Genomic DNA, 57,671 nt, shown 5'->3' with positions numbered 1-57,671 from the left:
GGGCGGCGGAGGCTGCTGCTGGCCGACGAGCCGACCGGCGCCCTCGACACCCGCGGCGGCGACGAGATCATCCAGGTGCTCCGGCAGCGGGCCGACGCGGGAGCCGCCGTGCTGCTGGTCACCCACGAACCCCGCTATGCGGCCTGGGCCGACCGCGTCGTCTTCCTCAAGGACGGGCGGGTCGTCGACTCGTCCGCCGCGGGGATGGAGACCGCCCGATGAGCCCGATGCATGGGAGCGGGGTGAGAGCGGCCTTACGGATCTCCCGCCGCAACGCCCTGCGGTCGAAACGGCGCAGCGCGCTGATCCTCGCGATGATCGGCCTTCCGGTCGCCCTCGCCGTCTTCTCGCTGACCGCCCTCTTCGCTTTGGCGGGAACCGACCGCCAGCACTACCCGATCGGACAGGCCGACGCGGTGGTGACCGGCGCCCACGGGTGGGCGGGCCTCACCCAGGACGCATGGGGCAACGCCCAGGACGCACAGGGCAACGGCGTCTCCGCACAGCCGGGCGAGGGGCCGTTCACGCAGGCCGAGGTCACGGCGCTGCTCGCGCCCGGCAGCCGGGTCATCCCGGCGGCCCGGGGGACGTTCCGCTACCTGACCCCGCAGGGGTACGAGACGGGAGAGATCCGTCAGGTCGATCTCCGCGATCCGATGTCCCGGGGCACCTTCCGGCTGACTGAGGGGAGGCTGCCCGTCGCTCCCGGCGAGGCGGTGGTGTCCGCCGAGCGGCTGAACAGGGACGACGCTCCGGCTGTCGCTCCGGGGGTGACGCTCCTCGTCGGCGAGGAACGCCGCCCGGTGCGGGTCGTCGGCGTGGCCATGTTCGCCATGGCGGGAATCGAGCCCACGCTCGCGACCTTCCCCGGCAGTCTGCCGGCCGACGCCTTCGGGCCGGTCGACTCCGAGCTGATGTCACGCGCCTGGCTCGTGGACTCTCCGCGGCCGGTGACGTGGGCGGACGTGCGGCGGTTGAACGCGCAGGGCCTCGTCGTCGGCCGGGCCGTCATCGACCGGCTCCCGGCGGACGAGTCGCCCTCGCGTGTGTCCGACCTCGTGCGGGCCGTGCCGTGGGTCGCGATCATGCTGCTGGAGGTCGTCCTGCTGGCCGGGCCGGCCTTCGCCGTCGGGCGGCTGCGCAGGTCGCGCGAGTTCGCGCTGGTGGCCGTCCAGGGCGGCTCCCCCGCACACCTGCGGACGATCGCGATCGCCGACGGTCTGCTGTTCGGCGTGGTCGCCTCCGCGCTCGGCGCGGCGCTGGGCCTCGTCGCGGCCCCGCTCGCGACGCCGCTGCTGGAGTGGCGGGCCGGGGTCCTGCTGGGCCCGTTCGACGTCCCCTGGGCCGGGGTCGCGATGGTCGCGATGCTGGGCGTCGTCGCGGGACTGCTGGCCGCGCTCGCCCCGGCCGTCGCGGCGAGCCGTACGGACCCGGTCGCGGTGCTGTCGGGCCGGCGCGAGCGGGGCCGTGAGCGGGCGGGCCGTCCGGTGCTGGGAACCGTGCTCGTCGTCGCGGGCACGGCGGCGACCATCGCGAGCGCGGGTCACGACATCGCCTGGACCGCGACCTCGGCCCTGGTCACCCAGCTCGGCCTGGTCGCCCTGGTGCCGGTGTTCCTCGCGGCGACGGCCCGGCTCGCCGCCCGGCTTCCCCTGCCGCTCCGGTTCGCCGCCAGGGACGCCGTACGCAACAGGGGCCGTACGGCGCCCGCCGTCGCGGCGGTGATGACCGCGGTCGTGGCGCTCGTGTCGGTGGGGGTGGCCGGGCACAGCGTGGTCGCGCAGAGATCGGTGCTCGACTACGCGCAGGCTCCGGCCGGGGCTCTCCAGGTGACCGGGCCGGACCTCACTCCCGAGCTCTGGGACCGGGTGCGCTCCGCCGTACGCGAGGAACTGCCCGCCGGCGTGCCGCTGATCGAGGCGCGGATGCTCGCGACCCGCTCCGGCGCCCCGCTGTACGCCTTCGTGCCGGACGACGCCTCGGAATCCCACAGGATGGTGGTGTCAGACGCGGCCGGGTCCGGCGGACTGCTGGTGGGCGGCGAGGACCTGCTCCGCTACGTGCTGCGGCGCGAGGACCCCGGCGCAGTGGCGGCGCTCCGCGAGGGGAAACCGGTCGTGCTCAACCCCGACGTGATCCGTCAGGGTGAGGTGCGCATCGAACTGGCGCCCGCGACCGGAGAGGAGGCCCCTCCGCCGCTCACCCTGCCCGCCGTCGGCGTGCGGCCCACCGGGCAGGGCTGGGCCCGCGTGGTCGTCTCACCCGAGGTGGCGGCGAAGAACGGGTATGCCGCGGTCACCTGCATGCTCGTGGTGGACCCCGCGGACTTCCGCACTCCGCAGGCGACGGCCGGCCGGATCGCCGCGAAGGTGGAACGGATCACCGGCATGGCCGTCGTGCGGCTCGAGACTCCGCAGACGCCCGGCGACACGCTCTTCCTGGTCGTGCTGGGCATCGCCGCGGCCGTGCTCGTGCTGGGGATGACGTCCGTCGCGACCATGCTGGCCGCCGTCGAGGCGCGCCCCGACCTGGAGACCATGTCGGCCGTGGGGGCGGCGCCGCGCGTGAAGCGGGCCGTCGTCGCCGGGCAGGCACTGGTGATCGCGCTGCTGGGCTCGGTCGCGGGCGTGCTCGCCGGTCTCGCCCCGGGCGTCGCCGCGGCCTGGCGGCCCGCCCCCTTCCCCGCGGTGGTCGTGCGCGCCGACGGAACGACGACGATGGTGCCCGCGGACCCGGCGATCGCGATCCCCTGGGCGCTCATCGGCCTGCTCGTCGTGGGGCTCCCCCTGCTGGCCGCGCTCGGCGGCGCCGCGTTCACCCGGTCGCGCCTGCCGCTCCCCCGGCGCAGGGCGACCTGACCGGCGTCGGCTACGGGGTCGCGCCGAGGGCGGCCTCCACGGCGGACAGGCAGCGTTCGACGACGGGCCGGGGGGCGAAGGCGTAGGTGCCGTCGCCGAACAGCTCGAACGTCATGCCCCCGGCATAACCGCGGCGGGAGAAGGCGGCGAGATAGTCGGCGAGCGGCAGCTCCCCGTCGCCCCACGCCAGGTGACCGGCCGGGCGTCCGTCGATGAGGTGCACGTGGCGGACGCGGTCGCCCAGCGCGTCGAAATAGTCGTCCACGCTCTCCCTCGCGACCGCCATGCCCACGGTGTCGAGCACGGCGGCGAGGTTGGGCGCGCCGACCTCGTCCAGCATCCGGGCGAGCGCCCGCGAGTCGTTGACGAGGTTCGACTCCACCCGCTGGAGCGGTTCGAGCACGCAGGTCACCCCGAACCCGTCGGCGTACCCGGCGATCTCGGCGAGGGCGTCGGCCGACCTGCGCCACGCCGCCTCCACCGGCTCGACCTCGTAGCCCCGGCCCGGCGTGAGCAGGAGCAACTCGGCGCCGAGCTCCGCGCACAGCTCGGCCGCCCGGCGGAACATCGCGATGCTCGAGGCGCGCAGCCGCGTGTCGGCCGAGGCGATGTTGACCGGATACGCCACCTGCTCCGGGGTGAGGCAGCGCACCCGGAGACCCCGTGAGGCGGCCCGGCGGCGTACGGCGCGGGCCTCGGCGTCGCTCACCTGCGGCACGTGGAAGTGGGGGGCGATCCCCCACAGCTCCAGTTCCTCGCGGCCGAGGGCGGCGGCGTCGTCGAGGAACCGCTCGAACGGCAGGTGCTGATAGGAGAAGTTCGATCCGGTGACGAGGGGCATGGAACTCATTTTCCGACTCCGTCCGCGAGTCCTTTGACGATGTGACGCTGCCCGGCGAAGAACAGCAGCACGACCGGGAAGGCCGCGATCGCCATGCCGGCGAAGACGACGGGAAACTCGGTGCCGTGCTTGCTCATGAGGCTCATCAGGCCGACGGGAAGGGTCTGCACGCCCGCACCGCTGGTGAAGACCATCGCGAACAGATACTCGTTCCACGCGAACAGGATGTGCAGCAGCACGGTCGAGGTGATGATCGGCTTGCACATGGGCAGGATGATCCGCCAGAAGGCGGTCCACCGGCCGCAGCCGTCCATCTCGGCCGCCTCGTCCACCTCACGCGGCAGGTCGAGCATGTACGCCCGGATGAGGAAGGTGGTGAACGGCACCCGGAAGGCCGTGTAGAGGATGAGCAGCGCCCAGAAGCTGTTGTAGAGGCCCATGGCCTGGAACATCTTCACCAGCGGCACGAGCGCCACGCTCGGGGCGAGCATCAGCCCGCCGAGGATGACCCCGGTGGTGAGCCTGGAGAACGGGATGTTCACCCGGGTGAGGCCGTACGCGGCCCACGCGCTGACGAACACGGTCGCGACCGTCGAGGTCACGGTGACCAGCACGCTCGTGGTGAGGTAGTCGCTCACCCCGCGGTTCCAGGCCTTCCGGTAGCTGTCGAAGCTCCAGTGGGACGGCAGCGAGAAGGGGCTCCCGAAGATCTCGCCGTTGGTCTTGAACCCGTTGAGCACCATCCACAGCAGCGGATAGACCACCACCGCGGCGAGGCAGAGCAGGAACGCCCACAGGAACACCCGGGCGACCACCCCGAGGAAGCCGATTCGACTCACCATGTCACCCTTCTCCTGCGCGCGACCCACAGTTGCGCCACGGCGATGCCGAGCGTGATCACGAAGATGACGGTCGCGATCGCGGCGGCGTAGCCGAAGTCGTTGCGGACGAAGCCGCTGCGATAGAGCCAGGTCCCCAGCACCTGGGTCGAGTTGTCGGGCCCGCCGCCGGTCATGACCATGACCTCGTTGAACACCTGGAACGCCCCCGAGATCGTGACCATCGACATCACGCCGGTCATCTCTCGCACCAGGGGAAGGGTCACGTGGCGGAAGCGGCGCACCGGGCCGGTGCCGTCGAGGGCCGCCGCCTGGTAGATCTCGCGGGGGATCCGCTGGATGGCGACGGCGAACAGCAGGGTCGAGTAGCCGAAGCCCTGCCACTGGCTCATCGCGATGATCGCCGGCATGGCCGTGCTCTCCTCGCCCAGCCACGAGTGGCCGAGACGGCCGAGGCCGGCCGCCTGCAGCAGGTGGTTGAGCAGCCCGAGGTCGGGCTCGTAGACGAAGTAGAAGAGCAGGCCGGCGACGGTCAGCGAGATCGCGGAGGGGATGAAGTAGATCGCCCGCAGCACGCGCTGCCACCGCTCGCTGCGCACGCCTTCGATGAGCGCGGCCAGCACGAGCGCCCCGAACACCTGGAACGCGATCGACACCACGGCGTACAGCACGTTGTTGCCGAGCGACCGCCAGAAGACGGGGTCCTCGACGAGCTTGGCGTAGTTGGCGAAGCCGACGTACTCCTGGCTGCCGCTGTAGATGTCCCACTTGAGCGTGCTGAACCCGAGGTTCTCGGCCAGCGGGAAGTAGACGAACACCCCGACCAGCACGAGGGCGGGAACGACCCACGCGAGCCCGAGCGCCCGTTCGCCGATGGTGCGCACCTGCTCTCCTCCGGCTACTTCGCCGACGCCGAGGCCCGGCGGACGCTCTCGAGCACCTGCTCGGGGGTCCTGCCGCCGGTGATCAGCGCCTCGCCGCCGGACAGCCAGGCGTCGGCCACCTCGGGCACGGTGACGGTGTCGAGCCAGGCGGCGAGCTTCGGCGCCTTGTTGACCAGCCCGACGCCCGCGAACACGGCGCTGCTGGAGGTCTCGGGCGTGACCGCGCCGATGACCGTGCTGGGCTGCCCGTACGGCGGCGACGACAGGGTCTTGGCGTTCTCCACGCTCGTGACGAACTTCATGAAGTCGACGGCCAGCGGGATGCGCGGGGAGGCGGCGTTGACCAGATATCCCTCGGGCGCGCCCTCGATCACCGCGGGGTCGCCCTTCGCCCCCTGTGGCGCCGGCAGCGGGAAGATGCCGAAGTCGTCCGCGGGGAGCTTGCCCTCGGCGGTCTCGTTGTCGAACTCCAGGATCTCCTGGTAGTACATGGCCGCCTTGCCGTCGGCGAACTTCTCCTGCGCCGAGCTGTACAGCACGCCGTTGGTGCCGCTCCTGGTGTCGGTGCAGGTGTCGACGAGGGTCGTGAACCGGGTCAGCGCGGTGACGTAGCCCGGATCGTCGAGCTTCGCCGTCGCGGGCTTGAGGTCGGCCTGCAGGGTGTCCCACGGCACGTCGTAGGCGAACATCTGCTGCAGGTAGTGGAGGGCCGGCCAGCCGTCCTTGTTGCCGAACGCGATCGGCTCATACCCGGCCTTGCGCAGCGGCCCGCACGCGGCGATCAGGTCCTCGAACGTGGCGGGCACCTTCACTCCCGCCTTGGCGAACGCGGCCTTGTTGTAGCCCATGAACTTGCCGTTGCCGTAGAGCGGGATCCCGTAGTACCTGCCGTCGTAGGCGAAGGCCGACAGCGCCCCCTCGCTGAAGGTCTTCCCCCACTCCGTGCCGGGTCCGACGACCTCGGTCAGGTCGGCCGCGCGGCCGCCGCGGACGAAGTTCTCCGCCCAGTTGCCCGTCCAGGTGAAGTAGACGTCGGGCAGGGCGTTCGACGCGGTCAGCGTCTTGGTCTTGTCCTTGATGCTCTGGTCGGTCTCCTGGATGAGCTGGATCTTCACGCCGGGGTGGAGCTTCTCGTATTCGGCGGCCAGGTTCTCGAAGTACGGCTCCAGCGGCTCTCCGGCGAACTTGGTGAGGATGCTCAGGGTGCCGGAGTAGTCGGGGGCGGCGGTCACGTCGGCCGCGGGAGCCGTGTCCGCCTGCCCGCCGCCGGTGCACCCGGCGAGGGCGAGCACCGACGTCCCGGCGAGTGCCGCGAACGTCGTCAGTGCGCGAGGGCGCATGGGCTTCCTCTCTCTGGTCTGTATGGGGGCTGGTCTCTCTGGGCTGGTCCGTCTGGGGGCTGGTCCGTCTGCGGAGGGAGGACCGCCGGCGCCGGGACCTGGGGCGATGCCGGGACACCGCAACCCGCCGGGAGCCGCCGTGCGGTGACACCGGGATTCGGCGGGCACGACCCGCTGGTGTGGGGTGACTGTACAGACCATCTGATACCGGTACCAGACCTAGTTCAGGAATTTTTCCGCGCCGGACGCCTCCAGGAGCGCAGCCAGACGAGAAACAGCAGCTAGTAGGCGCAGCGCATTGACAAGATGGGTTGCGGTGTTGACGTCGCACGTTCACCTGTGCCAGCGTGACCGGGCGTGATACCGGTATCAGGCAGCAGGGGCGCCGCCGGTCCGCAGGTGATCCCGAAAGGACGCGACAATGCTCGGATTCGACGAGCCGGAATTCCTCTCCCAGCTGGCGAGCGCGGTGGCGCTGCGCCCGCGGATCGAGGAACTGGTCGATCGGCTCGTGGACGGGGGATTCGACAACCTCTACCTCGTCGGCGCCGGCGGCACCTACGCCCAGATGTGGCCGTACGAGCTCCTGGCCCGCCGGCGGTCCACGCTCGACGTGCGCGCGGTGATCGCGGCCGAGCTCGTGGCCGTGGACGAGAAGGCGCTCGGCGGGCGCTCGGTGGCGATCTTCACCTCGGTCTCCGGCACCACCGACGACGTCGTGAGGGCCATCGAATTCTGCAGGTCGAAGGGCGCCTATACCGTCGGCTTCACCGGCCACCCCGACTCGCCGGTCGCCCGGAACGTCGACCTCGCGCTGCTGACCGAGCCCAAGACGTGGCCGTTCGACATGCAGATGCTGCTCTTCATGAGCCGGCTGCTGTCGCGGCGGGGCGAGTTCGACGGCTACGAGAGGTTCGCCGCCGAGTTCGACGACCTCCCGCGGATCCTCCTGGAGGTCGCCAGGCAGGCCGAGCCGGTCGCCGAGGCGTTCGCCGACGCCCACAAGGACAGCGACTACTACTTCCTCGTCGGCGGCGGCAACCTGTGGGGGTTCACCTACCTCTACTCCATGTGCATCCTGGAGGAGATGCAGTGGCTGCGCACCACGCGGGTGCACAGCGCCGAGTTCTTCCACGGCTCGCTCGAACTGCTCGAAGAGAACACCAGCGTGATCGTCTTCCAGGGCGAGGACGAGGCGAGGGCTCTCACCGACCGGGCCGAGGCGTTCGCCAGGCGGATCTCCGAGGACGTCACGGTCTTCGACACGAAGGACTACCCGCTCGACGGCATCAGCCCGCGGTTCCGCGGCCTGCTCGCGCCGCTCGTCCTCGACACCGTGATGAGCCGCGTCAGCAAGCACCTGGAGCGGGTACGCGACCACTCGCTCGACCTGCGCCGCTACTACCGCGTCATGGACTACTGATCCCGCCGTCCCCCCTTCCGGGCCCTCGCGCATGCCTGCGCGGGGGCCCGTCCACAGGAGAGTCCCTTGAGAGTCCTCGGCTTCGGCGACAACATCGTCGACCGGTTCGTCGACCGCGGCGTGGAGTATCCCGGAGGCAACAGCGTCAACGTGGCCGTCTACGCCCGCCGCCTCGGCCTCGACGCGGCCTACCTGGGCGTGTTCGGCGACGACGAGCTCGGCGGCTTCCTGCGCGACTCGATCGCCGCCCAGGGGGTCGCGACCGACCACTGCGTCGTACGGACCGGCGAAAGCGGCGTCTCCACCTTGCGCGTGGACGACGGCGACCGCGTCTTCCTCGGCTGGAACGGCGGCGGTGTCACGCTGCGGGAGCCGCTCGTCCTGGGCGACGACCTGCTGCGTTACGCCGCCTCCTTCGACCTGGTGCACTCCAGCGTGTACTCCCGGAGCGAGACCGAGCTGCCCAAGCTGGCCGGGCTCGGCCCGGTGGTGAGCTTCGACCTGTCCAGCGAGGACGAGTTCCGCACTCCCGGCTACCTCGGCCGGGTCTGCCCGTACGCCGACCTCGTGCTGCTGTCGTGCTCACATCTCGACGAGGCCGCCACACGGGCGCTGCTGGCCGAGGCCGTACGGCGCGGCGCGGGGCTCGCGCTGGCCACGCGCGGCGTCGAGGGGGCGATCGCGCACGACGGCAGGGTCACGATCGCGACCCCCGCGCTCCGGGTGGAGGATCCTCGCCTGATGGCCGACACGATGGGCTGCGGCGACGCCTTCCTCACCGGGTTCGCCGTCTCGCTGCTGCGCGGCGGCTGGACCGCCGGCGCCTCCCCCCGCCGCGACGCCGTCGAGCGCGCGCTCCACGACGGCGCGCGGTCGGCGTACGAGCAGTGCCTGGTGGAGGGCGCGTTCGGCCACGGACGGCCCGTTCTCACTAAGCTTCGCTAGGACGAGAGGGAGGAACGCCGGCCATGCCAGCTGAGCGGAGCCAGGCCGCCGGACGGGTGACGATCTCCGAGGTGGCGGCCGAGGCGGGGGTCGGGCGCGCGACCGCCGCCCGCACGCTCGGCGGCTATGGGCACGTCAGCCCCGAGCTGCGCCAACGTGTGCTCGCGGCGGCCGAGAAGCTCGGCTACCGCGCCAACGCCCTCGCCCGCAGCATGTCGACCGGCGTGAGCCACACCATCGGCGTGATCGTCGCCGACATCGGCAACCCCTTCTTCGCCGGGCTGGTCCGCGGCGTCTGCGACGCCTCCCGCGCCCGCGGCTTCGACACGATCGTGCTGAGCACCTACGAGAACCTCGACGAGGAGGTCGCCGCCACCAACGTGCTGATCGACAAGCGCGTCGACGGCATGATCATCGCGTCCGCCGCGGTCAGCGGCCGGGAGGTCGGCCATGTCAGGGAGGCGCTGAAGCGCGGCGTCCCCGTCGTCCTGGTCGACCGGGCCATCCCGGCGCTCGACCTCGACGCGGTCGTCATCGACAACCGCGACGCCGCGCGTGAGGCGGTCGAGCGGCTGATCGAGGCGGGGCACCGCCGGATCGGCTTCGTGTGGGGACCGCCCATGGCGCAGCCGCCCGCCACCCGGCGCGAGCTGCTGGACGCGGCGTCCCGCAATCTCTGGACCGACGGCGAGCGGCTGCGCGGCTACCTCGACGCGCTCGACGACGCGCGGATCCCCTTCGACCCCGAGCTGGTGATGGTCGGGCGCAAGGTCGAGGAGCGGGTGACCCAGGAGGTCGCGCGCATGCTCGCCCTGCCCGACCGCATCACCGCGCTGTTCTGCACCGAGACCGAGGCGGTGACGGGCGCCTTGCGCGCCCTACGGGCCGCCGGACTGTCCTATCCGCGCGACGTCGCCCTCATCGGGTTCGACGACAGCGCCTGGGCGGCGGTGATGGACCCGCCGCTGACGATGATCGCGCAGCCGGTGCACGAGCTCGGCGCGAAGGCGGCCGGGGTGCTCCTCGACATCGTGCAGGGGGCCGAGGCCGGCCGCGAGACGCACACGCTCCGCTCGCGTCTCGTCATGCGGTCGTCGGTCGGCCCCCCGCAGGGCGGCTGAGATCGTCGAGAGAGGTTGTCAGCGGGGGAGCAGTTCGTAGGAGCGCTGCTGGGGCAGGCCCGCGAGCTGCCGCTGGCCCTCTGTCAGCAGCGCGGCGATCGGACCGGGCTCGCGCAGCCGGGTGAGGCGGTCGCGGTTGTACTTGCGCAGCCGCGCCGCGCGGCGCTTGGCCGCCGCCGCCTTGAACGCCGCGACGTGCTCGCGGTCGGGCTTGCGCGCCCCGCTCAGCTCGTAGCCGTACGCCGTGAGCCGCTCGCCGAGCACCTCCTCGCACAGCGAGATCTCCCAGGGCTCCAGCCGGGAGGCCCACTTGCCCGAGTGGGCGGTGGTCACCTCCTCGTGCGTGTTGCTGTGCCACACCTTGTGCTTGGGCACGGCGAGCTCGGCCACGTGGCGCGGCTCGCACATCGCCGGGTCGTAGTCCTCGCCGAGGAACACGCACAGCTTCTTCAGCTCGGTCTCCGGGTCGGCGGTCAGGTCCTCGTATCGCAGCTCGTAGAAGCTGTCGGCGGGCAGCTTGCGCGCGTGCCGGCGGCCGAAGTCGATCGACTCGGCCCAGTTGGCCATGGCGTGCACGGCGTCGGCCTTGTACCAGGGCATCTGCTTGAGCGAGGCCACGCAGTCGCGGCCGTCCCTGACGAGGTGGACGAACTGCGCGTCGGGGAACATCCGCATCAGCATCTCGACGTGCCGGTAGTAGCTGGGCCGCTTGTCGCCCCAGCGCGGCTTGCCGAAGCGCTCGGCATAGCACTTGAAGACCATGCCGATGACCGAGCCGAAGCTGCCCGGGCCGAGCATGGCCGCCTGGATGAAGTCGGGGCGGCTCAGCCCGAGCTCGTGGAACTTCGTGGTGCGGCCCTCGGCGATCCAGGTCGCCAGCCTGCGCCTGTTGTCGGCCAGCCGCATGTCGCCGTACGCCCGGCGGGAGAAGTAGGCCGGGACGAGGAACCGCGTCTCGGGCGGGACCGCGATGCGCGGGTGCGAGTGCAGCATGAGCTGCAGCATGGTGGTGCCGGAGCGCGGGCAGCCGACGACGAAGACAGGTCTGTCCGAATGCATGAGTTCTATCCCCCGTGGTGAAATTTCCGGACGTCACGCCGCCGCCCGCCCCCGGGCGCGGCTGGTGACGCGGGTCCTACGGCGTCACGCCGTACAAGTAGTGGATCGGGCCGAGAAGGCCGGTCAGACGAGGATCTTCTCTCTCTCGGCGGCGGTGCGGGGCACCTGGCGCGACGCCAGCCAGACGCGGTAGACCAGGAACATCTCGAACGCCAGCAGCAGCGCGCCGGCCACGGCCGCGACCGGCACCAGGGCCGCGGCTCCGAACAGCGGGGCCACGACGAAGACCGCGGCGTGGAACTCGATGCCGCTCACGACGTGGGTGCGCACGCGGTGCCGCACCAGGAAGACCCGGAACCGGTCATACCAGGGGAAGCGCGCGTGGAACGCCTTCTGCAGGTCGACCACCGTGGCGCCGGCGTCCTCGACGGTCTGCTCGAACTCCGTCCTGGCCTGCTCCAGCTCGCTTCGCGGCCGGGAGCGCAGGACGCTCTCGGCGAGGACGTACTGCCCCTCCAGCCGCGTCTCGAGCAGCGCCCGGGTGGCGTCCTTGACCCGCTTGAGCTGGGGGCCGTTGATGTAGCGGAACAGGTCGAGCACCACGACGCCGACGGCGGCGAGCGCCAGGTCGGTGTCGCCCGTGCGGGTGTACTCCCCGAACCCCCATCCGAAGGCGCAGCAGACCACCCGCACCCGGTCGCCGACGTAGTCGAGCCACAGGCCGAAGGGCGTCCCCGTGCCCTTGAGTCTGGCGATCTTGCCGTCCATGCAGTCGACCATGAAGCTCAGATAGAACAGCACCGCACCGGCGACGAGCATGCCCTCCGTGAAGGCCGCCGCCGAAGCGAAGCCGATCAGCATGGACAGTCGTGTCAGTCCGTTTGGCGTGATCGAGGTGTGATTGGCCACGAGCAGCGCGAGCCGGCAGGCGAGCGGATCGACCATGAAGACGGTCCACCACGAGTCTCTCGGCTTGCGCGTCGCGAGTATGTCGTCCAGCGTGAAGCCTCCCATGCAGGCAAGAATGACTACAACCGGTAGCCGTTGGCCTGCTCTTCGGTAACAGGCAGGGCATCTCATTGCCGCTTCTTGACCGTCCCCCTCATCTGGGTAAACCATCCGCCAATCCGGTCGCCGATCGATTACAGTCCGTGGTCGAGGGGGAGACCATGCCCGTTGTCACGTTGTACCGGCGGCTGCAGGGGCGGCTGCCGTCATGGGAGCCCGCGCCGCGCGCCGCTCTCATCCGGGCGGACGCGGGTCCGCTCCAGGCCCAGCGCGAGACGCTGGACGTGGTGTGCGCCCTGCTGGGCGAGGCGGCCGTGCCGTACTTCTGTGTGCGCCCGCAGCCCAACCGGCCGCCGGTGATCGCCGTGTCCGAGGACGACCGCCCGCGCGCCCTGGCCGCGCTCGCGGCCGGCAGTCATCCGCTGTTCGCGTCGCGACAGCCGTACGGCAGGCAGGGCGCGCGGGCGCGCCAGGCGGACGCGGGCCGGATGCGCCCGGTGCGGCGCGCGGCGGCGCTGCTCGGCGACGCCAAGGTCGTGCGGCTGGCCATGTATTTCGCCAGCCCCTCGCGCACGCTGACACTCGGCCCGGAGCACGGGTGCGACCTGGAGTTCTGGGCCCGGGAGGCGGACGAGCTGGTCGCCCCGAGGCCGAACCCCGCCTGCGACCGCGTCCCCGTCGACGGCCCCGCCGTGGACGGCGGCGAGGAGCTGTTCACGCCGCTGGCGTGCGCCGCCCGCAGGGCCCGCGCCTATCGCACCCGGCCCGAGTTCGTCCGGCGGCTGCTCGACGACATCGACTTCCCGATCGACGCCGTCTACACGTGGGTGGACGGCGCCGACCCCGCCTGGCGGGCGCGCCGGCAGCAGGCCGAGCGCGCCGAGGCGCTGCGCACCGGCGCCCCGCCGAGCGAGATGGCGACCACGGAGGCCCGGTTCACCAGCAGGGACGAGCTGCGTTATTCGCTGCGCTCGCTGCTGATGTACGCCCCCTGGATCAACCGGATCTGGATCGTCACCGACGGCCAGACGCCGCCCTGGCTCGACACCACGCACCCGATGATCGCGGTGGTGGATCACAAGGAGATCTTCACCGACCCGTCGGTGCTGCCGGTGTTCAACTCCCACGCCATCGAGACGCAGCTGCATCACATCGACGGGCTCAGCGAACACTTCCTCTATTTCAACGACGACTTCTTCCTGGGCCGGCCGCTGCCTCCCCGCACGTTCTTCGAGGGCAACGGGATCACCCGCTTCTTCCCCAGCACCGTTCATGTGCCCTTCGGCGTGCCGGAGACCGAGGAGTCGCCGGTGCACGCCGCCGGCATGAACAACCGGCGCATCCTGGAGAACCTGACCGGCCGCACGATCACGCAGAAGCTCAAGCACGTGCCCTACGCGCTGCGCCGGTCGGTCATGCACGAGCTGGAGGGGCGGTTCACGGCGGAGTTCACGGCGACCGCGCGCAGCAGGTTCCGCACGTCGCGGGACATCTCGGTGGTGTCGTCACTGGCGCACTACTACGGCTATCTGAGCGGACGGGCGGTGCCCGGCACGGTCGACTACACCTACGTGGACCTGTCGCTGCCGAAGACGCCGGCCAAGCTGCGCCGCATGCTGGCCCGGCGCAGGCACGACGTGTTCTGCCTCAACGACACCGCTCCCACCACGATCGAGCAGGACGCGCTGCTGGGGCGGTTCCTTGAGGCCTACTTCCCCACCCCGGCGCCGTTCGAGCGGTGAGCGGCCCCCGGGTCATACCTGTCGTACCTGTCCACGAACATGCCCCGGAAGGTCCAGCGGCCGGCCGGGGCGAACGAACGCTCGACCAGGGCGCGCCTGCGGGCGGGCATCGCGTTCTTGCCCGTTTGGCCGACGACCCAGAGCGTACGCAGCCCGTCGAGCCGGGCGGCGAGCACCCGGGGGCCCACCTCGCGGCCGGAGAAGCTGCCGTCCCGCTCGGGTGACCGGGCCAGCGCCACGTCGCGCAGCCTGCCGAAGACCGACGGATAGACCGTTTCGTACTTCCTGACCTTGGCGGGGACGAACAGCACCCCGTCACCCGGCTTCGCCTCGGCCGCGAGCATCACCATGACCGGCCGCGGATCGTCCTGCCTGCCGTCGGGCCCTCGTGTGGCGAAATGCCCGGGAACCGACAGGCCGAGCCAGGCGGTCAGCACGGCCGCGCCGAGACCGGGGGGCAGCGCGGCCAGGCCCGCCCCGGCGAGCAGCGCCGCCGCCGGGACGCAGTAGAGGACGTAGCGGAACACGTACACGGGATGGACCACCCACGAGGCCGCGAGCAGCACCAGCGCGGGCACGAGCAGCCACGGCAGCGTCAGCCGCACAAGCGCCGCCTGGCCGGAGAAGGCCGCGCCCGCGGACGGTGTCCCGCCCGGACCGGCGGCCCACGGTCTTTCCGGCCGGCCCACGGCGGCCGTCTCGGCACGCAGCGCAGCCGCCGTCTCGGCACGCAGCGCAGTGGCCGTCTCGGCGCGGCCTGCGGCGGTCGCCGGAAGTCCACGCGCGGCCGGTTTTCCGGCGTGCGCGGCGCGCGCCCGGCGGACGCCCGCGACCGCGGCATACACGAGGCCGAAGAGCACGAGCGCCCAGGTCAGGGGGGCCACTCCGGGTCCCGTCGCCCCGCCGAGGTCGCCCGACAGCCGGACGGCGAGGGTGCCGGCGTCGGCCGCCTCCGGCCGGGGAATCCACCCCACCTGCGCGCTCTGCCGGGAGCCGAGCCAGGCCAGCGGCGCCACGGCCGCCAGCGCCGGTGTCACCGCGCACGCCCACCGGAGCAGCGGTCCCCGCGACAGGATCACGGCGAGGCCGTGCGCTCCCGCCAGGAGGAACGCGAACAGGTTGAGGTAGGCCAGCACGGTCAGTGCCGCCGCGTACGCCGCCAGGACCCCCGACGTGGGCGACCGCATCAGGCGCAGCGACAGCAGGGTCACGCCGACGGCCGCCGCCGCCGTCAGCGCGTACGGACGGGCCTCCTGGACATATCTGGAGAAGATGGGCATAAGGGCCAGCAGCACACCGCCGTACAGGCCCGCCCGGGGGACGCCGAGCGCGCGGCCGATCGCGCCGGTCCCGGCGGCGGCCAGCGCGCCCGCGACGACGGACGGCAACCGCAGCGCCACCCCGGCCGTGCCGGACAGCCCCGCGACGACGTGCATCAGCGCGTAGTAGAGGCCGTGCACGGCGTCGACCGACTGCAGCAGGTGCGCCAGTTGGGGAAGGGTGCGGCCGGCCGCGCTGACGGTGGCCGCCTCGTCCCGCCACGGCGGCGGCCCGCCGAGGTTCCACAGCCCCACCACGATCGCGAGAACGGCGGGCACGACGGTCACGACGGCGGACCTGGCGGGCCGTTCGGGCTCCGCGGCGGGGCGCTTCGCAAAAGCCGAGGGCGCGTCGCGTCGCGACACCCCCGCGGCCGTACGGCGGGGCGGACGGCCGGCGGCCCGCCGGGACGTGCGGCCGGCGGCGGCCTGCCGGGCGGCGCGGGTCATGGCCGCAGGCGCGCGACCACGCGCGCCGAGGCGTGTCCGTCGTCCCAGGGGCAGTAGGTGCGGGCGAACCGCTCATAGCGCGCCGCGAATCGCCCGAGGTCGCCGTGCCGCAGCACGTCGAGCACGTCGTCGCCGGTTTTGAGCACGGGCCCGGGGGCCTCGGCCTCGAAGTCGAAGTAGAAGCCGCGCACCTCGTCGCGGTAGCGCTCCAGGTCGTGTGCGAAGAACACCATGGGCCTGCCGGTGCACGCGAAGTCGAACATCGCCGACGAGTAGTCGGTGACCAGCACGTCCGCGGCGGCCAAGAGATCTGCCATGTCCGGAAATCTCGAGACATCGCGGATGCGGTCGCCGTCCGGGAACGTCATGTCCCGCGCCATCAGATAGTGGGCCCGCACGAGCAGCACGTCGTCGCCGCCCAGCGCACCGGCCGCCCTGACCGGGTCGAGCGCGAGCCGGCCGGTGGTGTCGTCGTCCCGCCACGTCGGCGCGTAGAGGATGACCCGCCGGCCGGCAGGCAGGCCCAGCCGCCGCCGGGCCGCGCGGGCGCGGGCGGGATCGAAGAGTACGTCGTTGCGCGGGTAGCCCGACTCCAGGATCTCCCCCTGGTAGCCGAACGCGCCGCGCAGCGCGTCGGTGGCGAACGGGCTCGGCGACAGCAGCAGGTCCCAGGTCGCCACCTGCCGCGCCAGCTCGTCACGCGGCACCCGCTGCGCGTACGGCATGCCTTCGAGGTCGAGGCCCAGGCGCTTGAGCGGCGTGCCGTGCCAGGTCTGCACGACCGTCTGCCCGCGCGGCTTGCGATACCACCCTGGCTGCGTGCGCCGGTTGGCCACGACGAAGCGGCTGGTGCGCAGCGCCTCCTCGTGCTCGCGCGAGCCGTACAGGACCAGGCGCACACCGGGCGGGACCGAGAACTGCCCGTCCCTGGTGACCCAGACGATCTCCACGTCCGGGTGGCGGCGCGCCAGCTCCTCGGAGACGGCCCGGGGATTACACGAATACTGCCCGCCGCCGTAGCTGTCGAACACCGCCGCGTTCCGCAGCGCCGTGCGTCGCGGCGCCGCCGCCCGCCGCCTGCGCGTCGCGTACGGCCCGCGCTCGTGCGGGCCGAGCGCCGGGCGCACGGCGAGGCTCAGGTCGCCGTCGCGCGAGGTGCGGACCGCGATTTCGTGGAACCCGGTGACCCGCGGCCTCGGCGGGTCGGCGATCAGCGCCGGGCTCAGGCGCACGCGCTCCTCCCCGCCCGCCGGTGACAGGGCGAGCACCCGCCAGGCGCCGCTGCGGAGCGGAAGTCCCTCGGCCGTCCTGCCGACGGCGGCCGTCCACGTCGCCTCGTCCCGGCGGACCGGCCAGGAGTGCCGCTCCGTGCCGCATTCCAGCACGATCCGATCTGCCGGGCACCGGCCCGTCCACTCCAGGACCGGCTCGCCTGCCTCCGTCCACCGGATCGCGCCGACGAGGCCGCCGGGGCCGGGAGCCGGGTCGCCGGCGGTGCGGGGACCGAGCAGGAGCCCGCGGTCACGGGTGAGGGAGACGCGCACGTTCCCGGCGTCGAAGACCCGCTCGCCCGGAGCTCCGGTCACCCGGCCCGCCCGGGTCACTCCCCGCGCGTGGACCCGCGCGTGCAGCGCCCACCGGCCGGCGGGCAGGGTGTCGAGGGCGACCACGGTCTCGAAGCCGGCGTCGTCGTGGCAGGCGACCGACTGGCGGGAGTCGGCGGTCACATCGGGCCTGCGGGTCCGGTGCACCGGCAGCGTTATCCGCTCCTCCCCGCGCTGGAGCCACAGCTCGATCCGGCTGCGCCGGCTGTCCAGGTGGGCGATGTACGCGTGTCCGGTCAGGGCGAGCCTGCCGTCCGAATGGCGTACGTCGTCCACACAGGCGACGAGCCGCAGGTCGCGAGTGGCGTCGAACAGCGAGCGCGGGAGCCGGGGGTCCCGCCGGAAGGGGTAGTCGAGATACCAGCGGCGGGGCCGCAGCCCCCGCCGGAGCACGCCCCGGTGCCTGATCTCCGAGGCGGCGAAGGTCCGCAGCTCCGCCAGCTCGCCGGTCATGCCGTGCGCGGCGAAGTGGATCTGGAGCCTTCTCAGGACCGGCAGCCGTTCCACCGCGCCGGGGTCCAGGCGGCCCAGACGGCCCAGCACCTCGGCGAGCCGGTCGGGAACGCGGTCGCGTACGGCCTCCAGCACGGCGTCGAGGTCGGGCCCCTCCGCCAAGCGGAGGTCGTAGGCGGTGCGCAGCTGCGGCGCGTGCCGTGCGAGCAGGTCCGACACCTCCAGCATCGCCTCCAGGCGGCGCAGCGGCTCGGCCGGCGGCCGGGACCCGCGCGTGAGGCAGACCACGTCGCCGAGCACGTCGGCCGAGGTGGACAGCACGTGCGCGGGGATCGTCACGGGGAAGTCCTCGCCCAGGCCCGCAGGGAAGGCGAACTCGTGCCGGTTCCAGAACTCCCGGCGGAACACCGTGCCGCCCGCCCGCGGGTCGTCCAGCAGCTTCTGATGCCGGGTGATGTGCGTGCGCAGCCTGGCCTTCGGCGCCGGGTCCGCCGCCTGGCCCGGGGCGTTCCGCGTCCAGGTGCGGATCCGGCCGCAGGCGAGGTCGGAGCCGGTGTGGTCGAGGGCGCCGACCAGCGCACGGTAGGCGTCCGCGGGGACGACCGAACCGGGGTCGGCGAAGGCGAGGTAGCGCCCGGTAGCGAAGGTCGCGCCCGCGTTGCGCGCCGTGCCGGGGTCGTCGCCGCCGTCGCCGAGCGTGAGGAGCGTGAACCTGTGGTCGGGCGGGTGAAGGCCCCGCGGGCGGCCGACGAGGATCACCTCCAGGTCGTCCAGGGTCTGGTCGCGCAGGGATTCGAGGCACTCCTCGGCGTGTTCCTCCCCGCCGTGCAGGGGGACGACCACCGAGAGCCTGACAGGCACCGTCACGCCGTCAGGATGCCGACGGACGGCCCCGCGCCACCGGCCCATCCCCATGGCCTTACGCTCGCTTGGCCGGCTCTTGACCCAACCGGCCCTGATCGCTTCCTGAGCGGGGTCGGGGGCGGCGCGACGGTCAGCCGAACAGCGCGTCCACCACCCGGCGGGCGGCCTGCCCGTCGGCCATCGGGCGATAGCGCGCCAGGAACGCGGCGTACGCGTCCCGGTGCTTGTCCGCGAGCTCGCCGAGGTGCGCGAGCGCGTCGAGCACCTCTCCCTCGTGCGGCAGCACCGGCCCCGGCGCCTCGGGCAGGAACCACAGGTCCCGCGGCCGGCCGGCGTGCAGGAGCACCGGGCGTCCCGTCACGGCGAAGTCGAACACCGCCGCCGCGTCCCCGGCGATCAGGACGTCGGCCGCGAGGTACAGCTCGTGCGGGTCCGGATGGCCGCCGGTGTCACGGACGCGGGCGTCGTCCGGCCCGGCGCCGGCGGCTCGGACCAGCAGGACGTGGTCCTCCGGAAGCCCGGCCGCCAGACGACCGGCGTCGAGCCTGTCGTGCTCCCCCGCGACGTACAGCAGGACGCGGGCGCGCTCCGGCAGGCCGAGGCGGCGCCGCACCTCGGCGGCGCGTTCCCGGGCGCCGGCTCCGGTCAGCAGGTCGTCGCAGGGCAGGCCGGTCTCCAGCACCTCTCCCTCGTAGCCGGACGTCCGCCGCAGCAGCGGCGTCCACCACGGCCCCGCCGAAACGAGATGCGTCCACTGCCCCGCCCCGGACCGGCCTGCGGGCTCCTTCGGCGTGCACGCGGGCTGCTGCCAGGTCTGCACGACCACCTGGCCGGGCCTGCGCTCGAACCACGGCGGCAGCGGCGCGTCGGTGACGACGTAGCGGCACCGGGCGAGTGCCTCGTAGTGCTCCCGTCCCAGCGTGCGCACCGATTCGACGTCGCCGGGCAGGGCGACCTGGCCGTCCCGCACGTTCCACAGCAGCGGCAGGTCGGTGCCCCGGCGGCGCAGCTCCTCGCAGACCGCTCTCGGGCTGCCGCCGAAGCGGGTGCCCGCGCCGCCGTCGAACAGGACGGCGTCCCGCAGCGGCCGGTCCCTCATCTGGGGATAGGTCCTCGTGCGCAGCGCCCGCCGGGCCTTCCTGCCGCGCTCGTCGGCGGTCAGGTCGCCGCTCACGGTCAGCACGGCCCGCCCCGGGCCCGACGTGACGACCCCGAACGTACGGCGGGCCGTCTGGTGCGCCGCCGGCAGGTCGGTGTCGAACTCCAGCGGCAGGTCCGTCCACTCTCCCCCGGCGGTGCGCGCCCGGATCGCCAGGGCGTACCGGCCGCGCGGCAGCGGCAGCCGCCCGGCGGGCGAGGCGACCTGCTCGGGCGTCAGCCGCGCCCGGAAGCGGGTGCCCGCTCCCTCGATCGGCAGCAGCCACTCCCCTCGCCGGGGAGTGGCGCGCGCATCGGGGTCGAGGGCGGTCACCACCAGCGCCGACATCTCGTGGGGTACGGCGAGGCCGCCCTCGATGAGCAGCTCGCCGCCGCCGCCGCAGCGCGCGGGCAGCCATTCGGCGAGGTCGGCGTAGGCCGCGGCGGGCTGGTGCCGCAGCACCAGGCCGCCGGTGCGGTCGCGGGTCACGACGATCTCCCGGCCGGCCAGGCCGTACCGGCCGGTGGGCACGTCCTCGGCGACGGTCATGGGCGTCACGGTGCCGTCGGCGGCCCGCACCTCGATCTCCCACCACGTCTCGGGCGCGGCGACCTCGTCCGGTACGGCGATCCGCGGGGCAGGGGACGCGGGCAGCAGGTCGCGCAGGTCGACGGCGGTCTCGAACGTACGCCGGTCGACGTGCACGGGATAGGTGCGAGGAACGCCGCCGGGACGCCGGGTGACCTGGAGCACCGGGCTCGGGCCGAGGTCGTTGACGACGTGGCCCACCAGGCGCAGGCGGCCGTCGCGCACCTCCCGCGTGACGACCCGGGCGGTCTCCCGCTCGGCCCGCAGCACGAGGACGCCGGTCTCCCCGAGCATCGGGGCGACATAGTGGTCGGGCCCCACGGTGCGATATCCCGCCTGCTCGACGGTCGAGGCGGCGGCGCGCGGGTCGGTCAGCCGTCCGCGCCGCAGGACGCCCCGGTGGAGCACGCGCAGCTCGACGTGCCACCGCCCGAGCCGGCCGGGCCTGGCCAGCGCCGCCGGGTCGATGACGAGCCGGAAGCCGCCCCAGTCGCGTTCCTTCGACTTCGTGGACACCCGGGCCCTGGTGACCGAGGCCGGCACCCGGACGCGCCGCCCGGTGCGCTCGTGGACGAGGGTGGCGAAGACCTGCTGGTGGACCCGCCGGGTGGGGCGCAGGTAGGGCGGGGCCGCGCGTCCCTCCACCACGAGCGCGCCGTCCTCCCAGCGGACCGCGTCGATGCGGTGACGCGGGACGAGCTCGTCCCTGGCCCTGGTCACGGCGGCGGGCATCTCCCGGTCGGCGGAGCGGGCGAGGGGCACGTTCAGGTGATGACCGCCCATCCTGCGGACGAGCCTGCGGTCGGGCGGCACCTCCCGCTCCCAGGCAAGGACCTCCAGCAGATCGTCCATGCGGCGCAGGCGCACCAGATGCCACTGCACGCGCCGCAGCGCGGGCAGCCCGTCGAGCACGGAGGGCGCCACGTCCTCCAGATAGAGGCAGGCGAGGTCGAGGAAGCGCTCCCGGAACGCCGGGGTGGCCTGGTCGAGCACGTCGAGGAAGTTCGTGAGGTCGCCGTCGAGCACGGCGTGGTCCCAGGCGTGGATGTGCGCGGTGAAGTTGTGCTCGCTCAGGAAGCGGCGGACCTCGGTGACGGCGGCGAACCGGTCCTCCAGGTGCGCGGCCCGCGTCTTGTCCTGGGTGATGGAGCGGCCGCCGTCCTCGCGCCGCCGCCACAGGTAGACCGGCGTGGGCACCACGTCGACGGCCCGCGCCAGGAAGTGGGCGCGCAGGGCCACCGCGATGTCCTCGTACAGCACGCCTTCTGGGAAGGCGAACCCGTGGGCGTCCCAGAACGAGCGGCGCCACAGCTTGTTGGTGACCAGGCGGTCGCGCAGGAGCGCGTGCGTCCGGGTGATGTGGGTGGCCGCGGCGGCGTCGGCGAAGACGGCCCGGTGCAGGGCCGACTGGCGGGCGCCGCGCCCGTCGAGGCGCAGCACGTTGCCCGTGGCGAGGTCCGATCCCGTCCGCTCCAGGGACGCCAGCAGGCATTCGAGGGCGTGCGCCGGCAGCAGGTCGTCGCTGTCGAGGAACATCAGGTGCTCCCCGGTCGCGTGCCGCACGCCCGTGTTGCGCGCCGCCCCGAGCCCCGCGTTGGCCTGGCGGACCAGCCGGAACCTGTCGTCGCGCGCCGCGAAGCCGGCGGCGATCTCGGCGCTGCCGTCGGGCGAGCCGTCGTCGACCATGACGACCTCGATGTCCGGCCACGTCTGCGCCGCGACCGAGGCCAGGCAACCGGCGAGGTACGGTTCCACGTCGTAGATCGGGACGATCACGCTGAGGCGGGGCACGGGCGCTCCTTATGGTCGGCGAAGCGGGAGACACAGCGGCTCAGGCGGGGCTCACGAGCGCGCGCAGGCGCCTGCGGAGCAGCCGGGCGGTGCGGCGCAGCGGCCGGGCGCCGGACCGGCCCTGGGGACGGGAACGCCGGGGCGCCCTCACGGCGCCGGCGTCGCCGGTGACGTCCGACGGGGCGGTGCCGGGGACCCGCGGGGCGGTGGTCGCGGCGAGCCCGGCGGGCAGGAACCCCCATTTGTCGCCGGCGTCCCACACCGTGCCGTACATCTCGTGGACCAGGTCGCCGAGGTCGTCCCCCGGCCCGGCGCAGTGGCGAGCGCGGCTCATCGCGGCGGTGCGCTCCAGCCGGGCGTGCACGACGCGGCCGTCCTCGCGCTCGTCCAGCGCGAGCGAGACGATCCCGAGCCGCTGCCGGTCGGCGTGCTTGACCACCGCCCCGATGGTGCCGCGCGAGGGCACCCAGCCGGGCGGGCAGTGGAAGCGGAACGGCACGGGGAAGCAGTCGTCCGGCACGGCCTCGCGGAACCGCACGCGCGGCTCGCCCTGATAACAGGCGAGCACCAGGCGCAGGTCGAGCGAGGGGTCGCCGAGCGGGTCGCGCCGCCCTCCGCCGAGCCGTCCCCAGGGCCCGACGACCGTCACCCGCACGTCGGGCAGCCGCCCGGCGAGCACGGCGTCGACGGTCGCCCTGACCTCCTCGAACGACGCGTCCCCCACCTCGACCACGACGTCGACGTACGGCACGAGGTAGGTGCGGTGAGGGTGCCTGCGCAGCCAGCGGAAGGTGGGGACGCGCTCGGCGAGGTGGGGCCAGTTGTGCCGCTTCACCTCGGGCTCGCGGCGCATCACCGTGGACCGGCCGAGGTGCCAGCACCGGCTGTCGCGGTCGGGCACGAACACGGCTCCCGCCTGGGCCAGCCGATAGCCGAGCTCGGTGTCCTCGCCGAGGACGAGCGAGGCGTCGAGTCCTCCGGCGGCGCGCAGCAGGCGGGCGGGCAGCGACGCGGTGGCCCCCACCATGACGGAGAACGCGCTGAACCCGGCGGCCCGCAGGTCGTCCGTCTGGTCCCAACGCCGCTCGGTCCACTGCGGCGTGGCGTCCTCCTCGGAGAAGAGCTTGGGCACCGCGCCCGCCTCGATGGCCGCGAGCACCTCGCTCGCCGGGATTTCGTCGAGACCGGGCACGAACCGCAGGTGCCCGAGCACGACCAGATAGTCGGCCAGGTGATGCCAGCGCATCTGGGCCTCGACGTGCTCGGGGAACAGCACGAGGTCGGCGTCGAGGTAGAGGATCACCTCGCCCTCGGCCGCCTCGGCCCCCGCCGCGCAGGCGCTCGCTCTCCCCCACGCCCCGCCGCGCGGGCGGACCACCCGCAGCCGCTCCGGCAGCGGCCCGGCCGACGACTCGGCCGGCGGCTCCATGGGCCGCTCGCCGTCGTCCACCACCACGACCTCCATGAGGTGGGCCGGGTAGGTCTGCCGGGCCAGACCGGCCAGTGTCAGCGGCAGCGTGCGCTCCGCGCGATAGGCGGGGATCACCACGCTCACCGTGAGCGTGGGCGTCCAGTCCCCCAGCGCGGGTGGTTCTCCGAGCACCCCGTAGTCGTTGAGCGGGATGCGCGCAGCCCCCGTCACGTCGTCACCTCCGCCCGCCATCGGGCACCGTCCTCCATCAGTTCGTTGAAGACCAGCCCACGCCACTGCTCCTGGAAGGAAGCGAGGAACGACTGCACGGGCTGGCGCCAGGTGTGGCCGTACGCGCTGCGGCGGCGCAGCACATAACCGAGGCCGTGGGTGCGGTAGATCCGGCCGCCGGCGGCCTCGACCGCCTGCAGGAGCTGGCCGTCCACCGTCCTCGCCAGGGGCCGGAAGCCGCCGGCCGCCTCGAACGCCGCCCGGGTGACCAGCATCGTGCCCCCGGCCACCAGCGGCACGAACCGCTCGGTGCCGATACACCGCCTGATCGTCACGTCGAGCGGCTCCAGGTAGACGAACTCCGCGGCCGAGCCGACGAGGTCGGCGCCGCTGTAGCGCCTGGCGAGCAGGAGGTCGGCGAGGTGGTCGGGGCCATACCAGTCGTCGTCGTCCACCTTGGCGAGGCACGACCCGGAGGCGACGGCCGCCATCCGGTTCAGCACCTCCCCGAACGGCGTCGTGGTGTGGGCCTCGATCACGGTGAGCGGCAGCCGCGTGCGGGGGATCGCGGCCTCCCGTGCCGTGAAGCCGTGGAGCCCCACGATCAGTTCGGCGCTCACGCCGCGCTGACGCTCCATCTGCTCGACCGCGAACGGCACCATCTCGGGGCGCCGCGTGCACAGCAGGATCGAGACCTTCGGGTCCGGTGGCACCGGCAGGCCGGCGGCCAGGGCCAGACCCCGCCAGCGGGCGGCGGCCCCGTGCTCGCGCAGCGCGGCCCGGCGCAGCCGGATGCTCAGCTCCTCGCGGCGCAGGTCGGACGCGAGCGCCTCGCCGGTCACGGCGGCGAGCGCGGTGGCCAGGGCGCGGCCCAGCGCCCGGTCGCGGGCGGGATCGGGCGCGGCGAGCACCGGAATCCCGGCGGCCGAGAGGGCGGCGACGACGCGGGCGACCTCATTCGCCCGTCCCTCCGTCACCTGTGCGCCGGGCACCTCGATGCCGCGTACGTCCCGCAGGCGGGCGATGTCCACGTCCGTGACCCGCCCATTGGCCGGGAGCCGTACGAGCCTGTCGTCGCCGAGGGTGACGACGAACCCCTCCCGGCGCGCGGCGAGCACCGCGATGCCCTGCGCGGGATTCCGGCGGAATCCGATGGGGTTGACCACGGCCTCGTCCAGCGGCGGCAGCAGGCCACCGGCCGCCGAACCGGTGCTCCCGGCGAGTACAGAGCCGTTCGCCTGACGCAGCGGCAGGTCGCAGCCGGGGGCGTCGCGACGGTCCGGCACCGGCCCGCCGGGCGGCGACAGCGTGACGTTGGGATCGCCGGGCCGCCAGTCGGCTGTGGCGCCGCCTTCCAGCCCCGCCACGGGAGTGGCCGCCGCGCATCCGCCGAACAGGCCGCTCGCGACGTGGGCCACGACGTCACCGGCCGGCACCGGCTCGGTGAAGGCGGCGTCGAGGTGCCAGCCGCGGCCCCGGCGGGTCACCCGCATCTCGGTCAGGTGCCGCCAGCAGGCGCCCGGCGCGGTGACGGGCAGCGGCTGGGCCGCCCAGGACGGCACGTCGGCGACGGCGATCCGCACCCGCGTCGCCCTGGGCAGCAGGCCGCCCAGCGGCACCGCCCTGCGCAGGTCGGCCGGGGAGCGCGCGGCGAGCAGGACGCATCCGATCGCGCCGGTTCCGCCCGGCGCCGCGTCCCCTGCCGTGTCCCCTGCCGTGTCCCCTGCCGTGTCCCGTGCCGGGTCCTGTGTCCCGTCCGGCGCCGTGTCCGCGTCGCTCGCCGGAACGGCGGGCGTGCCGGGGACGGGGACGTCCTCAAGCGGGATCCAGGGACCGGCGAAGCCCTCGACGAGGCGGCCGAGCAGCGCGGGACAGGACTCGAACCCGATCCACGTCCCCCACGCCGACCGGGTGGTGGCGGTTCGTGTCACCCGCCCCTCCTCACGCTGCCCGGTTCCTCTTCCGACCGGCCCAGCATCGCGAAACCCGCTCGTGAGGGGGCAGGCTTAGTCCCTTCCTTGGCCGAAGGTTTAATCGCTCCCGTCCCAGGTGGACGAAGGTTTCCGGCCCGTACGAAATCGGACTGAAGAGGAGGAAGCAACCCGAAGCACGTTACGATGCCGCGTTATAGATCCCCCCGAGGAGTACCCCATGGCTGTACGTCGTCTGATCCCTCTGGCCGTCGCGTGCGCTCTCGCGGCGGCCGTCACCGCGACTCCTGCGCAGGCTCGTGCGACCGACGAGCCGTACTGTGCGACCCACAAATGCATCGCCCTGACCTTTGACGACGGTCCGGGGCCATACCTGCAGACGCTGCTGAAGACCCTCTCCGAATACAAGGCGAAGGCGACGTTCTTCGTCATCGGCTCAGAGGTGAAGAAGCACCCGAAGCTCACCCAGTTGATCACCAAGTCGGGCCACGAGATCGGCAACCACTCGTGGGACGGCACCTATCTGACCACGCTCAAGTACGCCGACATCAACAAGAAGATCGGCGACGCCCAGCGGCTGATCAAGAAGACGACGGGCAAGGCGCCGAAGCTCTTCCGCGCGCCCGGCGGGCTGCGCAACGGCGGCGTGGAGGAGGTCACCGCCAAGCTCGGGCTCATCCAGGTGCCCGGCACGACCGCCACGAAGGACTACATCAAGGACTACCGGCACGTGGACTTCCTCACGAACCGGGCCCTGGATGTGGCCGGAGAGGGCGAGGTCGTGCTGATGCACGAGACGGTCAAGCAGACCGTGGAGTCGATGCCCGAGGTGCTCGAACTGCTGACCGCGGAGGGCTACAGCTTCGTCACGGTGTCCACCCTGCTCGAAGGCCAGGAGCTCACCCCGGGACAGGTATATCCCGAGCAGTCGTCGGGCGTGCAGACGACAGACGTCCACTGATCCGGCGGCCCAGCGCCTGGGCCGGCGCCTCCACGAAGCGATAGGTGAGCCAGCTCAGCGTGAGCAGCGCGACGAGATAGCCGAGCGCGACGGCCGCCTGGCCGATCGGCGTGAGCGACCGCAGGTCGCCCGCGAGCGCGTTCAGATATCTGAGCAGCGGGTGGTGCACGAGATAGACCGAGTAGCTGATCAGGCCGAGCCAGGTCAGCACCCCGGGGCCGCGCCGCCCGCGCAGCGCCATGCCCAGCGCGAACGTCCCTCCGGCGAGGACCATCGTGGTGATCCACACGTCGGGCTGCACCCACCACCAGCCCGCCTGGATCGCCCACACGGGCGCGGCGGCCACCAGGGCCGCCGCGACCACGACCGGGCCGAGTCCGGCCGAGCCCTTCTCCCAGCGATACACGGCCGTCCCCGTGAACATCACCGCGAGGATGGCCGCGCCGAACCACGGCACGAAGCTGCCGAACACGAGCAGCACGAGCGCCATCAGACCCAGCGCGTACGCCGCGACCGTGCGGAACCGGCCGGTGATCAGGCAGGCCAGTCCCGCGAGGAACAGCACGCAGGCGGCGATGGCGGGCCACGGCCCCGGCAGCAGCGGCGCCGACAGCACCAGCCCGGCGGCGACCGCCACGACGCCGAAGGCGATCGCCAGCGCCCCGCTGCGCCGGTGCACCCCGCCCACGAACAGCGCGGTCACCAGCAGGTAGAACACCATCTCGTACGACAGCGTCCACATCGGGTCGGCGAGGGCGCCGGTGTGGACGACGTCGAGCAGCATGCTCACGTGCGCGGCCACGGCCGACGGATGCCGGGGCACCTCCTGGCGCACCGGCACCCAGAAGGCCATGACGAGCACCGCCGCGATCACCAGCAGATAGAGCGGATACAGCCGGAACACCCGGCTGACCCAGAACGCCGCGACGTCACCCCGCTTCTCCAGGGACGCGGGGATGATGTATCCGCTGACGAGGAAGAAGACCAGCACGCCGTACATGCCGAGGTTGAACCAGTAGGGGCGCAACGACGGCATGAACCAGGGCAGCGCGTGCTCGGCGACCACGGCCATCGCGCCGATCCCCCGCAGGGCGTCGAGCCAGGCGAGTCTCGCGGCCTTCGCGCCGGAGCGAGCGGTGACGGGCTGAGCGGCAATCACCGCGTTACCCTATCCAGCCTCGCCGGGATCATTCCGGTTGATCCCGGCTCACATCCCCGCGCGGTGATTCGGGGTCACTCCCACTCGATGGTGCCCGGCGGCTTGCTCGTCACGTCGAGCACGACCCGGTTGACCTCGCGGACCTCGTTGGTGATGCGGGTGGAGATGCGCGACAGCACGTCGTACGGCACCCGCGCCCAGTCGGCGGTCATGGCGTCCTCGGAGGTCACCGGCCGCAGGACGACCGGGTGGCCGTAGGTGCGGCCGTCGCCCTGCACGCCCACCGAGCGGACGTCGGCGAGCAGCACGACCGGGCACTGCCAGATGTCGCGGTCGAGTCCGGCGCGGGTCAGCTCCTCGCGGGCGATGGCGTCGGCCTCGCGCAGCAGGTCGAGACGCTCGCGGGTGACCTCGCCGATGATCCGGATGCCGAGGCCGGGCCCGGGGAACGGCTGGCGCCAGACCATCGCCGGGGGCAGGCCCAGCTGCTCGCCGGCCCGCCGCACCTCGTCCTTGAACAGCGTGCGCAGCGGCTCGACCAGTTCGAACTTGAGGTCGTCGGGCAGCCCGCCCACGTTGTGGTGCGACTTGATGTTCGCGGTGCCGGTGCCGCCGCCCGACTCGACCACGTCCGGGTAGAGCGTGCCCTGCACGAGGAAGTCCACCGGCCCGTCGGCGAGGATCGCGCGCTGCTCGTCCTCGAAGACGCGGATGAACTCCCGGCCGATGATTTTCCGCTTCTCCTCCGGGTCGGTGACGCCCGACAGCGCCTTAAGGAAGCGCTCGGAGGCGTCCACGACGCGCAGCTTGACGCCGGTCACCTCGACGAAGTCGCGCTCGACCTGCTCGGCCTCGCCCTTGCGCAGCAGCCCGTGGTCGACGAAGACGCAGGTCAGCCGGTCGCCGATGGCCCGCTGCACGATCGCGGCGGCGACGGCGGAGTCGACGCCGCCCGACAGCGCGCAGATCGCCCGGCCGTCGCCCACCTGGGCGCGCACGGCCTCCACGGCGTCTTCGACGATGTTGAGCATGGTCCACGAGGGACGGCAGCCGGCCGCCTCCAGGAAGTGCTTGAGCACCTGCTGCCCGTGCTCGGAGTGGAGCACCTCGGGGTGGAACTGCACGCCGTAGAGGCCGCGCGAGGGGTCCTCCATCGCGGCGACCGGGGTGGCGTCGGTCGCGGCGGTGACGGCGAACCCGGCGGGTGCGCCGACCACAGAGTCGCCGTGCGACATCCAGACGGTCTGCGCGGCGGGCAGACCGGCGAACAGCAGGCCCTCCTGGAGGACCTTGAGCGCGGTGCCGCCGAACTCGGCGGAGTCGGTCCTGGCGACCTCGCCTCCGAGCGCCCGGGCCATCGCCTGGAAGCCGTAGCAGATGCCGAAGGTCGGCACCCCGGTCTCGAACAGGCCGTCGGGGACCGGCGGGGCGCCCTCGGCGTACACCGAGGAGGGGCCGCCGGACAGGATGATCGCCTTGGGCTTCCTGGCCAGCATCTCCGACACCGGCATCGACGACGGGACGATCTCGGAGTAGACGTGACACTCACGCACCCGTCGCGCGATCAGCTGCGCGTATTGCGCGCCGAAGTCCACGACGAGAACCGTGTCGAACTCAGACACTGGAAAGGACCCCCATGAAGGCAGCGAGGCGGTGACGCCAGTCTATCGGCGCGGTGATGGTGCCCGCCCGGACGTGCCGCCGTCGCCGGCACCCCGGCCTTGGCCTGCGGCGAAGCCGCCCGGGCCCGGCCCCGTCGGGCCTTTCGTCGGCTCAGCGCGGCGGGCCGGCGAACGGTTGCCCGCGAACCGATCCCGTCGGGCCTTTGGGCGGCTGCGCGCGGCGGGCCGGCGTACGGTGGGCCGCGAACCGCTCTCGTCAGGCCCTTCGACGGGCGTGGGTGATCACCGAGATCCCGCTGCCGGCCAGGGCGTCCGTTCGCTCCCGTCGCTCCCGTCGCTGCCGTCGCTCCCGGAGAGCGGCACCGGCGGCGTGGCACTCCGCCACCTGCTCGGGCACCTGCTCGGGCACCTGCTCGAGCAGGTGCCCGAAGCCGTGCTCCTCCAGCAGGTCCGCCGCCTCCCGGGGGCTCAGGAACGTCAGCCAGGGCTCACCGCCCTGCGCCACCAGCGGCATCAGGGTCTCGGCGTACGCACGGGCACGCGGGCCGCGCAGGGCCTCGGGCAGCAGGTGGTCCATGATCACCTCGCTGCCGGGGGCGAGGCGGCCGAGCCCGGCCAGCGTGCGCGCGACGGCCTCGCGGGTGAGATAGACGGTCACGCCGAGCCAGCTCGCGAACGCCGGGCGCGCGAGGTCGAACCCGTGCGCGACGAGCCGGTCGACGGGGCACTCCCCGGCTTCCAGGTCCGCGGGGACGTACGTGAGGAGGGGCGGTGCGGGAATGCCCGCGCGCGCCAGCGCCTCCCGCTTCCAGCTCTGGGTGTCCGGGTGGTCGACCTCGAAGACCTTTAGGGAGCCAGAGGCTGATCTGCAGGCGTAGGTGTCCAGCCCCGCGCCGAGGATCACGTACTGGCGGACGCCCCGCCGTACGGCGGCGGCCAGGCGGTCCTCGGTGTAGCGGCTCCGGGTGACGACGGCCGCGCGCAGCGCGGCGAGGACGGGGTGGTCCGCCGCCTCGCGGTGCAGGCGCACGTAGTGCTCGGCGCACTCCCCCAGCAGGGGGTACGCGAGCGGGTCGCGGAAGACCACCGGCCCCCCGTCGACGATCAGGTGGGCGGCGCGCGCCGCCGCCGTGTGGAGGGCGGTCCTGCTCGGCCCCTCGGTCTGCACGCGTCGAGCGTAGACCGCCTCAACGACCTCGGCGATGGGTGAGACGGGTCACAGGCCGTGCGCCCGCGCGCCGTGCCGCAGCAGTTCGAAGGCGGTTCCCGCGGCGGCGACGGCCTCGCCGTACACCTCGTCGGCCGTCCGGCCGGACGCCAGCGCCGCGTAGTTGTCCCTGGCGAGGATCTGCCGGACGGCGATGTACTGCGCGGCCACCAGGCGCGACGTCAGCAGCGGCACGGGACGCGCGCCCAAGAGCGGCGCGGGACCGGCGTTGCTCCCGGGATCGCGGGACGCCGCCTCGCCCAGCGCCTCGCCCGCCGCCTCGCTCGGCGACTCGCTCATCGCCTCGGCCAGCGCCTCCGCGTCCGCAGCGGCGTACTCGGCCACGCGGGACGCCAGGCCGGGGGTGTCGAAGACGAGGCGGTGGTAGGCCATCACCGCCGGGTGATCGCACAGGCCGGTGGTCGGCTCGCGGGCGTCCAGCCCGGCCATGAAGGCGTCGTGCAGCGCGTCGAGCGGGGTCCGCCCGGCCGGGCGGGCGCGCACCACGGCCGCCGCCTCTCCCCTGTGGTCGGCGATCCGGTCCAGGACCAGATCCTCCTTGCTCGGGAAATAGCGGAACAGCGTGGGCTTGGAGACCTCGGCCGCGGCCGCGATCTCGGCCACGCCCACCTGGTCGAAGCCGTGTTCCAGGAACATGGCGATCGCGACCTCGGAGATGGCCCGGCGGGTCCGTTCCTTCTTCCGCGTCCGCAGCCCCTCGACCATGCCGCACAGGCTAGCAGCCGTCCCGAGAAATCTTTAACTCGGTTGCATTTTTAACCGAGTTGCTGTTCCATGCCGGTACGGCGACCGGGGGAAGGAGACGGCGGATGACCCCGCTGGAGGAGGAGCAGGCGTACGTCGAACGCTGCAGGGAGGGCCTGCGCCGCATGCTGGACGGCGCCCGGCACAACGTGGTCATCGGAGAGACCGTGGCGGGCGACCGCTACAGCGCCGAGCGGCTGGGCCGCCACCTGAAGAGCCTGGCGAAGGAGCTCGGCGAGGACGAGGGAGGGCCGCCGTTCTTCGGGCGCCTCGACTTCGGCCCTGAGGTGAGCGAGCACGCCGGGCAGCGCTACCACATCGGCCGCCGCCACGTCTCCGCCACCGGCGGCGGCCGGCCCCTGGTGATCGACTGGAGGGCGCCGGTCTCGCGGGCGTTCTACCAGGCGTCGGCCCGGGATCCCCGGGGCGTGGCCGTACGCCGGCGCTTCGGCTGGGCCGGGGGCGAACTGACCGGCTTCGAGGACGAGCACCTCGATCGCGGACCGGGCCTCACGCAGGACCCCGGCGGCGTGGGCCGCATCCTGACAGCCGAAATCGAACGCCCGAGGGTCGGGCCGATGCGCGACATCGTCGCCACCATCCAGCCGGAGCAGGACGACCTGGTCCGCTCCGGCCTGGAGGAGTCCCTGTGCGTCCAGGGCGGGCCGGGCACCGGCAAGACCGCCGTCGGCCTGCACCGCGCCGCCTACCTGCTCTACGCCCACCGCAAGCGGCTGTCGCGCGGCGGCGTGCTCGTGCTCGGCCCCAACCGGGCCTTCCTCGGCTACATCTCCGCAGTGCTGCCGGCCCTGGGCGAGGTCGACGTCGAGCAGACCACGCTCGACGCGCTCCTCGCCCGGGTCCCGGTCAGGGCCACCGACGGCGCGGAGGCCGCCGTGGTCAAACACGACGTGCGCATGGCCGAGGTGCTGCGCAGGGCGCTTCACCGGCACATAGGCGAGCCCCGGGAGCCGCTCGCCGTGGCCGACGGCTCCTCGTGCTGGCGGCTCTCGCGGGACGAGCTGCACCACGTGGTCGAGGAGACCCGGCGCGAGGCGATGCCGTACGGCGTGGGCCGCGAGCGCGTCATCGCCCGCGTGGCGTCACTCGTGCGCAACCGGGCGGAGGCGCGCGGCCGGACGATCGACACGGCGTGGACGCGCATGACCACCCGGGCCGTCACCGCCGCCGTGGACGCCTTCTGGCCGGCCGTACGCCCCGAGGAGGTGCTGTGCGAGGTGCTCGGCGACCGCACGGAGGCCGCCGAGGGCGTGCTCACGACCGCCGAGCGGACGGCCATCACCTGGGGGCGGCCGCCGCGCACCTATCGGAGCGCCGCCTGGACGGCCGCCGACCTGATCCTGCTCGACGAGCTCGCCGGCCTGATCGAGCGCCCGCGGGGATATGGCCACGTGATCGTCGACGAGGCGCAGGACCTGTCGCCGATGCAGTGCAGGGCCGTCGCCCGGCGCAGCGCGCACGGCTCGCTCACCGTGCTCGGCGACCTGGCGCAGGGCACGACCCCGTGGGCCGCCCGCGACTGGGGCGCGCAGATGGCGCACCTGGGCAAGCCGGACGCCGCGATCATGTCGCTCACCGTCGGCTTCCGCACGCCCGCCGCCGTCGTGGAGCTCGCCAACCGCCTGCTCGCGGAGCTCGCGGTCGACGTGCCGCCCTCCCGGTCCTTCCGGCGGGACGGACGGCTGCGCGTGCTGCGCGGGGACGACACCGAGGTCGTGACGGCGGTGTCCGAGGCGCTCGGCCACGAGGGCTCGATCGCCGTCATCGCCGCCGACGCCTCGGCCGCCCGGTTGCGCGCCGCGCTCACGGGCGCGGGCCTGACCGTCGCCGAGGGCCCTGCGCCCGACCCGTCCGTACGCGTCTGCGTGGTGCCCGCCACCCTCTGCAAGGGCCTGGAGTATGACCACGTCGTGCTGGCCGAGCCCGCCGAGATCGTCGCGGCCGAGGACCGCGGGCTGGGCCGGCTCTACGTGGCGCTCACCCGGGCGGTGTCCCGTCTCGACGTGGTGCACGCCCGTCCGCTGCCCGTCCCCCTCAGCCCCGTCCCCCTCAGCAGGGAGACCGTCACCCGGGACGCCGTCTCACGGGCCTAACCTGCGCGCCCCTCCGCGTCCCCGTGGGTGATCTCCACGATCGGCAGGCGCAGCGCGCCCGGCGCCGACGCGGGGACTACCGGCCGCACCGGCGTGACCGGCCGGAGCCTCACGTACGCGGAGCCGAGGGCGGGGCGCGGGTCCGGCTCGCCCTTGTTGGGCCACAGGGCCATCGCGCGCTCGGCCTGGGCGGTGATCGTGAGCGAGGGGTTCACCCCGAGGTTGGCCGACACGGCCGAGCCGTCCACGATGTGCAGGCCCTCATAGCCGTACACGCGGTGGTAGGGGTCGATCACCCCGGTCTCCGGCGAGTCGCCGATCGCGCAGCCGCCGAGGAAGTGCGCGGTCGCCGGGATGTCGAACAGGTCGAGCCAGGAGCCGCCGGGCAGGCCGCCGATCTCCTCGGCCGCCATGCGGACGGCCTCGTGCCCGGCCGGGATCCAGGTGGGGTTCGGCTCGCCGTGGCCCGGGCCCGTCCGCAGCTTCCCGCCCTTGAGCGAGAGCGTGATCGAGTTGTCCCTGGCCTGCATGACGAGGGCGATGACGGCGCGCTCCGACCACCTGCGGTGGTTGAACAGCCGGGGCAGCAGGTGGGGCCGCCGCAGGGCCGCGCCGAGGAACTTCAGCCAGCGCGGCGCCCGCCCGCCCCCGTCGACGAGCAGCGTGCGCAGCAGTGCCATGGCGTTGGAGCCGTCGCCATAGCGGACCGGCTCGATGTGCGTCTCGGCGTCCGGGTGGATCGAGGAGGTGATCGCCACGCCCCGGTTGAGTTTGACGCCCTTGCCGGTGAGGCGCTCGAAGCCGAGCAGGGCCTCGGAGTTCGTCCTGGTCAGCGCGCCGAGCCGGGGCGAGATCCGGGGCAGCGTCGTCGCCCTCAGCCGGTGGAGCAGGTGCTGCGTGCCGTACGTGCCCGCGGCGAAGACGACCTGGCGCGCGGTCATCGTGCGGGCCGGGCCGAAGGGCCCCGTGCGCCTCACCGTGATCTCGTAGCCGCCCTCGACCGGCCGCACGCCGGTGACGGTGGTCTCCGGGTGGACCTTCGCCCCGGCCTTCTCCGCGAGGTAGAGGTAGTTCTTGATCAGCATGTTCTTGGCGCCGTGGCGGCAGCCCGTCATGCACTCGCCGCACTCCGTGCAGCCGCGGCGGCGCGGCCCGAGGCCGCCGAAGTAGGGGTCGTCGACCTCCACCCCGGGCTCGCCGAAGAACACCCCGACAGGGGCGAGACGGAAGGTGTGGCCGACGCCCATCCGCTCGGCGACCTTCTTCATCACCTCGTCGGCCGCGGTCACCGTCGGGTTGTCCACGACCCCCAGCATCCGCCTGGCCTGGTCGTAATAAGGCGCGAGTTCGGTCTTCCAGTCGGTGATGTGCGCCCACTGGGGATCGCGGAAGAACGGGTCGAGCGGCTCATAGAGGGTGTTGGCGTAGACGAGCGAGCCGCCGCCCACCCCCGCGCCGGCCAGCACCATGACGCCGTTGGAGCCGCGCAGGACGTGGATGCGCTGGATGCCCTTCAGGCCGAGCGCGGGTGCGAACAGGAAGTCCCTGGCCCGCCAGGAGGTCTTCGGCAGGGTCTTCTCGTCGAACCGGCGGCCGGCTTCGAGGACGCCGACCGCGTAGCCCTTCTCGGTGAGCCGCAGCGCGGCCACACTCCCGCCGAACCCCGACCCGATCACCGCGACGTCGTAGTCCAACGCCCCGCCTTCCTTGTCACTTGAGGTGCAGCCGCTTCATCGTCTTGAGCAGCCCCGCGAGCGTGTCGGCGTACTTGTCGTAGGTCATGCCGAGGATCGGCTCGAAGCCCAGCCACGTGGCCTGGCTGGCCACCGTCTGGACCTCCGTGTATTTCAGCAGGCCCTCGGTGCCGTGCCGGCGGCCGAGCCCGGACGACTTCATCCCGCCCATCGGGGCGTCGTAGGAGGCGTACGCCGAGCCGTACCCCTCGTTGATGTTGACGGTGCCCGCCTTGATCCGGGCGGCGAGGCGACGGCCCCGCGCGACGTCCCTGGTCCAGATCGAGGCGTTCAGCCCGTACGCGGTGTCGTTGGCCGCGTGGACCGCCTCGTCCTCGTCGCTGAAGCGGTAGAGCGACACGACCGGCCCGAACGTCTCGTCCCTGCAGACGGCCATGTCCTCGCCCACGCCGTCGAGGATGGTCGGCTCGTAGAAGAACGGGCCGAGGTCGGGGCGCGGCCTGCCGCCCGTCAGCACCGTGGCGCCCTTGGCGACGGCGTCCTCGACGTGCGCCGTCACCCCGTCGAGCTGCCGCTGCGAGGTGAGCGAGCCCATCTGCACGTCCCAGTCGAGACCGGGGCCGATCCGCATGTTCTTCACAGCCCGGACGAACCGGTCGCGGAAGGCGTCGGCGACCGCCTCGTGCACGTAGAGGCGTTCGATCGAGATGCACAGCTGGCCCGCGTTGGTGAAGCAGGCCCGGATCGCGCCCTGGGCCGCCACGTCGAGGTCGGCGTCGTCGAGCACGATCATCGGGTTCTTGCCGCCGAGCTCCAGGGAGCAGCCGATGAGCCGCTTGGCCGCCTCCTCGGCGATCCTGCGCCCGCCGCGCGTCGAGCCGGTGAACGCGACGTAGTCGGCGTCGTCGATCAGCGGGTCGCCGACGTCCTCGGGATCGCCGAGCACGACCTGCCAGACGTCGCGCGGCATGCCCAGCTCGGCCAGCAGGTCGATCGTCCACAGCGTGGACAGCGGGGTCTGGGTGTCGGGCTTGTGCACGACCGCGTTGCCCGCGATCAGGGCGGGAACCACGTCGGTGACGCCGAGGGCCAGCGGGTAGTTCCACGGGCTGATCACCGCGACGACGCCCTTGGGGTGGCGCAGCTCGGCCGCGCGGGTCGCGATCGGGAAGATGCCCTGCCTGCGCTGCGGCTCGAGCAGCCCGGGGGCCCGCCGCGCGTAGTAGAGCGTGCAGCCCGCCACGTCCGCCACTTCCTCGTACGCGTGACGCCGCGCCTTGCCGGTCTCCCACTGCACGATGTCGAGCAGCTCCTGGCGGCGGTCGAGCAGCGCGTCGTGGAGCCGCAGGAAGGGCGCGGTCCGCTCCCGGACCGGCAGCGCCGCCCAGGCCTCCTGCGCCGCCCTCGCCCTGGCGTACGCCGCGCGGACGTCCTCAGGAGTGGAGATCGGGACCTCGGCCAGGACCTCGCCGGTGAACGGCGCGACGATCTCTCGTGTCTTGCCCTCGGACGAGACGTGCGTGAGGATCCGGTCGACCATGGCCGCGTCGAGCGTCCGATTCATGGCACCCATGACGGAAGAATATTCCGGAGCTTGACCCGTGGCTACCGGTAAGTAATGGACGGTGGCCGCCGACGCGGCGGCGTGTCAGTTTGCCGACACATGTGTACAGTAAATTGACACCACGAGCGATCACGTAAACCGCGACCGAGAGGTGTTCATGGAATCCGAAGAGACCTACGACAAGCTCATCGAGCTTCTCGACCGGCACGGGGCGGCCTACCGGCTGATCGATCACGCGCCGGAAGGAAGGACCGAGATCGTCAGCGCGATGCGCGGAAACGACGTGTCCGACGCCGCGAAGTGCATCGTCGTCATGGTGAAGCTCGGCAAGAAGGTCACCAAGCACGTCCTCGCCGTCGTGCCGGGCGACACGCGCGTCGACCTGAACGGCCTCAAGACACTGCTGGGCGGCACGTACGCCGCGTTCGCCTCCACCGACGTCGCCGAGCGTCTCGCGGGGAGCGTGGCGGGCACGATCCTCCCCTTCTCCTTCCACCCCGACCTGGAGCTCATCGTGGACCCCTCGATCCAGGAGAAGGAGGAGATCTTCTTCAACGCGGCACGGCTCGACCGGTCCATCGCGTTGCGCGCGAAGGACTACATGGCCGTCTGCTCGCCGCGGCTGGCGCCGATCGCCGCTCCGGCGAGCTGAGATGGACGGACAGGCGGCAGAGGCGGCGAACGCCATCGGGACGACCATCGGCACCCAGGTGCGCCGGCTGCGGGAGTTCCGGGGGCTGTCCGTGGCCGAGCTCGCACGGTTGTCCGGAGTGAGCAGGGCGACCCTGTCCGGGATCGAGGCCGGGCGGGGCAACCCCACCGTCGAGACGATCTCGGCCATCGCCGTCGCGCTCCGGCTGCCCCTGGGCGACCTGCTGGCCGACCCGGCGCCGCGGACGCCGGTGCTGCTCCGGGGCACCCCCCGGCCGGAGGACAGCAAGCAGGAGCTGCTCGACCGGATGGGAGCCGGTGGGCTCGGCGAGATCTGGCGGCTTCGCCTCACCGGGGCCGGGCGGCGTATCGACAGCCCGCCCCACAGCCAGGGCACGATCGAGCGGATCCTCGTGCTCCGCGGTGCCGTACGGCTGGGCCCGGTCGAGCGTCCCGTGGTCCTGCACAGCGGCGACTTCGTGACGTTCGCCGCGGACGTCGCGCACTTCTACGAGTCCGTCGAGGACGAGGTGGACGCCGTCGTGGTGATGACCTATCCGGCGGCGCCATAGGGTTCGGTTACGCCTGCGGGACGGCGTCCCGCGAGCGGGGCGTCCAGACGCGGTCCTCCGTCACGACCGCGCTGACCAGGTCGGCGGGAGTGACGTCGAAGGCGTAGTTCAGCGCCCGGGCCCCGGCGGGGGTGACGCGCATCCCCCGGAAGTGGGTCACCTCTTCCTCCGAGCGGTGCTCCACCACGATGGACGCGCCGTTCTCCGTCGCCGGGTCGACGGTCGACTCGGGCGCGGCGACGACGAACGGGACGCCGGCCCGGTCCGCCGCGAGGGCCAGACCGTAGGTGCCGATCTTGTTGGCGACGTCGCCGTTCGCGGCCACGCGGTCGGCGCCGACGACCACCGCGTCGGCCAGCCCCTGCTGCAGCGCGAACGGCCCGGCGCCGTCGCAGACGACCCGATAGTCGATGCCCAGCAGGTCCAGCTCCCAGGAGGTGAGGCGCGATCCCTGGAGCAGAGGCCGGGTCTCGTCGACGATGACCTGGTCGAGCAGGCCCCTTTCGTGCAGCGAGCGGATGACGCCGAGCGCGGTGCCCCACCCCAAGCAGGCCAGGGCGCCGGTGTTGCAGTGCGTGTGGATGCGCAGGGGCCCGCGTCCGCACGCCTCCACCAGGAAGTCGGCGCCGCGTTCGCCGATCCGCCGGTTCGCCGCCGCGATGCGGTCCACCACGGCGACGGCGGCGCGCTCCGCCGCCGCGGGCCCGTCCGGCAGGGCCGGGATCACCTCCTCCACACCGACCCGGAGGTTCACCGCCGTGGGGCGGGCGTCCCTGATGCGTCCGATCTCCGCCTCCAGCCGGGAGGCGCTCCACCCCGACCGCCGCGCCTGGTGCGCCGCCAGGGCCACGCCCAGCGCCCCTGCGGCGCCGAGCACCGGTGCGCCGCGTACGGCCAGGCGGACGATGGCGTCCACGAGGTCGTCGACGGTGTCGATCCTCAGCAGTCGCACCTCGTCCGGCAGCAGCGTCTGGTCGATGGCGACGACGCCGCCCTCCCGCCAGGCGATGACCGGGTATTCGGCGTACGGGTCTGTCTCCGGCATGTCACCATCCTGCCCGTGAACCGCCCCAGGCGGCGATCCGTCGTGGGGGCATGAGGACATCGATTCGTACGGCGGTCATCCTCGCCGCGCTGCTGGGCATGGGAGCCACGGGCTGCGCGGGGGGCCGTACGACCCAGGATCTCCCGCCTGCCCCGGCCGACCTGACCGGACGCGTACGGCTCGTCGCCTACAACGGCTGCGACGAGATGACGGAGGGGCTGCGGCAGGCGGCCGCGCGGAACGTCACGTCATGGGGCTTCGCGGAGAACATGCTCTACGCGGTCGACGACTCCGCCGTGGCCAGGCGGGCGACGCCCGAGCAGCAGTACGGGCAGCAGCCGCACTCGACCACGAACACGCACGAGGCGGGCGTGGACGAGCCCGACCTGGTCAAGACCGACGGCAAGCGAGTGATCACGGTCACCCGGGGCGTGCTGCGCGTCGTGGACGCGACGACCCGGAAGGTCACGGCGACGCTGCGGCTCGTCGCTGAGGACCAGTCGTGGGCCCAGGCCGATCTGCTGGTCGACGGCGACCGCGCGCTCGTGCTGTTCGAGGGCGGCGGGATCATCCCGTTCGGGGCGGCGGACCGGGCCCGGGTCGGCCCCGGCGGCCCGAGATACGTGCTCGTGGACCTGTCCGGCGAGCCGCGCGTCCTCGGCGCGATGACCGTGCACGGGCAGCACGTCGACGCCCGGCAGACCGGCTCCACCGTGCGGCTCGTCGTCCGGTCCACGCCGGAGATCGCCTTCCCGCCCCCGAAGCCGGACGCGTCGGAGAAGGACCTGCTCGAAGGCAACCGCAAGGCCGTGCTGTCCGCTCCCGGCGACGCGTGGCTGCCGTCGTACGACGTCGAGTCGGACGGCGCGCGGCGCACCGAGCGGGTCGGCTGCGACCGGGTCAGCCACCCCGACGAGTTCACCGGCACCTCGATGCTGACCATCCACACGATCGACCTGGCCGCCGCCACGCCGTTCGGCTCGCTCACGCCGATCGCGGTCGCGGCCGACGGCGACACCGTCTACGGCACGGGAAGCAGTCTCTACGTCACCAGCAATCCCCGCTGGTGGGACGCCCGCCCGATCGACGTGGTGCCGCTGCCCGAGTCGTCGGCCGCCGCGCCCACGCCGAAGGTGCCGCCCGAGCGCACGGAGGTGCACCGCTTCGACGTCTCGGCCCCCGGCGCCCCGCGCTACGCCGCGTCGGGATCGGTGCCGGGACGGCTGCTCAACCAGTACTCCCTGTCGGAGTACGACCGTCACCTGCGGGTGGCGACGACCAGCGGCGCCGAGGTGCCCGGTGCGCGCCGGGCCACGAGCGAGAGCGGCGTGTACGTGCTCGACGCCGGCACGCTCGCCCAGACCGGCTCGGTGACGGGCCTCGGCAGGGGCGAGCGGATCTACTCGGTGCGGTTCATGGACGGCCTCGGCTACGTGGTGACGTTCCGCCAGACCGATCCCCTCTACACGCTCGACCTGCGCGACCCGGCCGCGCCGAAGGTCACCGGCGAACTGAAGATCACCGGCTTTTCCGCCTACCTCCACCCGGCGGGCGAGGGGCGGCTCATCGGCGTCGGCCAGGAGGCGAGCGAGGAGGGCCGCGCGCTCGGCACGCAGATCTCGCTGTTCGACGTCTCCGACCCGGCCGCGCCCGCGGTGCTGTCGCGGTTCCACCAGAAGGAGTCCGGCTCGGAGGCCGAGTGGGATCCCCACGCCTTCCTGTATTGGCCCGCCACCGGGCTGGCCGTGCTGCCGCTCCAGAACTGGTCCGGCGGCGGGATCGCGGGCAGCGCGGCGCTCGCGCTCCGCGTCGGCGACCGGGAGATCACCACGCTGGGCGTGGTGAGCCACCCGCGGTCCGGGGCCACGGGCGGCTTCGCCCCCGCCGACCCGGGCATCCGCCGTTCCCTGGTCATCGGCGACGACCTGTGGACGGTGTCCGACGCCGGCCTCAAGGTCAGCGACGCCGCCACGCTGGCCGACCGCGCGTGGATCCCGTTCAGCTGACGTTCCCCGGCGCCTCCGCGAGGTCGCGCGGGGGCGCGACGGGGACGATCTCCGGCGCGCCGAGGCGGATCGCGTCGGCCTCCTGGTCGGTGTCCTGCTCCTGGGAGGCCCGCTCCGCCTCGACCCGCTTGGTGTAGTACTCGACCTCGCGCATGACCTGGTCCGCGTCCCAGCCGAGCGGGCCGGCCATGAGCTCGGCGGCCTCCTGGGCGACCGCGGTCCCCCGATGGAAGGTCTCGATCGAGATGCGGGTGCGCCGCGTCAGCGCGTCGTTGAGGTGCCGGGCGCCCTCGTGCGTCGCCGCGTACACGATCTCCGCGCGCAGGTAGTCGTCCGCGCCGTCGAGAGGACGCCCGAGCGAGGGGTCGCCCTCGATGAGCGCCAGCACCTCGTCGATCAGCGAGCCGTACCTCTCCAGCAGGTGCTCGATCCTGGCCACGTGCAGACCGGAGGCGCGCGCCATGCGGTGGCGGGAGTTCCACAGGGCCTGGTAGCCCTCCGCGCCGGCGAGCGGCACCTGGTCGGTGCAGGACCTGGGCACGCGCTGGTCGAGGCCGTGCGCGACCGCGTCGACGGCGTCGGCCGCCATGACCCGATATGTCGTGAACTTGCCGCCGGCCACCATGACCAGGCCGGGCACGGGGTGGGTGACGACGTGCTCACGCGAGAGCTTGGAGGTCTCCTCGGACTCCCCGGCCAGCAGCGGACGCAGCCCCGCGTACACGCCCTCGACGTCGTCCCTGGTCAGGGGCACCGAGAGCACCGAGTTGACCCGGTCGAGCAGATAGTCGATGTCCGCCCGCGAGGCGGCGGGGTGGGCCTTGTCGAGGTTCCAGCGGGTGTCGGTGGTCCCGATGATCCAGTGCCGGCCCCAGGGGATGACGAACAGCACCGACTTCTCGGTGCGCATGATGAGCCCGCTGAGCGAGTGGATGCGGTCGCGCGGCACCACGAGGTGGATGCCCTTGGACGCGCGCACGTGGATCTGCCCGCGACCGCCGACGAGCTGCTGGATGTCGTCGGTCCACACGCCGGTCGCGTTGACGACCTGACGGGCCCGCACGTCCAGCTCGGCGCCGGTCTCCAGGTCGCACACGCGCACCCCGGTGACCCGCTCCCCCTCGCGCAGGAAGCCGACCGCCTGCACCCGCGAGGCGACGTGCGCGCCGTACGTGGCGGCGGTGCGCAGCGTGGTCATCACGAAGCGGGCGTCGTCGACCTGGGCGTCCCAATACTGCACGGCGCCGGTGAAGGCCGACCTGCGCAGCGAGGGGGCGACCCGCAGCGCCTGGCGGCGGGTCAGGTGGCGGTGCCCCGGCACGCCCCGGGTGAGGCCGGGGGACAACCCGAGCGTGTCGTAGAGCACGAGGCCCGCCCCGATGTACGGCCGCTCCCAGCCCGCGTGCGTGAGCGGATACAGGAACGGCACCGGCTTGACCAGGTGCGGCGCGATCCGCTTGAGCAGCAGCGACCGCTCCCGCAGGGCCTCCCTGACGAGGTCGAAGTTGAGCTGCTCCAGATAGCGCAGCCCGCCGTGGATGAGTTTGGACGACCGTGACGACGTGCCGGAGGCGAAGTCGCGCGCCTCGACCAGGCCCACCGAGAGCCCTCGGGTCGCGGCGTCGAGCGCGACGCCGGCGCCGACCACGCCGCCGCCGATCACGACCACGTCGAGTTCCTGCGCCTCCATCCGCGCCAGGGCGGCGGTACGTTCTGCCGGACCGAGCCTCGCCGTCCCCATCCTCGCCGTCATATGGCTCCTTCTGTACCGCTTTCGCCTCGTCCGGGTAAATCTACCCGTGAGTAGTCGCCCGCGAATCCATCTTTTCCGTCGCCTTTCCCAAGGATCTGCTTAATAGTCGGTGAACACGTCTCAGGGACGCCGGCAGGCGACCATCGACGTACGGGCGTGCGGCCCGCCATACCAGAACCGCCAGCCGAGGTCGTAGACCTCGACGTCGGCGGCGCCGCACTCCCTGAGCACCTCGGCATATCGCGGGGCGTTGCGGAAGTCGGCGATCCGCAGCAGGCCGCCCGGCCTGAGCACGCGGAACGCCTCGCGCACCGCCTCGGCGCGGCCCTCCTCCTGGGGGATGTTGTGGATCGCGAGGCTGGAGACCACCAGGTCGAACGCCGCGTCGTCGAACGGGAGGTCGCGCATGTCCCCGGTCACCAGATCGACCCGGTCGGCGACCTCCTCCGCGCGCGCGTTGGCCCAGGTGGCGTCCTGGCTGTTGCCCGACTGGTCCTTGGCCGACCACAGGTCGATGCCGGTGGCCCTGCCAGACGGCAGCCGCGCCGCGGCCTTGAGCAGCACCAGGCCGCGGCCGCACCCGAGATCGAGGACCCGCTCGTCCCCCTTCAGCCCGAGCCGGTCGAGCTCGGCGTCCCAGACCGCGAACTTGCCGCGAAGAGTGGTGTGCGCGAACACCGCACCCCCCGCCACCAGCATGACCCCTCCCACGAGGAGCACGACGGCCGGGATCGGCAAGCCGATCCCGAAGAGCACGACGGCGAAGGCCAGCTCGGCGACGCCACCGAGGATCAGTCCGGCCAGCACGCCGGGCGCGTCCACACCATAGTCGGCACGTGAATCGATCACCGTTGGTTCTTACCGCCGACGCCCCTGTCGTGTACAGGGCCCGCGTACGGCGGGAGCCACCGGACCCGGAGCGGCGTGCATGGGCTGGACGCGGGAGGATGGCGGCATGAGCGTGACTCTCTCCGATGCCCGCGTCGTCACTCCCGACGGCGTCCACGACGGCTGGCTCACCATCGAGGACGGCAGGATCACCCACATCGGGCGCGGGCAGGCCCCGCGCGACGGGCTCGGCCTGGGCGGGCGCACCGTCGTCCCCGGCTTCGTCGACATCCACAGCCACGGCGGCGCCGGCGGGAGCTTCCCGGACGGCGACCCGGAGACCGCCGCCGCGGTCGCGGCCTTCCACCTCGGCCGCGGCTCGACCACCCTCATGGCGAGCCTCGTCACCGCCGCGCCCGACACACTCGCGCGGGCCGCCGCGACGCTCGCCGACCTGTGCGACGAGGGGCTGCTCGCCGGCATCCACTTCGAGGGGCCCTACATCGCCAGGTCGCGCTGCGGCGCGCATGAGCCGACGCTGCTGCGCGAGCCCGACGTGGCGGAGTTCCGGACGCTGGTGAAGGCCGGGCGGGGCCACGTGCGGATGCTGACGATCGCGCCCGAACTGCCGAACGCGCTCGACGTGATCAGGGAGGCCGCCGCCGAAGGCGTCGTCGCCGCGCTGGGCCACAGCGACGCGACGTACGAGCAGACGATCGAGGGGATCGACGCCGGGGCCACCGTGGCGACCCACCTCTACAATGCGTTGCCGCCGCTCGGCCACCGCGCGCCCGGGCCGATCGCCGCGCTGCTCCAGGACGAGCGGGTGACCGTCGAGCTGATCAACGACGGCGTCCACGTCCATCCGGCGATGTTGCGCCTGGCCATGCACGCCGCGGGCGCGGACCGTACGGCCCTGGTCACCGACGCGATGGCGGCGACGGGCATGGGCGACGGGCGCTACCCGCTCGGCCCGATGACCGTCGACGTCGTGGACGGGGTGGCCCGGATCGCCTCCGACGCTCCCGGAGGCGGCCCGATCGCCGGCAGCACGCTCACGATGGACGTGGCCTTCCGCCGCACCGTGCGGGAGGTCGGGCGCTCGCTCGTGGACGCCGCGCTGATGGCCTCGCTCACCCCCGCCCGCGTCCTCGGGCTGGACGGCGAGATCGGCTCGATCACCGTCGGCAAGTACGCCGATCTCGTGGTGCTCGACGACGACCTCGGCCTCGGCGGCGTGATGAAGCGCGGCGTCTGGATCCGTCACCCCTGACCGAAGCACGGCGTCCGAGTTCTCGACCCTCTGGTCGGGGAAAGCCGAAGGCCGGGCCGCCGGGCCCGGCCCTCACTGGCAATCGTTCAGCGCTGCGGCGGGGCGACGACGACCTCGACGCGCTGGAACTCCTTGAGGTCGGAGTAGCCGGCGGTGGCCATCGTGCGGCGCAGCGCGCCGAGCAGGTTCATCGAGCCGTCGGCCAGCGACGACGGGCCGTGCAGGATCTCCCGCAGCGTGCCGATCGTGCCGAACTCGACCCGCTTGCCGCGCGGCAGTTCGGGGTGGTGGGCCTCGGAGCCCCAGTGGAACCCGCGCCCGGGGGCCTCGGAGGCCCGCGCGAGCGGCGAGCCCACCATCACGGCGTCGGCGCCGCAGGCGATCGCCTTGGCGATGTCGCCGGAGCCGCCCATGCCGCCGTCGGCGATGACGTGGACATACCGGCCGCCCGACTCGTCCATGTAGTCGCGGCGGGCCGCGGCCACGTCGGAGATCGCGGTGGCCATCGGCACGACCACGCCCAGCACGTTGCGGGTGGTGTGCGAGGCGCCGCCGCCGAAGCCGACCAGCACGCCGGCCGCGCCGGTGCGCATGAGGTGCAGCGCCGCCGTGTACGTCGCGCAGCCGCCCACGATCACCGGGACGTCGAGCTCGTAGATGAACTGCTTGAGGTTGAGCGGCTCGGCCCGGCCCGACACGTGCTCGGCGGAGACCGTCGTGCCGCGGATCACGAAGATGTCCACGCCCGCGTCGATCACGGCCTTGTGGTGCTGCACGGTGCGCTGCGGCGACAGCCGTACGGCGGTCGTGACGCCGGCCGCGCGGATCTCCTCGATGCGCCGGCCGATCAGGTCGTCCTTGATCGGCGCGGTGTAGATCTCCTGCAGCCGCCGGGTCGCGGCCTCCTGGTCGAGGGTGGCGACCTCCTCGAGGAGCGGCGCCGGGTCCTCGTAGCGGGTCCACAGCCCTTCGAGGTCGAGCACGCCGAGGCCGCCCAGGCGCCCGATCTCGATGGCCGTCCGCGGCGACACGACGCTGTCCATAGGGCTCGCCACGAGCGGAGAGTCGAACCGGTAGGCGTCGATCTGCCAGGAGATCGACACCTCCTCCGGGTCACGGGTGCGCCGGGAGGGCACGATGCCGATCTCGTCCAGCGCGTAGGCACGCCGCCCGCTCTTGCCGCGCCCGATCTCCACCTGTGTCATATCGCCTGTTCTTTCCGTTTCTTCCGGTACGGGTTATCGACCGTGGTAGTTCGGAGCCTCGACCGTCATCTGGATGTCATGCGGGTGGCTCTCCTTGAGCCCGGCCGCGGTGATCGGCATGAGCTGCGCCTTCTCGTGCAGCTCCTCGATCGTCCGGGAGCCGGTGTACCACATGCCCTGCCGCAGGCCGCCGACGAGCTGGTGGGCCACCGCCGCGACCGGGCCGCGGTAGGGCACCTGGCCCTCGATGCCCTCGGGGATGTACTTGTCCTCCCCGGACACGTCGGCCTGCGCGTACCTGTCCTTGCTGAACGACGCGCCGCCGCGCTCGCGGTTGCGCACCGCGCCGAGCGACCCCATGCCCCGGTAGGACTTGAACTGCTTGCCGTTGATGAAGATCAGCTCGCCGGGCGACTCCTCGCAGCCGGCCAGCAGCGAGCCGAGCATGACCGTGTCGGCCCCGGCGGCCAGCGCCTTGGCGATGTCGCCCGAATATTGCAGGCCGCCGTCGCCGATGACCGGCACGCCGGCCGGGCCGCACGCCAGCGCGGCCTCGTAGATGGCGGTGAGCTGCGGGGCGCCCACGCCCGCGACGACCCGGGTCGTGCAGATCGAGCCGGGCCCGACGCCCACCTTGACCGCGTCGGCGCCCGCGTCGACCAGCGCCTGGGCGCCCGCGCGGGTGGCGACGTTGCCGCCGATGACGTCCACCCCGCCGTTGGCCTTGATCTTGGCGATCATGTCGGCCACGCCGCGCGAGTGCCCGTGCGCGGTGTCGACGATGATCACGTCCACGCCCGCCTCGATCAGCGTCATGGCGCGCTCCTCGGCGTCGCCCGCGACGCCGACCGCCGCGCCCACCATCAGGCGGCCGTCGGCGTCCTTGGTCGCGATCGGATACTGCTCGCTCTTGGTGAAGTCCTTGACCGTGATGAGGCCCTGCAGGCGGCCGGCCTCGTCCACGAGCGGGAGCTTCTCGACCTTGTTCTCCCGCAGCAGCCGGAACGCCTCGTCGCGGTCCGCCCCGACCGGCGCCGTCACCAGCGGCATCGGGGTCATGACGTCGCGCACGGCCCGGCTCTGGTCGCTCTCGAAGCGCATGTCGCGGTTGGTGACGATGCCCACGAGCACGCCGTCCGCGTCGGTGACCGGGACCCCGGAGATCCGGTAGGTCGCGCACAGGCGCTCGACGTCGGCGAGGGTGTCCTCGGGAGAGCAGGTGACGGGGTTGGTCACCATCCCCGCCTCCGACCGCTTGACCAGGTCGACCTGCTGCGCCTGCTCCTCGATCGAGAGGTTGCGGTGCAGGATGCCGATGCCGCCCTGCCGCGCCATGGCGACCGCCATGCGCGCCTCGGTGACCGTGTCCATCGCGGCCGACACCAGCGGGATGCGCAGCGTGATGGTGCGGGACAGCCGAGTCGTCGTGTCCGCGTCCCCCGGCTGAAGGTCCGAATAGGCGGGAACGAGGAGCACGTCGTCGAACGTGAGTCCCGGTTCGGTGAACTTGGCCATCTGCTGCACCCCTCCTGCGCTGTGGGTCCCTCGCGCGTAGGTCCCTCGCCAGACCCGAGGTCAGTCTAGTGGGCGCCCCAAACCGCATCCGGCCGACCTGTCAAGAGGGAGGGCACAAAAAGTGGGGGGACCGGCTTCCGGTCCCCCCACTTCCCCGCGTCGCGCCCGCCACGCCCGTCGAGCCCCCCTCCGCGCCCGGCAGACGCGGCGTTCCCGGCTAACGCTGGGTCAAGAATGCGTCACGCAGCGTCTATGCGCAAGGGCGTAACGTGCAACTGCACAAAGATGCATTTCCCGTCTCCCGGAACTGTGCCGGAAACAAATGCGAACCCTCACGTCCATACAAAAGCCGCCACCGCCGGCCGTGCCAAATGTGGGAACAGTACGGACAGCGTGGAAAATCCGAGCTATTCTCGCGACCCAAGAGCGAGGGGGGTGCGACGGAAGTCGGCGCACCGGACGCCGGGAAACGTTTTCGCCCGGCCAATCAGCGTGTGGATCAACGCACAGGATGAGATCAGCGCGACGCGATCGGCACGGCACCATCAGTGCGGCGCGACCAGTGCGGCGCCACGCGCGCCGCGCGACCAGTGTGACCACCGACGGAGCGAGCATGAGTACGACGCGCAACCCCACCTCCCAGGCCGACCCGTTCGAGAGCCTCGGGCTCTCCGCCGACCAGGCGGCCCTCTACACCGCCATGCTGCGGCTGCACCGCGCCACGCTGACCGAACTGGCCGAGGCCGTCGACCGGCCCGCAGAGGACGTTCTCGACGCCCTGGACGGGCTCGTACGGCTCGGCGCGGTCAACCGGCGGCGGGAGGAGTTCCTCGCCCGGCATCCGGCCGCGGCGATCGGCCGGTTGGTGGCCGAGCGGCTCGACCGCATGGCCCGGGAGACCCGCCAGATCGACGAGGTGCTCGCGGCGGCCGGCCGCCTGACCCACCACTACGACGCGGGCCACGACTGGCACAGCGGGCGGTTCTCGGTCGAGCCGTTGAGCGGCGCCGACGAGCTCTGGGAGAGCGTGATCGGCCTCGCGCTGCAGGCGCCCCCCGCCGAGCTGGTCATGGCCGTGGCGGACCGCCGCACCATGGCGAGGTTCGCCGACGGCTATGGCAGCCAGTGGATCCAGGCCGCCGCGGACGGCATCCTGCGCCCGCGGATGGTCGTCGCGCTCGACGCCGTGTCGGAGCCCGCCATGAGGGAGGTGTGCGCGCGGTTCTCGGCGGCCGGCGCGGGGCTGCGCGCCCTCGACACGGTGCCGAGCTGGTTCTTCGCGCTCGGCGAGGGCACCGCCGGGCTGCCCGCCGAGTGGGGCGTCCCGCTGCCCGAGCACTCCTACAACTGCTACCTGGTCCACGCCCCCGTGGTGGTGGGGACGCTGCGGGCGCTGTTCGAGGAGCTGTGGGCCCGGGCCGCGCCGATCTTCCCGCGCAACAACGCGCAGCAGGTGCTGCGCCTGGCCGCACGCGGCCTGTCCGACGACGCCATCGCCCGCCACCTCGGGGTCTCCGTGCGCACGGTGCGGGCCAGGTTCGCCGAGGCGATGTCGGAGCTGGGGGCCCAGTCCCGTTTCCACGCCGGAGTGGAGGCGGCCCGTCGCGGCTGGCTGTGAGGCCGCCTCCGGATCACGGCCGGATCACGGCCCGACGAGCAGATGGGGCGCTCTTTCGCTCGTGCAGGGGGCCGTGGTCATAAGGTGGGATGCGTGCTGGAAGACGTCCCCCGCGACCCGTTCGCGGATGACCCCAACGACCCCGCGGCGGAGCTTGGAGCGCCCGACGACGTGGAGCCGCTGACGCTCGCCGAACGCGACGAGGCGCTGACCGATCTCGCCGACGTGGAGGTCTTCCGTTCCCTGCTCGAACCCCAGGGCGTGCTCGGTCTCGTCCTCGACTGCCCGGAGTGCGGGGAACAGCACTACTTCGACTGGGACCTGCTGCGCGGCAACCTGCGCCAGATGATCGACAACGGCCGGCCGCAGGTCCACGAGCCGGCCTACCAGCCCGACCCGGCCGACTACGTCAGCTGGGAGTACGCCCGGGGCTACGTGGACGGTGTGATCGACACGGAGGAGAGCCGCTGACTGTCCACGTCGGCGACGAGCGCGCCGAGCAACCGGATGGCGGCGTCCGCGCCGCCCACCGGCTCACGGCGGGCCAGCGCGTCGAGGAGGGCGTCCGTCCGCAGTACTCCGCCCTCCACGTCGGCATCGCCGTACGACCCGAGGTGGCGAGCCGTACGACGACGTTTCGTGGTCACGCAATCGACTCCAGCTCGGCCAGCTGCCGGAGCCTGGCGAGCGCACGATGCTGCGCGACCCGGACGGCACCTGGTGACATGCCGAGTACATTACCCGTCTCTTCGGCCGACAGGCCCGAGACCACCCGCAGGATGAGGAGCTCGCGCTGCGTGTCCGGGAGCCGGGCGAGCAGGTCGCGGGCGTGCTGCGCCTCGATGTAGCGCACGACCGTCTCCTCCGGCCCCGGGCCCTCGTCGGGCCCGTCCGGCAGGTCCTGCGTCGGCACGGCCGAGCGCACCGAGCTGCGCAGCGCGTCGGCCACCTTGTGAGAGGCGATGCCGAAGACGAAAGAGGCGAACGGGCGGCCCATGTCGCGGTAGCGCGGCAGCGCCGACAGCACCGCGATGCACACCTCCTGGGCCACGTCGTCGGCGATGTGATATTGACCGGACACCCTGCCCAGTCGGGCTCTGCAGTAGCGAACCACCATCGGGCGTAAATGTCCCAGCAGTGATTCGATGGCGGTGCGATCTCCCTGTACGGCAAGGCTGGTCAGTTCCCTGAGGTCGGGCTCATCCGATCTCGTCGCAAGCCTTACCCCAGTTGCGGCGTCGGCGACGCATCCCTCGGTCACGTTAGGCATGATGCCCGCCGCGATCGTTCATGTCGTCATGGTTAACGGCTACGGATTGGTCACATTGACGCGTCGATAACACGCCGTAATCATCTGATCACTCGTCCGTTGGAACATTCCAACCAGAATGCCCAAAACAAGAGATATACGCCGGACGACTTGACAGCGAAAAAGAAGCGTGCGTCGTTCGCATTGCCCGTGAGCCCGCTCCGTCCCCGGCGGTCCGGCCCATGACACGACGGGCGTCGGGCGGAAAAAGCAGCGCGCCCCGCGGTCCACCCTTGCGGGCGGGCGCGGGGCGCGAGGCGCGGAAGGCGCGGGATCAGTGGCCGTGACCGTGACCGTGACCGTGACCGCCGTTGGCGGCCGGAGCCTCCTCCTCGGGCTTGTCCACGACGAGGGCCTCGGTCGTGAGCAGCATGCCGGCGATGGACGCGGCGTTCTGCACGGCCGAACGGGTCACCTTGACGGGGTCGATGACGCCCTGGCCCACCAGGTCGCCGTACTCCCCGGTGGCGGCGTTGAGGCCCTCACCGGCGTTCAACTCGGCGATCTTGGTGGTGACGACGTAGCCCTCCAGGCCCGCGTTCTCGGCGATCCAGCGGGCGGGCTCGATCAGCGCCTTGCGGACGATCGAGACACCGGTCGCCTCGTCGCCGGTCAGGCCCAGGTCGTCGAGCTCCTTGGACACGTGCACGAGCGCGGAGCCACCGCCGGAGACGATGCCCTCCTCGATCGCGGCGCGGGTCGCGGAGATCGCGTCCTCGAGGCGGTGCTTCTTCTCCTTCAGCTCCACCTCGGTGGCGGCGCCGACGCGCAGCACGCACACACCGCCGGCCAGCTTCGCGAGACGCTCCTGGAGCTTCTCGCGGTCCCAGTCGGAGTCGGACTGCTCGATCGCGACCTTGATCTCGCGGATGCGGTCCTCGATCGCCTGGGCGTCGCCGCCACCGTCCACGATCGTGGTGGTGTCCTTGTTGACCACGACGCGGCGGGCCGTGCCGAGCACCTCGAGGCCGACGTGCTCCAGCTTGAGGCCGATCTCCTCGCTGACGACCTGGCCGCCGGTGAGGATGGCGATGTCCTGCAGCATGGCCTTGCGGCGGTCGCCGAAGCCGGGGGCCTTGACGGCCACGGACGTGAAGGTGCCACGGATCTTGTTGGTCACCAGGACGGCCAGGGCCTCGCCCTCGACGTCCTCGGCGATGACCAGCAGCTGGCGCTTGGTCTGGGCGACCTTCTCCAGCAGCGGCAGGAAGTCCGCGATGGAGGAGATCTTGCCCTGGGTGATGAGGATGTAGGGGTCCTCCAGGACCGCCTCCATGCGCTCGGAGTCGGTCACCATGTAGTGCGACAGGTAGCCCTTGTCGAACTGGAGGCCCTCGGTGAACTCCAGCTCGAGGCCCATGGCGTTGGACTCCTCGACGGTGATGACACCGTCCTTGCCCACCTTGTCGAACGCCTCGGCGATCAGGCCGCCGATCTTCGCGTCCTGCGCGGAGATCGTGGCGACGTTGGCGATCTCCTTCTTGTCCTCGACGTGGCGGGCGCTGCCGAGCAGCCGCTCGCTGACCGCCTGCGCGGCCTTGTCGATGCCGCGCTTGAGCCCGAGCGGCTGCGCGCCGGCGGCCACGTTGCGCAGGCCCTCGCGGACCATGGCCTGGGCCAGGACGGTCGCGGTGGTGGTGCCGTCACCCGCGACGTCGTTGGTCTTGGTGGCCACTTCCTTGGCGAGCTGGGCGCCCAGGTTCTCGTACGGCTTGTCCAGCTCGACCTCGCGAGCGATGGTCACACCGTCGTTCGTGATCGTCGGCGCACCGAACTTCTTGTCGATGACGACATTGCGGCCACGGGGGCCGAGCGTCACCTTGACGGCGTCGGCGAGAGCGTTCACACCACGCTCGAGAGCGCGCCGCGCGTCCTCTTCGAACTCCAGGATCTTCGGCATTCAGGTCTCCTTTGAGCGCGCGGAGCCCCGGGCGCATGGTCCCGGGGCTCCACAAGCCGGCGCGGCCTACTTCTCGATGATGGCGAGCACGTCGCGGGCCGAGAGCACCAGGTACTCCTCGCCGCCGTACTTGACCTCGGTGCCGCCGTACTTGCTGTAGAGGACGACGTCGCCCTCCTTGACGTCGAGCGGGATGCGCTTCTCGCCGTCCTCGTCCCAGTTGCCCGGGCCCACAGCGAGGACACGGCCCTCCTGCGGCTTCTCCTTGGCGGTGTCCGGGATGACCAGGCCGGAGGCGGTGGTCTGCTCGGCCTCAAGCGGCTGGACCACGATGCGGTCGCCAAGCGGCTTAACGGGAACCTTGGTGGCGGTCGTCACGATCGGACCTCCCCTTCAGATTGCGATGAATGAGCTGAAGAGGCGACCAGCGGCCTGCCGTCGCGGGTGTCAGACCTGTCTCGTCGCTGTTGGCACTCTCAATGGCAGAGTGCCAACACGAAACAGTATGCAAGTGGCGCGTGACAGTCAACACGAACCGGCATCGCAGGTCAGACGCGTCCGGCGGCAACACGCCCGAGGTTGTGCGTTGAGCCGTCCGCCGCGCCGGCGTCACCGCCACCCCTTCCGGCGGACCGGCGCCTCCCGCGGGGACAGACAGCGGGCCAGGCGGCGGGGCCGGGGCGCGGGGCCAGATCGCGGGGCCAGGTTGCGGAAACGGTCAGGCGCGGGAGGCGTACGAGCCGGACCGGACGTCCTCGACAATGCCGGGGCGGCTCGGCCGCCAGCCGAGGACCTTCCTGGCGAGGTCGCCGCTCACCACCTGGCTCAGGGCCAGCCCCTCGGCGAAGGGACGCCCGAGCACCTCGCCCGCCTCGTCGATCGGCCACGGCACGGCCCTCCCCGTACGGCCCGCGGCCGCCGCCACGTCGGCGACGCTCACCGCCTCCTCGGCGACGGCGTGGAAGAGGCTCCCCGGCGCCGCCTTCTCGATCGCGAGCACGAGCAGGTCCGCCAGGTCGTCGACGTGCACGGTCGCCCAGGTCGGCACCGGGCCGCCCGCGTGGACATACCGGCCGTCCTCCTGCCCGGGGGCGGTGAGCACGGTGGGGATGCCGGCGCCCCGGCCGTACACGATGCCGGGCCTGACGACGACGCCGCCCGCGTCGAGCACGAGCCGCTCCACCCGTGGGCGATAGCGGGAAGGGGTGATGGGGTTCACCGGCGCGTCCTCGCCCGCCGCCTCGGTGGTGGCGCCGAGCACCCAGACGCCGCTGGTGTAGACGAGCCGGGCGCCCCCTCCGGCCAGCGCCTCGACCGCCGCGACGTCCACCTGCTCGTCCCCGGTGGGGTTGGCGGCGTGTACGACGACGTCGATGTCCGGCGTCACCGCGCTCTTGAGGGTCTCGGGTTCGTACAGGTCGCCATGGCGCACCTCGCCCGGAACGGCGGTGTCGTGGGCCTTCGGCCGGACGAGCGCGACCACCTCGTGGCCGCGCTCGGCGAGGCGCTCCGCCAGCACCGAACCGATGTACCCCGTCGCGCCCAGCACCAGGACCTTCATCTTTCCACCTCTAACACTTCGACATTTGACTGTTCGATGCAGAAGGTAGCGCAGATTCGGCAGACATTTCAACGTCGAAATGTCGGTTACGATGGGTGGCGGAGGAGGAGCGGCGAGGAGAACCCAGACCGCGCGCGCTATGAACGACACCCTCACGAACGAGACCCCCGGGAACGACACCCTCGCGAACGGCACCCTCGCGAACGGCACCCTCGCGAACGGCACCCTCGCGAACGGCACCGTCGGCGATCCCGCTCCCCGCAACGACGCCGTCGACCAGATCCTCGGCCAGTGGGCCCGGGTGCGCCCGGACGTCGACTGCTCGGCGATGGGAGTGGCCGGGCGGATCTCTCGCGCGTCCCGCCTGCTCGAAAAGGGCATCAAGGAGTATTTCGCCGGGCACGACCTCGAACCGTGGGAGTTCGACGTGCTCGCGACGCTCCGCCGCGCCAACCCCGATCACCGGCTCTGCATGAGCGATCTCGCCACCGCCGCCATGGTCAGCTCCGCGGCGCTCACCAACCGGGTGGACCGCCTCGTCGCCCGGGGCCTGGTCCACCGGGAGGTCGCGCCGTCCAACCGCCGCATGGTCCTGATCACCCTCACCGACGAGGGCCGCACGGTGGTCGACGCCCTGCTGGAGGGTCACGTGGCCAACGAGGAGCGGATGCTCTCCGGCCTCACGGGCGAGGACCGGGAGCGGCTGTCGGGGCTGCTCTGCAAGCTGCTCGCCTCGCTCGGCGACGTCGGCTCCCGCTGACCGGCCCGGAGCGTGGTCGCCGCCTCCGTGGCCGCCGCCTCCATGGTCGCCGCCTCCGTGGCCGCCGCCTCCGTGGTAATCGCCTCCATGGTCGCCGCCTCCGTGGTCGCCGCCGCCGGGTTGTCCACAGGGCAGAGCCTCCGGCCGACGTGCGCGACCCGCAGGCGGTAGCGTCGCGAGCGTGGACCTGGACTCCTTCCGCACGCTGCTCACGCCCGCCGGGCGCGGGGCCCTCGACGAGGCCGTGAAGATACTCGCCGACGGCGCCGATCCCGTGGCCGCCGCGAGCGCGATGCGCCGGAGCCACCCGGCCGACCTGACGGCGGCGGCGCTCACCCAGGCGTCGCTGCGGCGGCGGGCCGAGGCGAAGTTCGGGCCCGACGCCGCCGTCATGTACTTCACCCCTCATGGGCTGGAGCAGGCCACCCGTCCCGAGGTCGCCGCACACCGCGCCACGAGAATCCGCGCCGCCGGGATCCGGGCCGACGGGATCCGGGCCGACGGGATCCGGGCCGGCGGAGGGCCGGAGGGCGGCCCCGCCGTGCTGGACGTCTGCTCCGGGATCGGCGGCGACCTGCTCGCGCTGGCGAGGGCGGGCTGCCCGGTGCACGCCGTGGACCTCGACCCGCTGACCGTGGAGATCGCCCGCGCCAACGCGGCGGCGCTCGGCCTGTCGGCCCTGGTCGATGTCCGCACGGGCGACGCCGCGCTGGCCGACCCCCGCGGATACGGCCTGCTGTTCGCCGATCCCGCCAGAAGAGGGGCGAGGGGTCGGACCTTCGACCCGATGGCCTACTCCCCCACGTGGCCGGTCGTGCTCGACCTGGTGGCCCGCGCCCCGGCGGCCTGCCTGAAGGTGGCCCCCGGCATCCCGTACGAGTTCATCCCGGAGGGCGCCGAGGCCGAGTGGGTGTCCTACCGCGGCGAGGTGAAGGAGGCGGCGATCTGGACCGGCCTGGGACCGGGCGGGCGCCGCGCCACCCTGCTGCCGTCCGGAGCCACGCTCACTGCGTCCGGCGCGGAGGCGGAGACCGGGCCGGTGAGCCGCTATCTCTACGAGCCCGACGGCGCCGCGGTGCGGGCCCATCTGGTCGCCGAGGTGGCGGCCCTCGTGTCCGGCCGTCTGCTCGATCCCCGGATCGCCTACATCACCGGCGACCGGCTCGTACGGACGGAATGGGCGCCCTGCTACGAGGTGACCGACGTCATGCCGTTCTCGCTCAAGCGGCTGAGAGCGGCGCTGCGCGAGCGGCGCGTCGGCGTGGTCACCATCAAGAAGCGCGGGTCCGCCGTCGACGTCGAACGGCTGCGCAAGGATCTTCGGCTTTCCGGTGACAATTCCTGCGTGATCGTGCTCACCCGCATCGAAGAAAGGCCGTTCGCCCTGCTCTGCAGGCCCGCTACCAGCACGGACGGGTAAAACCGCGACAATTCACCGGCAATTACCGCCTTTCTCATTCCACGCCTGATGGCCGCGGGTCAGGGCCTAAAGTTGGCCGTCGGGCGTGCCGCCTGTTCGTTCATCTGCGCGAGACGGGCCGAACCGACGTTTCGGCGAGTGAAGGAGCATTCTCGGTGGAGCATTCCAGCCACAACCTCCTCCAGGCGGGCAGCCAGACCGCCATCTCCGACCGGATGCGTGAGCTGCTCGCCCGGGCGGCCCAGGACCACGTCTACGAGCAGAGGACGCAGGGCGCCGTGCTCGACGAGATCCGCCAGCGGCTGGAAGGCATGGAGTGGCTCCTGCGCGAGGTGCGCGAGCGTGAGCTGGGCGGCCTCGGCGTCGCGCTCGAAGCGATCAGCCAGCGGCTCGACGACATGACGGTCCGGCCGCCCACGTGGGCGGAGGGGCTGGCCCAGCACATGGAACTGCTGCGCGACCACGTGGACGAGGTCGGCGGCCGGACCCAGAGCCTCGCCGAGCGGATGGCGGACGTCTCGCACCGGCTCGGCAAGTTCCAGGGAAGCATGGAGGCCGCCGCCGGGCGGTTCACCCGGATCGACAAGACCCTGGCCGCGCTCACCGAGCGCACCGAACGGCTCGAGGCCGTCGTGGTCGAACGGCTCGACTCGGTCGGCGGCCGGATCGACGCGGTGGAGAGCGGGGTCGAGGCGGTCGGCGAGCGCGTCGGAAACCTGCCCGCCGACCTCGGCATCGGGGAGCTGCGCGGCACCGTGGCCGGTCTCGGTCACGCCGTCGAGGGCATGGACGCCAGGGTGGCCGCGCTGGGCGCGGGCGTCGGGGACGTCGCCGCCGGCGTGGACGAGATGAGCACCACCATCGCGGGCATGAACGCCGACCTCACCCTGGCGGCGGGGGCCGTCGTGCCCCTCGCGGACGCGGTGCGCAGCAGGCCCGACCGCGAACAGATCGCCGAGACCGTCTCGGACGCGGTCACCCGCGCCATGGAACCGGCGCGGGGCGACGTGGCCCGGCGGCTCGCCGCCCTGGAGGAGACCATGCTGGCCCTCGCCGAGGTCCTCCTGCGCCCCGCCCGCGGCCACGCCGACTGAACCGCCGAGGCGAAGCGCGGCGGTCAGACGTTGACGACGGTGATCGGGAGCGAGGAGTCCGCCGGGATGTCCAGGGTGGAGGGCTGGACGCCCGCCGCCACCAGGTTCGCCCCGAGCGCCGCCACCATCGCGCCGTTGTCGGTGCACAGGCCGGGCCGCGGCACCCGCAGGCGCACCCCGGCCGCGTCGCAGCGCTCCTGGGCCATGGCACGCAGCCGGGAGTTGGCGGCCACGC

The 57,671-nt window shown here is 72.6% G+C and carries 46 protein-coding genes (2 of these 46 running past the window's edge); 18 read left to right on the top strand and 28 right to left on the bottom strand.

All coding sequences use genetic code 11. The features are described 5' to 3' along the window. Both FLX08_RS02055 and FLX08_RS02050 read left to right on the top strand, forming a co-directional pair. On the top strand, nt 1-222 hold the end of the coding sequence (locus tag FLX08_RS02055) for an ABC transporter ATP-binding protein (protein WP_142616610.1). The gene continues 462 nt to the left of window position 1, outside the view; 222 of the gene's 684 nt are visible here — the last part of the coding sequence; the start codon falls outside the window, past its left edge; its stop codon occupies nt 220-222. After that, nucleotides 219-2,858: an FtsX-like permease family protein gene (locus FLX08_RS02050; RefSeq protein WP_142616457.1), complete on the top strand. Its 2,640-nt coding sequence runs from the start codon at nt 219-221 to the stop codon at nt 2,856-2,858. Before FLX08_RS02055 ends, FLX08_RS02050 begins: the two co-directional genes overlap by 4 nt. 10 nt (nt 2,859-2,868) lie before the next feature. Here FLX08_RS02050 and FLX08_RS02045 read toward each other — a convergent pair whose 3' ends face one another. The 4 genes from FLX08_RS02045 to FLX08_RS02030 are packed head-to-tail and all read right to left on the bottom strand — an operon-like array spanning nt 2,869 to nt 6,762. Next, nucleotides 2,869-3,708 carry a TIM barrel protein gene (locus FLX08_RS02045; protein ID WP_142616456.1) on the bottom strand — a complete coding sequence of 280 codons (840 nt, stop codon included), beginning with the start codon at nt 3,706-3,708 and terminating at the stop codon, nt 2,869-2,871. Further along, nucleotides 3,705-4,541: a carbohydrate ABC transporter permease gene (locus FLX08_RS02040; RefSeq protein WP_142616455.1), complete on the bottom strand. Its 837-nt coding sequence runs from the start codon at nt 4,539-4,541 to the stop codon at nt 3,705-3,707. The genes FLX08_RS02045 and FLX08_RS02040 overlap by 4 nt, the downstream gene beginning before the upstream one ends. Continuing rightward, a complete protein-coding gene (locus tag FLX08_RS02035) occupies nt 4,535-5,422 on the bottom strand; it encodes a carbohydrate ABC transporter permease (RefSeq protein WP_142616454.1) in 888 nt (295 codons plus the stop codon). Before FLX08_RS02035 ends, FLX08_RS02040 begins: the two co-directional genes overlap by 7 nt. A 14-nt stretch (nt 5,423-5,436) precedes the next feature. Beyond that, complete coding sequence (locus tag FLX08_RS02030) at nt 5,437-6,762, bottom strand: ABC transporter substrate-binding protein (protein WP_142616453.1); 1,326 nt, start codon at nt 6,760-6,762, stop codon at nt 5,437-5,439. Between the two features lie 421 nt (nt 6,763-7,183). On the opposite strand from FLX08_RS02030, the gene FLX08_RS02025 reads away from it, so the two are divergent. From FLX08_RS02025 to FLX08_RS02015, 3 genes are all read left to right on the top strand, one after another. After that, nucleotides 7,184-8,185, top strand: coding sequence for an SIS domain-containing protein (locus FLX08_RS02025; protein ID WP_142616452.1), 1,002 nt, complete (start codon nt 7,184-7,186; stop codon nt 8,183-8,185). A 66-nt stretch (nt 8,186-8,251) separates the two neighbouring features. Beyond that, on the top strand, nt 8,252-9,130 hold the full coding sequence (locus FLX08_RS02020) for a PfkB family carbohydrate kinase (protein WP_142616451.1): 879 nt from the start codon (nt 8,252-8,254) through the stop codon (nt 9,128-9,130). 23 nt (nt 9,131-9,153) lie between these two features. Beyond that, nucleotides 9,154-10,251 carry a LacI family DNA-binding transcriptional regulator gene (locus tag FLX08_RS02015; protein ID WP_142616450.1) on the top strand — a complete coding sequence of 366 codons (1,098 nt, stop codon included), beginning with the start codon at nt 9,154-9,156 and terminating at the stop codon, nt 10,249-10,251. A gap of 18 nt (nt 10,252-10,269) precedes the next feature. Here FLX08_RS02015 and FLX08_RS02010 read toward each other — a convergent pair whose 3' ends face one another. Further along, complete coding sequence (locus tag FLX08_RS02010; RefSeq protein ID WP_142616449.1) at nt 10,270-11,310, bottom strand: sulfotransferase family protein; 1,041 nt, start codon at nt 11,308-11,310, stop codon at nt 10,270-10,272. A gap of 123 nt (nt 11,311-11,433) precedes the next feature. Then, nucleotides 11,434-12,324: a CDP-alcohol phosphatidyltransferase family protein gene (locus FLX08_RS02005; RefSeq protein WP_142616448.1), complete on the bottom strand. Its 891-nt coding sequence runs from the start codon at nt 12,322-12,324 to the stop codon at nt 11,434-11,436. A 155-nt stretch (nt 12,325-12,479) separates the two neighbouring features. On the opposite strand from FLX08_RS02005, the gene FLX08_RS02000 reads away from it, so the two are divergent. Further along, nucleotides 12,480-14,060, top strand: coding sequence for a stealth family protein (locus tag FLX08_RS02000; RefSeq protein ID WP_142616447.1), 1,581 nt, complete (start codon nt 12,480-12,482; stop codon nt 14,058-14,060). On the opposite strand, the gene FLX08_RS01995 is transcribed toward FLX08_RS02000, so the two are convergent. The 5 genes from FLX08_RS01995 to FLX08_RS01975 form a co-directional block, all read right to left on the bottom strand. Further along, complete coding sequence (locus FLX08_RS01995) at nt 14,027-15,829, bottom strand: glycosyltransferase family 39 protein (protein WP_142616446.1); 1,803 nt, start codon at nt 15,827-15,829, stop codon at nt 14,027-14,029. The two genes, FLX08_RS02000 and FLX08_RS01995, sit on opposite strands and share 34 nt — an antisense overlap. Beyond that, nucleotides 15,826-18,753, bottom strand: coding sequence for a bifunctional glycosyltransferase/CDP-glycerol:glycerophosphate glycerophosphotransferase (locus FLX08_RS01990; RefSeq protein WP_167530244.1), 2,928 nt, complete (start codon nt 18,751-18,753; stop codon nt 15,826-15,828). The genes FLX08_RS01995 and FLX08_RS01990 overlap by 4 nt, the downstream gene beginning before the upstream one ends. A 127-nt stretch (nt 18,754-18,880) precedes the next feature. Further along, nucleotides 18,881-22,267 (bottom strand): bifunctional glycosyltransferase/CDP-glycerol:glycerophosphate glycerophosphotransferase, encoded by a 3,387-nt coding sequence (locus FLX08_RS01985; RefSeq protein WP_142616444.1) that lies wholly within the window; start codon nt 22,265-22,267, stop codon nt 18,881-18,883. Between the two features lie 40 nt (nt 22,268-22,307). Beyond that, the gene (locus tag FLX08_RS01980) at nt 22,308-23,909 is read right to left on the bottom strand and encodes a glycosyltransferase family 2 protein (protein ID WP_167530243.1); all 1,602 of its coding nucleotides are present in this window, start codon (nt 23,907-23,909) and stop codon (nt 22,308-22,310) included. Next, nucleotides 23,906-25,840, bottom strand: a complete 1,935-nt coding sequence (locus tag FLX08_RS01975; RefSeq protein WP_142616442.1) for a glycosyltransferase family 2 protein — start codon at nt 25,838-25,840, stop codon at nt 23,906-23,908. Before FLX08_RS01975 ends, FLX08_RS01980 begins: the two co-directional genes overlap by 4 nt. 220 nt (nt 25,841-26,060) lie before the next feature. Between FLX08_RS01975 and FLX08_RS01970 the strand changes: the two genes are divergently transcribed. Then, on the top strand, nt 26,061-26,801 hold the full coding sequence (locus FLX08_RS01970; RefSeq protein WP_142616441.1) for a polysaccharide deacetylase family protein: 741 nt from the start codon (nt 26,061-26,063) through the stop codon (nt 26,799-26,801). On the opposite strand, the gene FLX08_RS01965 is transcribed toward FLX08_RS01970, so the two are convergent. From FLX08_RS01965 to FLX08_RS01950, 4 genes are all read right to left on the bottom strand, one after another. Further along, nucleotides 26,740-27,960: an acyltransferase family protein gene (locus tag FLX08_RS01965; RefSeq protein ID WP_244312205.1), complete on the bottom strand. Its 1,221-nt coding sequence runs from the start codon at nt 27,958-27,960 to the stop codon at nt 26,740-26,742. The genes FLX08_RS01970 and FLX08_RS01965 overlap by 62 nt on opposite strands. Before the next feature lie 74 nt (nt 27,961-28,034). Then, entirely contained in the window at nt 28,035-29,582 is a 1,548-nt protein-coding gene (guaA, locus tag FLX08_RS01960; protein WP_142616440.1) for a glutamine-hydrolyzing GMP synthase, read from the bottom strand. A 256-nt stretch (nt 29,583-29,838) separates the two neighbouring features. Then, complete coding sequence (locus FLX08_RS01955) at nt 29,839-30,750, bottom strand: class I SAM-dependent methyltransferase (RefSeq protein ID WP_142616439.1); 912 nt, start codon at nt 30,748-30,750, stop codon at nt 29,839-29,841. Between the two features lie 48 nt (nt 30,751-30,798). Continuing rightward, nucleotides 30,799-31,515, bottom strand: a complete 717-nt coding sequence (locus FLX08_RS01950) for a TetR/AcrR family transcriptional regulator (RefSeq protein ID WP_142616438.1) — start codon at nt 31,513-31,515, stop codon at nt 30,799-30,801. 104 nt (nt 31,516-31,619) lie between these two features. Here FLX08_RS01950 and FLX08_RS01945 point away from each other — a divergent pair, with 104 nt between their 5' ends. Beyond that, on the top strand, nt 31,620-33,668 hold the full coding sequence (locus FLX08_RS01945) for a HelD family protein (protein WP_142616437.1): 2,049 nt from the start codon (nt 31,620-31,622) through the stop codon (nt 33,666-33,668). Here the strand turns inward: FLX08_RS01945 and FLX08_RS01940 are convergent. Together FLX08_RS01940 and FLX08_RS01935 are read right to left on the bottom strand one after the other, a co-directional pair. Beyond that, nucleotides 33,665-35,362 carry a GMC oxidoreductase gene (locus FLX08_RS01940; RefSeq protein ID WP_142616436.1) on the bottom strand — a complete coding sequence of 566 codons (1,698 nt, stop codon included), beginning with the start codon at nt 35,360-35,362 and terminating at the stop codon, nt 33,665-33,667. The two genes, FLX08_RS01945 and FLX08_RS01940, sit on opposite strands and share 4 nt — an antisense overlap. 16 nt (nt 35,363-35,378) lie before the next feature. Beyond that, complete coding sequence (locus tag FLX08_RS01935) at nt 35,379-36,935, bottom strand: succinic semialdehyde dehydrogenase (protein WP_142616435.1); 1,557 nt, start codon at nt 36,933-36,935, stop codon at nt 35,379-35,381. Between the two features lie 148 nt (nt 36,936-37,083). Between FLX08_RS01935 and FLX08_RS01930 the strand changes: the two genes are divergently transcribed. Together FLX08_RS01930 and FLX08_RS01925 are read left to right on the top strand one after the other, a co-directional pair. Then, the gene (locus FLX08_RS01930; RefSeq protein WP_142616434.1) at nt 37,084-37,578 is read left to right on the top strand and encodes a YbaK/EbsC family protein; all 495 of its coding nucleotides are present in this window, start codon (nt 37,084-37,086) and stop codon (nt 37,576-37,578) included. A gap of 1 nt (nt 37,579) precedes the next feature. Then, nucleotides 37,580-38,149, top strand: a complete 570-nt coding sequence (locus FLX08_RS01925) for a helix-turn-helix domain-containing protein (RefSeq protein WP_142616433.1) — start codon at nt 37,580-37,582, stop codon at nt 38,147-38,149. Between the two features lie 7 nt (nt 38,150-38,156). Here the strand turns inward: FLX08_RS01925 and mtnA are convergent, their stop codons facing one another. After that, nucleotides 38,157-39,194, bottom strand: a complete 1,038-nt coding sequence (mtnA, locus tag FLX08_RS01920; RefSeq protein WP_142616432.1) for an S-methyl-5-thioribose-1-phosphate isomerase — start codon at nt 39,192-39,194, stop codon at nt 38,157-38,159. 50 nt (nt 39,195-39,244) lie between these two features. Here mtnA and FLX08_RS01915 point away from each other — a divergent pair, with 50 nt between their 5' ends. Beyond that, nucleotides 39,245-41,200, top strand: a complete 1,956-nt coding sequence (locus FLX08_RS01915; protein ID WP_142616431.1) for a beta-propeller domain-containing protein — start codon at nt 39,245-39,247, stop codon at nt 41,198-41,200. Here the strand turns inward: FLX08_RS01915 and FLX08_RS01910 are convergent. Together FLX08_RS01910 and FLX08_RS01905 are read right to left on the bottom strand one after the other, a co-directional pair. Next, nucleotides 41,193-42,953: a glycerol-3-phosphate dehydrogenase/oxidase gene (locus tag FLX08_RS01910; RefSeq protein WP_142616430.1), complete on the bottom strand. Its 1,761-nt coding sequence runs from the start codon at nt 42,951-42,953 to the stop codon at nt 41,193-41,195. The two genes, FLX08_RS01915 and FLX08_RS01910, sit on opposite strands and share 8 nt — an antisense overlap. 120 nt (nt 42,954-43,073) lie before the next feature. Next, nucleotides 43,074-43,802, bottom strand: a complete 729-nt coding sequence (locus FLX08_RS01905) for a class I SAM-dependent methyltransferase (protein WP_208761221.1) — start codon at nt 43,800-43,802, stop codon at nt 43,074-43,076. 106 nt (nt 43,803-43,908) lie between these two features. Here FLX08_RS01905 and nagA point away from each other — a divergent pair, with 106 nt between their 5' ends. Next, nucleotides 43,909-45,054 carry an N-acetylglucosamine-6-phosphate deacetylase gene (gene nagA / locus FLX08_RS01900; protein WP_142616429.1) on the top strand — a complete coding sequence of 382 codons (1,146 nt, stop codon included), beginning with the start codon at nt 43,909-43,911 and terminating at the stop codon, nt 45,052-45,054. A gap of 86 nt (nt 45,055-45,140) precedes the next feature. Here the strand turns inward: nagA and FLX08_RS01895 are convergent, their stop codons facing one another. Together FLX08_RS01895 and guaB are read right to left on the bottom strand one after the other, a co-directional pair. After that, a complete protein-coding gene (locus tag FLX08_RS01895; protein ID WP_208761220.1) occupies nt 45,141-46,259 on the bottom strand; it encodes a GuaB3 family IMP dehydrogenase-related protein in 1,119 nt (372 codons plus the stop codon). 33 nt (nt 46,260-46,292) lie between these two features. Then, entirely contained in the window at nt 46,293-47,774 is a 1,482-nt protein-coding gene (guaB, locus tag FLX08_RS01890) for an IMP dehydrogenase (protein ID WP_142616428.1), read from the bottom strand. Between the two features lie 613 nt (nt 47,775-48,387). On the opposite strand from guaB, the gene FLX08_RS01885 reads away from it, so the two are divergent. Next, entirely contained in the window at nt 48,388-49,392 is a 1,005-nt protein-coding gene (locus FLX08_RS01885; protein ID WP_142616427.1) for a helix-turn-helix transcriptional regulator, read from the top strand. 93 nt (nt 49,393-49,485) lie between these two features. Further along, nucleotides 49,486-49,863, top strand: coding sequence for a DUF5319 domain-containing protein (locus FLX08_RS01880; RefSeq protein ID WP_030508386.1), 378 nt, complete (start codon nt 49,486-49,488; stop codon nt 49,861-49,863). Here the strand turns inward: FLX08_RS01880 and FLX08_RS01875 are convergent. From FLX08_RS01875 to FLX08_RS01855, 5 genes are all read right to left on the bottom strand, one after another. Continuing rightward, nucleotides 49,824-50,039, bottom strand: a complete 216-nt coding sequence (locus FLX08_RS01875; RefSeq protein WP_142616426.1) for an anti-sigma-D factor RsdA — start codon at nt 50,037-50,039, stop codon at nt 49,824-49,826. The two genes, FLX08_RS01880 and FLX08_RS01875, sit on opposite strands and share 40 nt — an antisense overlap. Continuing rightward, the gene (locus FLX08_RS01870; protein WP_030508385.1) at nt 50,036-50,662 is read right to left on the bottom strand and encodes a sigma-70 family RNA polymerase sigma factor; all 627 of its coding nucleotides are present in this window, start codon (nt 50,660-50,662) and stop codon (nt 50,036-50,038) included. The genes FLX08_RS01875 and FLX08_RS01870 overlap by 4 nt, the downstream gene beginning before the upstream one ends. Before the next feature lie 313 nt (nt 50,663-50,975). Continuing rightward, entirely contained in the window at nt 50,976-52,601 is a 1,626-nt protein-coding gene (gene groL, locus FLX08_RS01865; protein WP_142616425.1) for a chaperonin GroEL, read from the bottom strand. Between the two features lie 66 nt (nt 52,602-52,667). Beyond that, nucleotides 52,668-52,979 carry a co-chaperone GroES gene (groES, locus tag FLX08_RS01860; protein WP_030508383.1) on the bottom strand — a complete coding sequence of 104 codons (312 nt, stop codon included), beginning with the start codon at nt 52,977-52,979 and terminating at the stop codon, nt 52,668-52,670. Nucleotides 52,980-53,319: 340 nt separating this feature from the next. Further along, nucleotides 53,320-54,162 (bottom strand): NAD-dependent epimerase/dehydratase family protein, encoded by an 843-nt coding sequence (locus FLX08_RS01855; protein ID WP_142616424.1) that lies wholly within the window; start codon nt 54,160-54,162, stop codon nt 53,320-53,322. 139 nt (nt 54,163-54,301) lie between these two features. On the opposite strand from FLX08_RS01855, the gene FLX08_RS01850 reads away from it, so the two are divergent. The 4 genes from FLX08_RS01850 (at nt 54,302) to FLX08_RS40330 (ending at nt 57,436) form a co-directional block, all read left to right on the top strand. Continuing rightward, complete coding sequence (locus tag FLX08_RS01850; RefSeq protein ID WP_142616423.1) at nt 54,302-54,922, top strand: MarR family winged helix-turn-helix transcriptional regulator; 621 nt, start codon at nt 54,302-54,304, stop codon at nt 54,920-54,922. A 12-nt stretch (nt 54,923-54,934) separates the two neighbouring features. Further along, on the top strand, nt 54,935-55,093 hold the full coding sequence (locus tag FLX08_RS40335; protein ID WP_167530242.1) for a hypothetical protein: 159 nt from the start codon (nt 54,935-54,937) through the stop codon (nt 55,091-55,093). Nucleotides 55,094-55,103: 10 nt separating this feature from the next. Continuing rightward, nucleotides 55,104-56,342: a class I SAM-dependent methyltransferase gene (locus tag FLX08_RS01845; protein ID WP_142616422.1), complete on the top strand. Its 1,239-nt coding sequence runs from the start codon at nt 55,104-55,106 to the stop codon at nt 56,340-56,342. A gap of 155 nt (nt 56,343-56,497) precedes the next feature. After that, complete coding sequence (locus tag FLX08_RS40330) at nt 56,498-57,436, top strand: hypothetical protein (RefSeq protein ID WP_167530241.1); 939 nt, start codon at nt 56,498-56,500, stop codon at nt 57,434-57,436. Between the two features lie 23 nt (nt 57,437-57,459). Here the strand turns inward: FLX08_RS40330 and tsaD are convergent, their stop codons facing one another. Continuing rightward, on the bottom strand, nt 57,460-57,671 hold the 3' portion of the coding sequence (gene tsaD, locus FLX08_RS01835; RefSeq protein WP_142616421.1) for a tRNA (adenosine(37)-N6)-threonylcarbamoyltransferase complex transferase subunit TsaD. 826 nt of this gene lie beyond the right edge of the window; the window shows 212 of its 1,038 coding nt (coding positions 827-1,038); the start codon falls outside the window, past its right edge — the gene reads right to left on this strand; the stop codon is at nt 57,460-57,462.

Origin of the sequence: Microbispora hainanensis, assembly GCF_006874475.1 — a bacterium.
GTDB classification, from domain to species: domain Bacteria; phylum Actinomycetota; class Actinomycetes; order Streptosporangiales; family Streptosporangiaceae; genus Microbispora; species Microbispora hainanensis.
Note: the sequence above shows the minus strand (reverse complement) of the source record. Positions and strands in the feature narration are given on the sequence as shown.

What these genes read in the sequence shown, in the direction of transcription:
- FLX08_RS01885 (WP_142616427.1), top strand. Translation starts at nt 48,388, where the DNA reads ATGAGTACGACGCGCAACCCCACCTCCCAGGCCGACCCGTTCGAGAGC.
- FLX08_RS02030 (WP_142616453.1), bottom strand. Translation starts at nt 6,762, where the DNA reads ATGCGCCCTCGCGCACTGACGACGTTCGCGGCACTCGCCGGGACGTCG.
- FLX08_RS01945 (WP_142616437.1), top strand. Translation starts at nt 31,620, where the DNA reads ATGACCCCGCTGGAGGAGGAGCAGGCGTACGTCGAACGCTGCAGGGAG.
- FLX08_RS02010 (WP_142616449.1), bottom strand. Translation starts at nt 11,310, where the DNA reads ATGCATTCGGACAGACCTGTCTTCGTCGTCGGCTGCCCGCGCTCCGGC.
- nagA (WP_142616429.1), top strand. Translation starts at nt 43,909, where the DNA reads ATGAGCGTGACTCTCTCCGATGCCCGCGTCGTCACTCCCGACGGCGTC.
- FLX08_RS01855 (WP_142616424.1), bottom strand. Translation starts at nt 54,162, where the DNA reads ATGAAGGTCCTGGTGCTGGGCGCGACGGGGTACATCGGTTCGGTGCTG.
- FLX08_RS01995 (WP_142616446.1), bottom strand. Translation starts at nt 15,829, where the DNA reads ATGACCCGCGCCGCCCGGCAGGCCGCCGCCGGCCGCACGTCCCGGCGG.
- FLX08_RS02025 (WP_142616452.1), top strand. Translation starts at nt 7,184, where the DNA reads ATGCTCGGATTCGACGAGCCGGAATTCCTCTCCCAGCTGGCGAGCGCG.
- FLX08_RS02000 (WP_142616447.1), top strand. Translation starts at nt 12,480, where the DNA reads ATGCCCGTTGTCACGTTGTACCGGCGGCTGCAGGGGCGGCTGCCGTCA.
- FLX08_RS01925 (WP_142616433.1), top strand. Translation starts at nt 37,580, where the DNA reads ATGGACGGACAGGCGGCAGAGGCGGCGAACGCCATCGGGACGACCATC.
- FLX08_RS02050 (WP_142616457.1), top strand. Translation starts at nt 219, where the DNA reads ATGAGCCCGATGCATGGGAGCGGGGTGAGAGCGGCCTTACGGATCTCC.
- FLX08_RS01970 (WP_142616441.1), top strand. Translation starts at nt 26,061, where the DNA reads ATGGCTGTACGTCGTCTGATCCCTCTGGCCGTCGCGTGCGCTCTCGCG.
- FLX08_RS02015 (WP_142616450.1), top strand. Translation starts at nt 9,154, where the DNA reads ATGCCAGCTGAGCGGAGCCAGGCCGCCGGACGGGTGACGATCTCCGAG.
- FLX08_RS01935 (WP_142616435.1), bottom strand. Translation starts at nt 36,935, where the DNA reads ATGGGTGCCATGAATCGGACGCTCGACGCGGCCATGGTCGACCGGATC.
- FLX08_RS02040 (WP_142616455.1), bottom strand. Translation starts at nt 4,541, where the DNA reads ATGGTGAGTCGAATCGGCTTCCTCGGGGTGGTCGCCCGGGTGTTCCTG.
- FLX08_RS01915 (WP_142616431.1), top strand. Translation starts at nt 39,245, where the DNA reads ATGAGGACATCGATTCGTACGGCGGTCATCCTCGCCGCGCTGCTGGGC.
- FLX08_RS01910 (WP_142616430.1), bottom strand. Translation starts at nt 42,953, where the DNA reads ATGACGGCGAGGATGGGGACGGCGAGGCTCGGTCCGGCAGAACGTACC.
- FLX08_RS02045 (WP_142616456.1), bottom strand. Translation starts at nt 3,708, where the DNA reads ATGAGTTCCATGCCCCTCGTCACCGGATCGAACTTCTCCTATCAGCAC.
- groL (WP_142616425.1), bottom strand. Translation starts at nt 52,601, where the DNA reads ATGCCGAAGATCCTGGAGTTCGAAGAGGACGCGCGGCGCGCTCTCGAG.
- FLX08_RS01950 (WP_142616438.1), bottom strand. Translation starts at nt 31,515, where the DNA reads ATGGTCGAGGGGCTGCGGACGCGGAAGAAGGAACGGACCCGCCGGGCC.
- mtnA (WP_142616432.1), bottom strand. Translation starts at nt 39,194, where the DNA reads ATGCCGGAGACAGACCCGTACGCCGAATACCCGGTCATCGCCTGGCGG.
- FLX08_RS01930 (WP_142616434.1), top strand. Translation starts at nt 37,084, where the DNA reads ATGGAATCCGAAGAGACCTACGACAAGCTCATCGAGCTTCTCGACCGG.
- FLX08_RS01850 (WP_142616423.1), top strand. Translation starts at nt 54,302, where the DNA reads ATGAACGACACCCTCACGAACGAGACCCCCGGGAACGACACCCTCGCG.
- FLX08_RS01895 (WP_208761220.1), bottom strand. Translation starts at nt 46,259, where the DNA reads ATGACACAGGTGGAGATCGGGCGCGGCAAGAGCGGGCGGCGTGCCTAC.
- FLX08_RS02005 (WP_142616448.1), bottom strand. Translation starts at nt 12,324, where the DNA reads ATGGGAGGCTTCACGCTGGACGACATACTCGCGACGCGCAAGCCGAGA.
- guaB (WP_142616428.1), bottom strand. Translation starts at nt 47,774, where the DNA reads ATGGCCAAGTTCACCGAACCGGGACTCACGTTCGACGACGTGCTCCTC.
- FLX08_RS01870 (WP_030508385.1), bottom strand. Translation starts at nt 50,662, where the DNA reads ATGCCTAACGTGACCGAGGGATGCGTCGCCGACGCCGCAACTGGGGTA.